Source organism: Arthrobacter sp. GAS37 (assembly GCF_044908325.1).
Lineage (GTDB): Bacteria > Actinomycetota > Actinomycetes > Actinomycetales > Micrococcaceae > Arthrobacter > Arthrobacter ramosus.
This window is the reverse complement of the sequence record NZ_JBIYDB010000011.1, coordinates 55,681-113,351: the sequence shown is the minus strand read 5'-3', so window position 1 is coordinate 113,351 and position 57,671 is coordinate 55,681. Positions and strand designations below refer to the sequence as shown.

Genomic DNA, 57,671 nt, shown 5'->3' with positions numbered 1-57,671 from the left:
CGCTCGAGCCGGATGTTTTGCCGGAGTTCCGGAGCAATGCGCTCCAGGTGCAGGGGATGGACAGGCAGCCGGCGCTCGTCCGGCTTCCGCGAGGACGACAGGATGCCGAGGGTCATGGCGCCTATATGGCCGCTCACTTTTTGTTGCCGGTTGCCGGCTTGGCCACCGTTGTTGCGGAGGACTCTGAGGCCCTCTTATCCGCGCGCTTTTCTTTGATGGATTTGCCGGATTTTTTCGATGCAGCTTGGCGAGGTGATTTGTCAGCCATGATCGCTCCCTAGAGCAGAGCCGAAATGGCTCCTAGCTCCTGACGATACACCCTTCAGGCTTGGGCGCCTTGTATCCGGTCGGCCGTCCGTTTCCGGGAAAACGGTGCCTGTCAGCAAGAAAATGGAGCGGGCGACGGGAATCGAACCCGCGTATCGAGCTTGGGAAGCTAGCGCTCTACCATTGAGCTACGCCCGCAATACTCCGCAAACCAGCCGGAGCAGATCCCAGCTTAGCGCAGATGGCGCGCTGATCCAGACACAGACTCACTGGTATCACGGTCACATCAAATTCCCTGCGGAGCTCGTAAAGATTCGGTTAAGGCTCGACGTGGGTGTGTCGCGCTGCGCCCCGCCTGACTATTCTGTAGGCAGTTAGCTGCTGTGTCATGGGGAACCCGGCTATGTCTAAGAGCCGTACGCCGAAAGAGGATTCCGTGGCATTTGCAGAGCATGAAGTACTCATTGGTCGCGACGCCATGACCGTTTACCAATTCCTGGTGGACGGTCTCAACAATCCCCTGTGGCGCAGCGGAATCCGCAGCATTTCCCTCCGTTCCGGACATGCCGGCGAAAAAGGTGCCGTATACCAGCAGACTTTGGCAGGCCCGGGCGGGCGGCCGATCGCGGCTGACTTCCAAATCACTGACGCCAGGCCGGGCGCTGAAGTGCGCTTCGCCGTCGTCGCCGGTCCCGCGCGGCCCACTGGCGGCTACTATCTCAGCACCGAAGGACCCAATACCCGCCTGCGGTTCGCCCTGGAGTACCACCCCAAGGGTCTGCAGAAACTCATGAACAGCGTGATCCAGAAGACCATGGAGGATGAAGTGGTCCAGCTGGAGCAGCTGAAGTCGGTCATCGAGGAGCAAACCCCGGAGGCGTAGTCCCCACCGCCTCCCTCGCCTCCCTCGCCTCCCTCGCCTCGCTCCGCTCGCCCAGGGAACCCTGGCGGCGTGGGCCCAGCTACTGTGCCAGCTTGAGTCCGGCTAAACCGGTGACCGGAGTGCTCGGCGTCGTGAGGCGTCCGCCAGTCAGGTCCCAATATTCGATCGCTCCGTTGCTCAGCAGGCCTGCGATTCCAGTGGTGTTGAGACCCGTGACACCGCTGAGCGAGCGCAATCCGGAGTAGTCCGTCCATCCGGTTCCCACTACCAGCCGGGCTTCTGACTTCGGCGTGGTGAGCCCGGAGCCGCGGTAGAGCCGCAGGTTCCCGTTTGCTTCCACCGCCAACAGGTCCTGGAAGCCGTCGGCGTCGTAGTCCACCATGCTGAGGCGGATGGCACTGACGCCCGAGCCCACTTGGGTCCGCCCCACCATGCCGGTGAGCCCCAGGTTCCGGTACAGGTAAAGCGCGCCGCTGGAATCAATGGCGAGAATTTGCGGGAGCCGGTTGTTGCCGCACCAAATGCCCACAGCCATGGTCATCGATTGCCAACCCGAGGAGCCCAACAACACCGGGGCTTTGAATCCTCCACTCACGACTCCGGGGTAGAGCAGGAGCCTGCCGTCCAGCATTTGGGCGATGACATCGATCACGCCGTCGCGGTCCCAATCCGTGGTCATCACTTCTTTCGCCCCGGCGAAACCGGACCCGACCGTCCGGGCGGGACCGAACGTGCCGTTGCCGAGCGCCGGGTAGTCCCTCAGGTTGCCCGAAGGGTCGACGGCGACGAGGTCACCGGCGCTGCGGATGGCTGCCGCACTGAGGTCCAGCGTGGGCGGCTGGTGCTTCACGATAGGGTCGCAGACGGTCGGGGCCGGAAGCTGGGGAGGGGCTGTGCCCGCGCCAGGGCTGTTGACCGTGCCGGCGGGGAGCGTTGTATAGCCGAAGAGGTTGACCACGCCCCACATCGTGTAGCTATTGGGGGTGGTCTGGTAGTTGCCGTCCGTGAAGGTGATTCCGACGCCTATCACGTTGAAGCGGGGATCACGCAGCAGCGCGTCGTGGGCGGGCGAGCTTTTCCACCATTCGACCAGTTGGGCGGCATCCCGATCCCAGCGGACCGCGATGATCTCGCCTGCGCCGTTGTTGGGGTTCAAGGCCCTGGGGTCGGTCCAGAAGTTGCTGCGGTGTTCAATCACCTGGCGGCTGGCGATGTTGTTGGACCAGTCCTGCGAAAGAGTGGACACCGTGGGGTTGTACTTCACCGGATTCAAGCCGAGCGAAGTCCTGTAGGCATTGATGGCATTGAACACGGCCAGCACTTGGGCGGAATTGTCGTCGTTGACCAATGCTTGCGCCGAGACCAGCGGCACGGCTGCGGGGGAGGACTTCGTCGGGGGCGTAGCCGGACCCGGTTGCGGGACACCCCCTGTCGCGGCTCCGGGGATCGGGTCCGGGCCGGATGCCGGCGGGATGGAGGGCAGCGGGGGCGGGCCGCCCACTGCCTGGGGTGGGGTGCTTTTGCCGGGCCCGACGGCGGGGCTTGCCTGCGCGGGCGAGGTCGCCGCTTGGACGGCTGGCGCGGTGCCCGCGCCGGCCGGGGATGCAGCGGGGGCGGCTGCCGCTGCTGGCGCTGCGGGGGTAGGCGCGGTGGCCGTTGGTGACCCCGGCGCAGGTGCGGCCTGCGGAAGGCCGGATTCCGACGGCGGTGCAGGCGCCGTCGTCGTACTTTCAGCGCCTGCGGTGGTGCTTGAGGTGGAAGGCGCGGCGGCGGCAGTTCCGGCGAGCGGAACCGGAACGGCCAGCGGGCCAGAGGCAGGGGCCATCACCGCGAGAAGGCAGGCCACCAACACGGCAACGGGCACCGCAATTCGTCTCAATGTTTCCCCAGATTCGCGTCGCGCCACCGTTCCCAAACACAACAGCGGTAACGGTAGTCTATGTGGTGCACTATAGTCCCATGCGCCACTCCGGCACCACGGGGTACGGGGCGCATACGGTACTTTTGATCCTGTGCTGATCTCTGACCGCGACATACGTGCCGAAATCGACTCCCGACGTATCGTCCTGGAGCCCTACGACCCCGCGATGGTTCAGCCGTCCTCGGTGGATGTGAGGATTGACCGTTTCTTCCGGCTGTTCGACAACCACAAATACGCACACATCGACCCCTCCGAGGAACAGCCTGAGCTGACCCGCCTGGTTGAGGTCGAGGGCGACGAGCCTTTCATCCTGCACCCGGGCGAGTTCGTGCTCGGTTCAACATACGAGACCGTGAGCCTGCCGGACGACGTCGCCGCACGACTTGAGGGAAAGTCTTCGCTGGGGCGCCTCGGCCTGTTGACGCATTCCACGGCCGGCTTCATTGATCCCGGGTTTTCGGGCCATGTGACGTTGGAACTCTCCAACGTTGCGACGCTGCCCATCAAGCTGTGGCCAGGCATGAAGATCGGCCAGTTGTGCTTCTTCCGGCTCTCGTCAGCCGCTGAGCATCCCTATGGTTCCGGCGGTTACGGCAGCCGTTACCAAGGCCAGCGCGGCCCCACCGCGAGCCGCAGCCACCTGAACTTCCACCGGACGGCGGTTTAGCTCCCGCCTGCTTGCGTTGAGAGGTGAGGTCTCGCCTCTTTGAAGGCACGAAAGAGACGAGATCTCACGCCTCGAGGGACGCAATAGGCTCGGATGCCTTCGGTTTGCGCGCGGACTTTCGGAAGGCCTTGACCGTCGGCTCCACGAAACGGGCCGCGAGCGGTCCGGTGATGGCCATGAGCAGCACATACGCGGTGGCGAGGGCGGCAAGCTCTCGCGGTACGACTCCCGAGGTCACGGCCAGACCCGCAATGACAATGGAGAATTCGCCGCGGGCAATCAATGCGGCTCCTGCGCGGAAACGGCCGGGAACGGCGATCCCTGCCCGCTTTGCCGCCCAGAATCCGGTCAGCACCTTGGTCACGGCCGTCGCGAGAGCAAGGAGCAGCGCCCAGCCCAGGACTGGCGGGATGCTGGACGGGTCCGTGTTGAGGCCGAAGGCTACGAAGAAGATTGCCGCGAAGAGATCCCGCAGCGGTTCGAGGATCCGCGTCGCGTTGTGGGCGGTTGCCCCCGAAATGGCAATGCCCAGCATGAACGCGCCCACGGCCGCGGAGACCTGGAGGGCGGACGCGATGCCGGCCACCAGAAGTGCGGCCCCGAGGAGATTGAGCAGGAAGACTTCGGAGTTTTCGCTGTGCACGGCCTGGGATACCCGATGGCCGTGTTTGAGGGCCACCACCAGTACGAGGGTGACGACGGCCAAGGCAATACCCACCGTCTGGAGCCCGCCCAGGAAGCCCACGCCTGCGAGGATCGCCGTCAAGATCGGAAGGTAGATGGCCATGGTGAGGTCTTCGAACACCAAGATGGCCAGCACCACTGGCGTTTCGCGGTTACCGATCCGGCCGAGGTCCGTGATCACCTTCGCGGCGATGCCCGAGGAAGAAATATAGGTGACGCCGCCCATGACGATCGCGCCCACCAGTCCCCAGCCGAGCCACACGGCGATGCCCGCACCCGGTAGGAAGTTCAACACAAGGTCCAGTACACCGGCTTGCCAGGAGCGCCGGAGTCCGGTGACGAGTTCCGCGGCCGTATATTCCAAGCCGAGCATCAACAGGAGCAGGATGACGCCGATTTCGCCGGAAAGATGGGCGAACTCGTGCATGCCATCGAGCTTGATCAGTCCACCCGCCCCGAACGCCAGTCCCCCTACCAGATAGAGCGGAATGGGGGACATGCCGATCCTGCCGGCCAAGCGCGCCAAGAGGCCGAGACAGAAAACGACTGCGCCCAGCTCTATAAGGGTCAGGGCCAGGGGGTCCATGGACGTCAGCCGTTGCGCAGAATGGCAGCCGCAGAGTCAAGACCTTCCTGCGTACCGACAGCCACCAGCAAATCACCCGTGTGAAGGACGACGTCGGGAGCCGGTGAGGGGACCACTTCGCCTTCGCGCATGATCGCCACGATCGAGACGCCACTGCGGGTGCGGATCTGGGCTTTGCCCATGGGCTGGTTGGTGAAAGGGGAGTCCGCGGTGATGGAGAACTGCCGCGTGACAATGCCGGGGATTTCTTTGTGGGCCTCGGCGAGGCGCATGGCGATGTGCTGCCCACCGAGGAGGTTGCCCAGGGCGGCGGCTTCGTCTGCGGTCAACGGGATGGATGCCTGGCAGGTATCGGGATCGTCCCACGTGGAGACGAAAAGCTCGGTTTCACCCTCCCGCATCTCGACAACACCGATCCGGCGTCCCGAGGCCGTAATGAAATCCTTGCGGACCCCGAGGCCTGGAAGTTCTGTCTCATCCACGTTCATAAGTCCACCCTAGCCCTCTTGAACGGGCGGCGGAATGATGCCACTCGCACCCGCCGCGCAAAGCGGTCCGCGCCTTTCTAGGGGGTCAAAGCCAGGCCGCGCGCGGCGTCGTCGTAGTATCCGCGGTTCGCCAATCCGGCGGCGGCTGCCTCGTCCAAAACCACCACAGCGTCGGCATGCCATTGCAGGATCGAACCCGGGCACGATGCCGTCAGCGGGCCCTCGACGGCGGCAGCGATAGCGGCGGCCTTCGCGGCACCGGTGGCGATGAGCACCAGCCGGCGCGCATCAAGAACGGTCCCCAATCCCTGGGTGATGCAGTGGGTCGGGACGTCGCCGTCGTGGTCGAAGAACCGGGCGTTGTCCTGCCTCGTGCGGGCCGTCAGCCGCTTCAGACGGGTGCGGGAGGAAAGGGAGGACCCGGGCTCATTGAATCCCACATGGCCGTTGGCGCCGATGCCCAGGATCTGCACGTCGACGCCGCCGGCGGCACCGATCGCTGCGTCGTAGGCAGCCGCTCCCGCTTCGAGCTCGGCTTGGGTGGCACCGGTACCGTCAGGGACATTCAGCCCGGCCAAGGGAAGCCCGATCACGGCGCAGACCTCGCGAATCAAGACCTGGCGGTAGGACTGTGGGTGCTCCGCCGGAAGGCCTACGTATTCGTCCAAGGCGAATCCCTTGGCGTCCGAGAAATCCACGCGGCCCGCGGCCACCGCAGCCGCGAGTTCCGCGTACAGTCCCAGCGGAGACGACCCGGTGGCCAGGCCCAGCACTCCTCCCCTGCCCGCAGGAAGTCCTGAGAGGACGGCGTGGGCGGCGGCCAAAGCGGCCGATTCCGGAGTGGGCGTGACGATGACTTCCATGGCAACTTTCTGTCGATAGGTGATGCGCACTAGCTAGCCAAGTTCAGGCTTTTTGCTGCCGTTCAGCAGCGCCGTCAGGGCCTGGGAGACCGTGAGGGACGCACCATAGGTGACGATGTCCGCTCCGCCGCGCGGCCAGCCGCACTCGACAGCGATCACCGCGTGCCCCTCCGCCCTCAAACGGGCGAAGACGGTCCATAGCGGGTGCTCGGCATCCAGTCCGCGCCCGACGACGGCGACCCGGGCGCCGTCGGGGACCTCGCCTTCGTGGACCACTGCCGAAGTCGTGGCAGCGGGGCCCCACGGCACGCGGCCGACGGCGAAATTGGATCCGGTTTCAACCTGCACGATCGCCACAGGTTCTTCTCGTGCAAGCCACCTTTGGGCGGCTTCGGAGACCTCGAAGGCCTCTGCGATGCGCTCCCCGTCGAGCGCCTTCGGGTCGGCAGGCACGCCGCCAGGCTGCGGCTGGCCCGGCAGGCCGAGCTGGCCCCTGATCGCGGCCTCCTGGATCTCCGCGGCGCTGGCCGCAGGGAAACGCGAGGACAGTGCTGCCGTGCGTGCAACGGCGTCCGCGAGGCGTTCCATGGGCAAGCGTCCCTCTTCAACGGCATCGGTAATCGCGGTGAGCGTCTGTTCGAAGAGGGCCGGTCCTGTTTCGGAACCAAGGCACAGCAGGTCCGCCCCGGCCATGAGCGCACGGACGGCTGCTTCCGGAACACCGGTCTGGGCGGACGCGCCGGCCATGTCCAGGGCATCGGTGATGATGACGCCGTCGAATCCCATGTCGCGGCGCAGCAAGTCCTGCAGGATGCGCGAGGAGAAGGTGGCGGGGTGATCCGGGTCCAGGGCTTCGACCAGGATGTGGCTGGTCATGACCGTGGCTCCGCGAGCCGCGACGAGCGCACGGAACGGGACGAGTTCGCGCGCATCCAGCGTGGCGGCGTCGGCCGTGACCCGGGGAAGCGCCAGGTGGGAGTCCGCGGTGGTGTCGCCGTGGCCCGGGAAGTGTTTGGCGCAGGACGCCACACCGGCGTCTTCGAGACCGCGGATCCAGGCAGCGGTATGCCGGGCCACCAAATCCGGTTCGGCCCCGAAACTCCGCACGCCGATCACGGGGTTATCGGGAGCGGAATTGACGTCTGCATCGGGGGCCAGGTTCAAGTTGATGCCCAGGCCTGCGAGTTCGTGGCCGATGGCGCTGGCGCTGGCGGCGGTCAGTTCGATGTCGTCCAAACGCCCGAGCACCGCGTTCCCGGGCTGGGTGGATCCCGTGAGGTAGTGCAGCCTTGTGACGTCGCCACCCTCTTCATCGACGGCGATGAGCGTGTTCGGGGAATGTGCCCTCAGCCCGGCGCAGAGCTCGCGCAACTGGACGGGGGACGCCACATTGGTGCCGTAGAGGCACACAGCCGCCAGCCCGGCGTCGTACGCTTCAAGGATCCAGACGGGGACGGCGATGCCGGTGAATCCGGGCATGAGGGTGCCTGCCGCGAGGCGGCGGAGGTGGGCGCGGGCGGGCCCGGTGGCAAAGGACTGAGTAACGGGGGACTGAATCGTGTCCATGTCCGGCTCCTTCGAAGGATGCTTAGCTGGGTAGTCAGGGTTGGAAACGGCGCAGGCGCGGCACTCAGGCCACACCAAGCTGGTTCCACAGGACCATCACGGCGGCTCCGCGCAGGACAATGTCCTGTGCGTCTGCCGCGAGACGGACGGACACCGGTGAAGGGTCCTGGTGCAAGAGCCGCTCAAGCAGGGTCTGCTGGACGGCGTTGAGAAGGGGGCCTTCCAAAAGCCCCCGGGGTCCGCTGAGGACCACTTCGCCCAAATCGAGGGCGCCAACCACGGGTGCGAGGGCGATGGCGAGCCGCTCGCCTGCCTCCCGGAGTACGACGTCGGCCGCGGCCTCCGGTTCGGAGCTCGTAGCCGCTTCGGTCAAGGCCCGTTCGAGGCTGGGGACGGACATCCAGGTTTCGAGGCAGCCCGTTTTACCGCATTTGCACAAGGTTCCGCCGTCGGTGCCGACCGTGACGTGGCCGATTTCACCCGCCGCTGAGTGGGCGCCCCGGGCACGCCTGCCGCCCACGATGAGTCCCGAACCGACACCGCGGCCGATTTTTACGAGGACCATGTCGTCACTGCCGCCGCCGAAGGTGTAGTCCGCGTGGACTGCGGCGTCGGCGTCGTTGGAAACGAGGGTCGGCAGGCCAGTGCGCTCCTGGAGGAGATCGCGCAGTGCGACGTCTTTCCACTCGAAGTTGGGGGCAGTGGTGACCACGCCCTCGGCGTTGACGATGCCGGGGGTTCCGACGCCGATCCCGAGCAGTGTGGCGGTGGCTCGGCCGACGGCCTCCGAAGCGAGTTCGAGGACCTGGTTGACGACGTCCTGCCCGGTTTCCGAAGCAATGGTGCGCTCGACTCGTTCGAGGATGTTGCCGTCAAGGTCCAGGACTGCAGCGCGCAGCACGGAATTTTCGGCCAAATCCATGCCGATCACTTGGAGGCCCTGGCGATTGATGTCCACCAGGATGGCCGGTTTGCCGGGACGGACTTCATCAGAGTGCCCCAGTTCCACGACGTGGCCGCGTTCCAGGAGGTCAGAGACGAGGTCAGATACCGTGACGCGCGTCAGGCCCAGGGTCCGGGACAAATCCGCGCGGCTCATCGCTCCTGCCGAGTGGAGGGTCTGGCGCACCAAGGAGAGGTTGTGGGCGCGCCCGTCGGAAGGCAGGGTTGCTGCGCCGGTTCGATCGGTGCGCTGACGGTCTCGAAGGGCTTCCATGAGAGTTAGTAAACTCTACTAACAATCAAAGATCAAGGGTTTTCCGCAGATTGTGTGGAATCAAGGCACCCATTGATGACGTAGGCACCCGCTAAGGACGTAGGCCCCCGGTAGACCGGGTGCGCCAGTCCTTTTCGGGTGCGAAGCATAGGCGCTGGTGCCGGCCCCCACCTCTCAGCGAACGGGAACGGTGGCGATTTCCGTCTTACTGGGTGATTTGACGGGCAGGATCACCAGGAGGCCGGCCAGGAGCACCACCATGATGCCCAGGATTCCCCAGCGTTGGGCTCCGCCGGGGGCCACCAGGGGGGTCGCCAGAGTGATGCACAGGGTAAAGAGCGCCGGTGCCAGGAAGCTTACCGCCCTGCCGGTAGTGGCGTAGAGCCCGAACAGTTCGCCGGATTCGCCGTCCGGCGCCAGCCTCGCGAGGTAGGCGCGGGATGAGGCCTGGGCTGGTCCGACGAAGAGGCAGAGGAACAGCCCGAACACCCAGAAAGTGGTGCTGCCTGCCCAATGGGCTCCGAAGAACACGTAGTCGCCATTGCCGAGAACCAGGATCGCCGTGCCGGCTACCAGGAGTCCCAGAAGAGAGATGACGATGACGGCCTTGGGCCCTATCCTGTCATCCAGGAATCCGCCGATCATGGCGCCCACGGCAGCCACTACGTTGCCGAAAATCGCGAAGAAGATGACCTCTTTGAGCTCGAAGCCAAAGGTCCCGGCGGCAATGACGCCGCCAAAGGTGAAGACCGCCGCCAGGCCGTCGCGGAAGATGGCGCTCGCGAGCAGGAAGTAGATGGTGTGCGGGCTGGTTCGATAGATGGCCGCGATCCGGCGCCCCAACAAACCGTAGGAGGCCAGGAACCCGAGGCGGGATTCCGGTTTCTTGACGGAGAGTTCCGGCACCGCGAAGAGGACCGGCAGCGCGAAGATGAAAAACCAGAGCGCGGAGAAAACAGCAACGAGCCTGATATTCAGGCTGTCCTGGGTGGAAGCCCCGAACCACTCAAAAGACGGCTGGACGAAAAGCTGCAGCACCATGAGAAGCGCGACAATCCCGCCCAGGTACCCCATACCCCAGCCGAAGCCACTCACTTTGCCGATGTTGGCAGGGGTGGAGATCTGGGCCAGCATGGCGTTGTAATTGACGCCCGCGAACTCGAAAAACACATTGCCGAGCGCAATCAGCGAGACGCCCAGAAGCAGGAACTCAGGCTTGGGGAAAACAAAGAAGCACGAGCCAGTCAGGACGGCCACGAGGGCGGTGTTGACCCCGAGCCACAGTTTCCTGCGGCCACCGGAGTCGGAGCGTTGACCTGTGACCGGTGCCAGGAGCGCGATCGCGACGCCGGCAATCGCCAACGCTGCACCCAACGCCGCCGACGCGGAGTCTCCCCCGCCGAACGCCTTGGATGTCAGGTAGACGGTGAACACGAAGGTGGTCATGACGGCATTGAATGCCGCGGAACCCCAGTCCCAGGATGCCCACGCAAGGATCTGGCCCTTGTTCGACAGGGCGGGCCCTGAAGCAAGCTCGGATGCCGGGTGCGGGGCCTCAGGCGCAGCTGCCATGTTCATGGTCTGAATGGTAACTGCCCGAAGTGACACTTTTGGGACATCCAGGCAGCCTGCATGGCCCCTCATCCCTGGACACCCTGGATGCCGACATTGTTTGTCACATGCGGTTGATAAACTACCTGCACCGAACCCAACGTTTGACCGCCTGCTCCAACTTTTGACAACTCATTCCTGACTTTGCGGAGATTCCAGTGATCACAGTTCTTGCCGTGACCTTTGCAGCGGCAACTGTGGCGCCCTGGATCTTCCGGAAGCTTCAGCGGAATGCCTTCTACGTCCTCGCAGCGGTTCCCGCCCTCGCCTTTATCTGGCTGCTCCTGCAGTATGACCGGATCTATCCCGGCCAGAGCCTTCCGGGCCCCGGGGCCCCCACGGGCGGTTTCATCGAAGAAACCCTTCCGTGGATTCCGAACCTCAAGCTTGAATTCGCCTTCCGCATGGACGTCCTGGCGTGGGTGATGTCCTTGCTGGTCCTGGGAGTCGGCGCGTTGGTCCTGGTCTATTGCGCCCGGTACTTCAAGAACAAGGATGCCGACCTCGGCGGGTTCGGGGCCCAGCTACTTGCTTTCGCCGGGGCGATGTTCGGCCTGGTGACGGCGGACGACCTCCTGATGATGTTCATCTTCTGGGAACTCACCACCGTCCTGTCCTATCTGCTGATCGGCTATGCGCGCACCCGCCTTTCCGCGCGGCGCTCGGCTTTGCAGGCCCTCGTGGTCACCACCGCTGGTGGCCTGGCCATGCTCGTCGGCCTCATCATTCTGGCCCAGGCCGCCGGAACATACCGGATTTCGGCGATCATGACTGAAGCGGCCACCCTCGTCACGGGACCTGCGCAAGGTGCGGTTGCTGCCGCCGTCGTACTCATCCTGGTAGGGGCGATTACCAAATCGGCGCTGGTCCCTTTCCACTTCTGGCTCCCGGGTGCCATGGCCGCACCCACCCCGGTGAGCGCCTACCTGCACGCCGCGGCCATGGTGAAGGCCGGTATCTACATCGTCGCGCGCATGGCGCCGGGGTTCAGCGAAAGCCCCTACTGGTTGCCGCTGGTGCTCGGACTGGGCCTGGCAACGATGCTGGTGGGCGGCTACCGAGCGCTCCGGCAGACCGATATCAAGCTCATCCTCGCCTATGGCACCGTCAGCCAGCTCGGCTTCCTCACCATGGTGGTGGGTCTCGGCCAGCCCGACGCCGCACTGGCCGGACTCGCGCTCCTCCTCGCTCACGGACTGTTCAAGGCTTCCCTGTTCCTGGTGGTGGGCATCATCGACCACCAATCCGGCACGCGCGATATCCGCAAACTCTCGGGGGTGTACAAGTCCTCGAGGGCGCTCGCCATCGTGGCGGGGATCTCCGCCGCATCCATGGCTGGAATACCCCCGCTGGCAGGTTTCGTGGCCAAGGAATCCGTGTTCGAAGCGTTCGTCCACTACGGCACAGATCACTCTGGTACTGCGCCTGCTTCCCAACCGTGGGGGCTGGTCCTCCTAGTCGGCTTGGTCCTGGGGTCCATCCTCACGTTCGCTTACAGCGCCCGCTTCATGTGGGGTGCGTTCGCCACCAAGCCGGGCGTGGATCGGACGCCGTTCAAAGCCATCCAGCCATCGTTCCTGGCGGCGCCCGCCATCTTGAGCTTCCTCACCATCGTGTACGGCCTGTGGCCGGATCCGGTGGACGGGTGGATCCAGCCGTATGCCGCGCTCTTTGTAGAACCCGCTGCCGGAACAAACCCAGTCGGACCAACCGGAGCCGGCGCCGGCCACCTTGCGCTGTGGCACGGTCTGACTCCCGCCTTGGGACTGACCGCCGTGACGTTCGCGGCCGGAGTCGTGATGTTCTATGCCCGTAACCTCGTGTCCCGGGCGCAAAGCCGTATCCCGGACTGGGTGGACGGTGATCGCGCCTACCAGCGCACCATCGGGACCTTGGACGACGTCGCCGTCTGGGTCACCGGGCGCACGCAGCGCGGTTCCCTCTACTTCTACCTGGCGGTCATTCTCACCGTGGCTTTCGCCGTTCCGCTTACGGCCCTTATCGTGGCCAACAAGCCGCTCCCGGGCGGTCTCTTTTTGATCGACCCGAATTCGCCGCTCCAGCTCATCGCCGCGGCAGGAATCGTCGTTGGCGCGCTCGCCGCCGTTCGTGCCAACAAGCGCTTCCTCGCCGTGCTGATGGTGTCCGTCACCGGCTACGCCATCGCGCTCATGTTCGCGTTGCAAGGAGCCCCGGACCTCGCCCTAACGCAAATGCTGGTGGAGACCATCATCCTGGTGGCCTTCGTGCTCGCGATGCGCAGCCTCCCTCCGGAGCTCCGGGACCGTACCGGCGGCAAATACCGGGTGGTTCGCGTCATCATCGGTGTGGCGTTCGCGGCCACCATGATCTTCGTCGCGATCTACGCGATGGGCGCCCGCGTTGCCGAGCCTGTGTCGCTCTCCTTCCCCCGGCTGGCCTATGAAGGCGGCGGCGGACTCAACGTGGTCAACGTGACGCTGGTGGACATCCGGGCGTGGGACACCTTCGGTGAGATCTCCGTGCTGGCAGTCGCCGCTACCGGCGTCGCGAGCTTGATCTTTGTCCGCAGCAGGGGTGAGCGCCTCAACAAGGCCGCCACAATTCCCGAGGGCACTGTGGGAAGGCGCGCCGCGGCCGGCGGCAGTTCGCGCGACGACGCCTCGCTGGCACTCGTCCGCAAGTTCGCGGGCTCCCTGACAGACCCCTGGCTAGTGGCCGGCCGAACCCTGGCACCGGAACGGCGTTCCATCATTTTCGAAGTGGTCACGCGGCTGATTTTCCACTCGATGATCGTCTTTTCCGTTTACCTCCTGCTGGCGGGACACAATCTTCCGGGGGGCGGCTTCGCCGGCGGACTCACGGCCGGGCTCGCCCTGACCATCCGCTACTTGGCCGGCGGCCGGTTCGAGTTGCGGGAAGCAGCACCGATCAGCGCCGGCATGCTGCTGGGAACCGGTCTTGCGACGGCGGCCGCGGCAGGCTTCGTCCCCCTGCTTCTGGGCGGCCAAGTGTTCCAAAGCGCCATCATCGAGTTCTGGCTACCGCTGTTCGGTGACATTAAATTCGTGACCTCCACGGTCTTCGACATCGGCGTGTACCTCGTGGTCGTGGGCCTTGCCCTGGATGTGCTGCGCAGCCTGGGAGCCGAGATCGACGAACACTTCGAAGAGACCGCCAGCGGAGACGCGCGGGATTCAGGGGACTCCCGATTCGAAGCGCCCGCCGCCACTGCGACGACGGTAACCACTGCGCCGTCGGCAACCACTTCGCTCGGGAATGGGACCCCATGAGCGTCAACTTGACCTTGTTGATCGTCATGGGAGTGCTCTATGCCTGTGGAATCTATTTGATCCTGGAACGCAGCCTGACCCGCGTTCTCCTGGGGCTCATGCTCCTGGCCAACGCAACCAACCTGCTGATCCTCGCCACGGGCGGATATGCCGGACTTGCCCCGCTGTTCAGCAAATCGACGGATCCGCGCGACTACAACGATCCTTTGCCGCAAGCCTTGATCCTGACGTCGATCGTGATTTCCTTCGCGGTGACGGCATTCATGCTCGGCATCATCTACCGGACCTGGGCCTTGGCGCGCCAGGACGACATCCAGGACGACGCCGAAGACCGGCGGGTCGCGAAGACACCCAGCTTTGACGTCGAAGACGACTCCGTGGTTCCTGAGGAAACGTCCGAATTCCCGGTTACGGCCGTCACCGAAGCAGCCAAGGAAGGGGGCCCCCAGTGAACATCGCCAGCCTGGCGCCGCTCGCCGTCGTACTTCCCATCCTCGGTGCCGCACTGACGTTCGCCCTGAACAGGAACCCACTGGCTCAACGCGCGGTCAGCATCGGTTTGTTGTCCCTGACCTTGCTCCTGGAATGCTGGCTCCTTGCCTCGGTATGGACCACGGGCACCGCATCCGTCACCCTGGGTGGCTGGCAGCCGCCGTTTGGCGTGGTGATGGTGGTGGACCAGTTCTCCTCGCTCATGTTGGTGGTCTCCTCCGTCATCAGCCTCGCGGTGCTGATCTACGCCACCGGCCAAGGCATGGCCGACGGCGACCGCGAGGCACCGGTGTCGATCTTCCACCCGACCTACCTGATCCTGGTAGCCGGTGTCTCGAACGCCTTCCTCACAGGTGATCTCTTCAACCTGTACGTGGGCTTCGAGATCCTTCTGACGGCGAGCTACGTCCTCATGACGCTGGGCGGCACCGGTCCGCGCATCCGCGCAGGGGTCACGTACGTGGTGGTTTCCGTTGTGTCTTCGGTGTTGTTCCTGATCGCCATTGCGATGATCTACGGAGCCACAGGTACCATCACGATGGCGGATCTCGCCATGAAGCTGGCCGAATTGGACCCGGGCACCAGGAACCTGCTCCACGTCATGCTGCTCGTGGCCTTCGGCATCAAGGCTGCCGTGTTCCCGCTGTCCTTCTGGCTGCCCGACTCGTACCCGACCGCACCCGCACCGGTTACTGCCGTGTTCGCCGGCTTGCTCACGAAGGTGGGCGTCTACGCCATGGTCCGCACGGAGACCCTTCTATTCCCCGGCGACACCTTGAATACCCCGTTGATGGTGGTAGCGCTCCTCACCATGCTGGTGGGCATTCTCGGCGCCATAGCCCAGAGCGACATCAAACGATTACTCTCCTTCACCCTGGTCAGCCATATCGGCTACATGGTGTTTGGGCTGGCCATGTCTTCCGTTGCCGGGCTTGCTGCCGCCGTCTTCTACGTGGCCCACCACATCACGGTCCAAACGAGCCTGTTCCTGGTGACCGGCTTGATCGAGCGCCGTGGCGGCAGCTCGTCCGTGGACAGGCTGGGTGGGCTCGCGAAGCTGTCTCCGCTCCTCGCGCTCTTGTTCTTCATTCCGGCCATGAACCTCGCGGGAATTCCTCCTTTCTCCGGGTTCCTGGGGAAGCTCGGACTCCTGCAGGCAGGCATCGCCCTCGGGACACCGCTGGCCATTACCTTGGTGGTGGGCGGCGTTGTCACCAGCCTCTTGACCTTGCTGGCGATTGCCCGCGTCTGGAACCGCGCATTCTGGCGGAAACCCGAGGACGCGGAATACCCGGCCGCCGTCCTCAAGGACACAGCAGCAGTCGGCCTGCTTCCGCGGACCATGGTGGGGCCAACGGCCGCGCTGGTGATCTTCGGCGTAGCGCTGACCGTCTTCGCGGGTCCGTTGTTCCAATTGGCCGGAAACTCCGCGGAACAGATGCTGGACCGCACGGCGTACATCCATTCGGTGCTCGGCGGGAATGCCAAGGTTCCGGAGATCGCCGCACCCGTGCAGGGAGGTGGGAAGTGAGCCGCAAGCGGATTTCGTTTCGCACCGAGTTGCCCCTGCTGGTCTGGCTGGTGGTCGTCTGGGGTGCGCTCTGGCGGGACTTCAGCCCGGGCAACTTGTTGTTCGGTGCGCTGATCGCGGTGGTCGTGGCCAGGGTCTTCTACTTGCCTCCCGTAGAGCTCAGCGGGCGTTTCAACGTGTTGCGCGCCATTCCTTTCGCCGCCGTGTTCCTTGGCAAAGTGGTGGCCGCGAGCTTCCAGGTCATGTACCTGGCGGTCTTCCGAGGGCCTTCGGTAACCAACGCCGTGGTCGCAGTTCCTCTGCGCAGCCATTCCGACCTCATGGTGACCGCCACAGGGCACGTTATTTCGCTGATTCCGGGTTCTTTGGTGGTGGAGGTGGACCGTTCCACGTCCACGCTCTACATCCACGGGCTCAATGTCCGCAACGATGTGGACACCGCCAAGCTGCGCAAGGAAGTCCAGGATACGGAGGCCTCGCTGATCCGGATCATGGGTACCCGCGCCGAAATGGACGCACTCCAGGCCGAAGGCTGGCCTGCAACGAGGGGAGCTGGTTCGTGAAAGACATCGTGCTCATCGTCACGGCGGTGATTCTTAGCCTGGCGGCGGCAGGCGCGATCTACAGGATCGCCGTCGGGCCTTCCCTGCTGGACCGCGTGCTCGCCTCAGATGTGCTGCTCGCCATACTGGGCGCCGCGCTGGCCATCGACATGGCCGTCAACAGACACCTCAACAACCTCGTGCTGCTCGTCGCACTGACGCTGATCGGGTTCGTTGGCTCGGTGACGGTGGCCCGCTTCGTGGCCGATCGGAGAGGACAAGTCAATGACTCCTAATGCCACGGGAGTTGATGCCGTCATCGATGCCGTCACCTCGGTACTGCTGATTGTTGGTGCGCTGATGTCATTGGGCGCCGCAATCGGCCTGTTGCGTTTCCCGGACCTCATGAGCCGCATGCACGCAGCTACCAAGCCGCAAGTGCTGGGGCTGTTCCTTGTCTTGGCGGCCATCGGGCTGCAGATGCGCGAATGGTGGGTATGGCCGATCCTGGCTGTCGCATGGATCTTCCAACTGCTGACCGTGCCCGTGTCCGCACACATGGTGGGCCGCGCAGGCTACCGGACCAAGCACCTCCACCCTGAGTTGCTCAGCACCGACGAACTCGAGGCCGTGGTGCTGCGGGCTGCCGGTCAGCGGGCGGCGGAGAAAGCTCAAGAAGCGGACTCGGCAATGCCCCACACCGGGAACGGCCGCAACGGCGGGGGCGCGAACGGCGGGGGCGCGGGCGCCAACGGCGGGCCGTCAGCCTAGACGATGTCCTGCGTCTTCGAGAAGCGCGAGATGGCGCGCTGGGTACTGCGGCTTGCGAAAACCTGGATGACAGCGCTGACAGTCGCCGAAATCAGGGCGAAGGTCAGTGCCGAGCGCAGGCTTGCCTCCATGTCATCGTGACCCTTGGGAGGCTTCTTGCCGGTGGACTTTTCCCACAACGCATTGACGAGCTTGGTGCCGACAAAGCCTGCGCCGATGCTCACGCCAGTGCCGAGCAGTTTGATGAGGAGGTTCATTCCGGGACTCCTTGCGGGAGGAAACAGGACCGTCCCCAGCCTAACCCCACTTCAGGGCTGTTCCGGAGCAACGGATGGCGGTTGGCGCCTCAGCCGGAAGAACTCCTCCAAGGCTCCGGGCTTTGGACGGACGGGCACGATGTCACGGTCCTCGGCCAGGATCGCTTCCACCGTGCCGAGGGCGAGTAGCTCATCCAGCAGCGCCAGCGTGGGCGGCATGAGCTTGAGGGTTCCGGCGGCTTCGGCATCCAGGATTCCGCGGACCGGCATCCACAAGGACGATGACGCTTCCGTGGTTTGGTGCTTTGGTTCGGCACCGGAAAGCGGGCAGGCAAGGTAGAAGTATGTGTCGAAGCGCTTGGGCTGGTCTGCCGGTGTGACCCAGTTGGCCCACGGGCGGAGGGTGGCGGCGTCGAGCTTCAGCCCGGCCTCTTCGAACACCTCGCGCTGCGCGGCCGCCAGTACCCGGCCGGCGTTGAACCCGGCGGAAGTGGGCTCGACGGCGATGCTGCTCCGGTGCCATGCGGCGGCGTGCCGCTCGACGACGTCGTCCGCGAAGTCCCAGCCGGAGCTGTCCACGTGATCCACCCGTCCGCCCGGAAAGACAACCATGCCCGCGGCGAAATCCATCGTGCTTACCCGGTGCTGAACGAAAACTTCCAGGCCGCGCCCGGCATCCGCGGGAACCTCCGGGCCTGACTGAATCGTGTGAACGGGGGCCTCGCGGACGAGGATCACGCTTGCGGCGAGCCTAGGTTCGGCCACCGTGGTGCTGTTCGCTTCGACAATGCCTGCCAAGACTGCTCCTTTGCCCGCTTGCTGCGTCACATTCTGCTGGATCATTCTCCCAGTTTCTGTACGCGCCCGCGCCATTCCGGGCCTGCCTGTGCTCACCCGGCGAATGATCCAGCAGAATCCGTCGTTACGCGTTTTGGCACAGCGCCCGCAACCCCGCCAAGGTGTAAACTGAACCACGCCCAAAAGGGTGGATTGATAACGACAGGGGAGCGCCGCCGTCGGGCTCGCAGCAATGCGGCACGGAGGACGGGCGCTGAGAGTGCGGACAGCCGCAGACCCTCGAACCTGATCCGGCTAGTACCGGCGCAAGGGAGTCGAGTTCTCATAGTGCCCGGACCGGCGCGGCGGAAGCCGCTCGCAGGCAACCGGAACACTTTCCCCTCCTGTTCTTCAGGAGGACAAAATGACTGGTATTTCTGCAAGGCCGGGCCTCACCAAGCCTGGTTACAACTGGCGCGTCGTGGACATCGTCGTGGCCGCACTGATCTCCATCGCCGGTGGCGTGATCTTCTGGGCATGGGACCAGATGGCTCTGGTTGTCACGCCCGTCACCGCCGGCTACCCTCCGCTGGGCGGCCTGATCGCTGGCGGTTGGATGATTCCGGCAGTGCTGGGCATGCTCGTTGTCCGCAAGCCCGGTGCGGCAATTTTCTGCGAAATGGTGGCCGCCACCAGCGAGCTCATCATGGGTAACCAGTACGGCACCACGGTCCTGATCTCGGGCCTGCTCCAGGGCCTCGGCGCGGAACTCATTTTCCTGGCCTTCATGTACAAGAAGTTCAACCTGCCGGTGTCCCTGCTGGCCGGTGCCGGCGCGGGCCTGTTCTGCGGGTTGAACGATTCCTTCCTGCCGTGGGGCTGGAACATCGCCTACGAGGTCGGCGACAAGCTCGCGTACATCGTGTTCTGCACGATCTCTGGTGCCGTCATCGCCGGTGCCCTGGCCTGGATCGCGACCCGCGGCCTGGCCAAGACCGGTGTCCTGAGCGCGTTCGCGTCCCGCAAGGCCGCCTCGGAGCCCGTCTTTTCCTGATGCCAAGTCCTGATTCCGGCACCCCTGCTGTGGTGCGACCCGCCGCCATTTCCGCGCAAGGGTGGGGCTGGCGGCACGCTGGCCGCACCACGCAGGCCATCCACGCCCTGGACCTGGACATCCGTCCAGGCGGGCGTGTGCTCCTGCTTGGCCCCTCGGGCGCGGGCAAGTCGACGCTCCTGCATGCCCTGGCGGGCGTTCTGGGCGAGGACGGTGACGACGCCGACGAGACCGGCTCGTTGCTGGTGGACGGTGTTTCGCCGAAGGCCCAGCGGGGCCGTGCCGGACTCATGCAGCAGGACCCCGAAACCCAGGTGGTGCTTTCCCGGCTGGGCGACGACGTCGCTTTCGGCGCCGAGAACCTTTGCGTGCCGCGGGAAGAGATTTGGAAACGCGTCCATGAAGCGCTCGACGACGTCGGGCTGCGGAACAGTGCCAGCGGCGACTTTGCGCTCGACCACCCGACGTCGGCGCTCTCGGGCGGGCAGAAACAGCGCCTTGCGCTCGCCGGCATCCTGGCCATGCGGCCTGGCTTGATCCTCCTGGACGAGCCGACCGCCAACCTGGACCCGGCTGGCGTGCTCGAGGTCCGCGATGCCGTGGGCCGCTGCCTGGACAAGACCGGCGCCACCTTGGTGGTGGTGGAGCATCGGGTCTCGGTCTGGAAAGACCTTGTGGACCGGATCGTGGTCCTCCAGCCGGGCAGATCCTCCTCCACGGGAGGGTCGACGCCAGGGGTGCTTCTGGACGGCGATCCGGACACCGTTCTGGCTCAAGCAAGGGACATGCTCACTGCTGCGGGCGTCTGGGTGCCCGGGTACGTGCCGGCCACCCGGCCACGTTCGGGCACGGCCGCCGGCTCCGGAACAGCAGCCGGCTCCGGGGCGAGGAGTGGGGGAGAGCTGCTGCTCGCTACCCAGGAGCTCGCGGTGTCCCGCGAAAGGCCGCGGCGCCGGGGGTTCAAAACCATCCTGCCCCTTCCTGTGCAGGCCGGACTCGACGCCGAGGTGCTCGCCGGGCAGGCGCTGACCATCACCGGCCCCAACGGTGCCGGAAAATCGACCTTCGCTTTGACCCTCGCGGGCTTGTTGGCGCCGGTGTCCGGCACAGTGACTGCCGCCGTCGGGCTCAGTGAAGGCGCCGGCACCGACCCTTTCAAGTGGAAGGCCCAGCAGCTGATCTCCCGGATCGGGACCGTGTTCCAAGAGCCCGAGCACCAGTTCGTCACCGGCCGCGTGCTCGACGAGCTCATGTTCGGCCCCAAGCACCTTGGCCATGGCGAGGAGCGAGTGGACGAATTGCTGGAGCGGCTGCGTCTGGGGCATCTCGTGGACGCCAATCCGTACACGCTCTCCGGGGGCGAAAAGCGGCGGCTATCCGTGGCCACGGTGCTCGCCGCGCACCCCCGCGTCCTGGTGCTGGACGAACCCACCTTCGGCCAGGACGCGAACACTTGGGCCGAGCTTGCGTCGTTCCTGTCCGAACTGCTCGACGCCGGCACATCCGTGGTTTCCGTAACCCACGACCAGGAATTCAGCTCCGTCCTGGGCGGCACCGAGATGCGGCTCGAGCCTGCGCTCCGAGGCGCGGCCCGGCAGGAAGCGGGTGCGGCATGAGGGAAACCCTGACCCTGCGCGGTAACAACGCCCTTCTCACTCGCGCGAATCCGCTGGCCAAGTTCGTGTCGGTCTTCCTGATCACCTTGGTGTTGGCGCTGTCCATTGACCTGGTGTCCGCCTCGACGGCGCTCCTCGGCGAACTGGCGCTATTCCCCCTCGCGGGGCTCACCGTGCGCTTGCTGTGGCAGCGCGGCTGGCCCCTGATCATCGCGGCGGCGCTGGGCGGCTGGAGCACCGCGATCCTGTCGGCTGACAGCGGCAGGATACTGCTCGACGTCGGGATCTGGTCTATCAGCGAAGGCTCGCTGCAGCTGGGACTCGGCTTCATGCTGCGCGGCTTGGCGATCGCGTTGCCGGCCATCCTCCTGATGAGTTGCACCGACCCCACCGACCTCGCCGATGCCCTGGCGCAGAAGGCGAAACTGCCGCACCGTTTTGTCTTGGGTACCTTGGCCGCGCTGCGGCTCGTGGGGCTCATGGCGGAGGAGTGGCAGACTATCGGTATGGCACGGCGCGCGCGGGGTGTCGGCTCGCACGGGAGCCCGCCGCAACGCTTCAAGGCCATGCTCGGCCAAAGCTTCGGGCTGCTGGTCCAAGCGATCCGTCGGGCGTCCCGCTTGGCTGTGACCATGGAGGCGCGAGGCTTCGGCGGTGGACGGCGGACCTGGGCGCGCGAATCCACCTACAGCCGCCTGGACGTCTGGGTTCTGGCTGGCGGGTTGGTCATCGCAGCCACGGCCGTGCTCGCGGCCCAATGGGCAGGGACGTGGCACTTCGTCTGGCTGAAGCAGGGTTAGAGATTCGGTGAGTCTTTCGAAAGCAAGATTTAATACTCAAATGAGAAAAGATTCTTGAATTGCCTTCCTGGCCGCCATACGCTTGATGCGAGAGTTTGAAACGCCCGCATCGGAGGAGTGGCAGCATGGGATCGACATTGCAGAAAGCGCCAAGGCAGCAAGGATTGCGCCCCAGGCGACCGCTCGCGGTCGCGTCCACTGGCGACCACTGCCCGGTGAGCGGGACGTGGGTGGCGGAGGGCGAAGAGATGCGACCGCAGCGTTTCTTCGAGGGAAACATCATGCCTCCCGTGCAGGACGCGTCCGTGGTGTGGAGGCTCGCCGAAGCCGCCTCCCCTTGGCATGTACTCGTATAGAGCCGGACTGGAGCACGGGCTACAACTGGGCGCGAGCCTGGGAGGACGAGGCCGCGGCGTGGAACAGGAGGGACCGCGAACGCCGTCCGAGCGTCGTCCACTAAGCGCCGCTGAGGATGATGAGCTAGTCCGGATTCGGCAGTCTTTGGTGGCGGCCCGTTTGGTTCGGGCCCGCATCGACAGCAGCATCAGGACACTGCTGCGCGTTCGTGGAGAACGGGTGGCACTGGCGTTGGCGGACCGGCTTCCAGTGACCGGCATTGCGGCAGCTTCTGGAATAAAGCGCATTGAGGTCAAGCGGGTGGGCATCGGCTACCTGGAGCTGCCTTTTAGCGGACTTGGACACGATGTCCACATGCTCGGTCTCAATGGCGTCGCGCGGGCCCTGGCGGCCGCGATGGATGAGAAGTCCAGGTGCGAGGAGCGGATGCAGGCTGCAGTCCTTATGGCCCTGCGCAGCGGGATGTTGGATGTTTTTGCTGTGGCATCCCTGACGGGAACCACGGCGGAGAGGATTCGCGAGACGGTGCGTGGTGCTAAATTGCCAACGTGTATCGCACGAAACGACTAGCATGCGGCAAATACGGCGTGTTGCGCCACAAAATGGGCTCCAGTAGACCATTTGTGATATTTATTGGTCATGACGCAACCGACTGCCGAACACGTAGGTCTCCTTCTTCGCGACGCCCGCGGCGAAAAGGGTTGGACACAGGGACAGCTAGCTTCGGAACTCGGCACCAGCCAAAGCGCCATTGCCCGGATGGAACAGGGCAAGCAGAACCTCAGCCTCCGCATGATCGAGCGCCTTGAGTCGATCTTCGGGCGAACCATCGTCAAAGTCGGCAAACGGCAGATGACCCACTTGCGCGTGGAGGGCGGACGCACGCTCTCCGGCTCGGTGGACGTCAACAGCAGCAAGAACGCCGGCGTCGCACTGCTTTGCGCGAGCCTCATCAATCGCGGCACCACCACCTTGCGTCGACTTGCCCGGATCGAAGAGGTCAACCGGATCGTCGAGGTCTTGACCTCGATCGGTGTCGAGTGCACCTGGCTGAACGGCAACGATCTGCGCATCCGCCGCCCCGAGACCCTGGACCTCGCCTCCATGGACGTGGAGGCCGCTCGCCGCACGCGCAGCGTGATCATGCTGCTGGGCCCCCTCCTCGATGAGGCGGCCTCGTATCAACTGCCCTACGCCGGCGGATGCGATCTCGGGACTCGAACCGTGGAACCGCACATGCAGGCGTTGCGGCAGTTCGGACTCTCGGTGGAGGCCAAGTCCGGCTTCTATTCCGTGCAGGCCCCACCGGCCGACGGCGACCACCGCACCTTCGTGCTCACGGAGCGCGGTGATACCGTGACGGAGAATGCCATCATGGCCGCCGCACACCGCAGCGGTACCACCGTGATCCGCAATGCCAGCCCCAATTACATGGTGCAGGACCTCTGTTTCTACCTTCAGGGACTCGGCGTGGTGATCGACGGCATCGGAACAACCACCCTGAAGATCACGGGCCGCCCGGCGATCGACGTCGACATTGAGTACTTCCCGTCCGAAGACCCGATTGAGGCCATGAGCCTCATCACCGCGGGCATCGTGACCAACTCGGAGGTCACCATCTGCCGGGTCCCCATCGAGTTCATGGAGATCGAACTGGCCACGCTTGAGCAGATGGGCCAGCAGCTCGACATCTCCGGCGAGTACTTTGCGCGCAACGGACGGACGCGCCTCGTGGATGTCACCACCAAGCCATCACGATTGCGTGCCCCGGAGGACAAGATCCATCCGATGCCGTTCCCCGGGCTGAACATCGACAACTTGCCGTTCTTCGCGGTCATTGCCGGCAACGCCGAGGGCCAGACCATGATCCACGACTGGGTCTACGAGAACCGGGCAATCTATTTGACGGAGCTCAACAAGCTCGGCGCCCAGGTTCAACTGCTCGATCCGCACCGCATCTACGTCAATGGCCCCACCAAATGGCGCGGCGCGGAAGTCGGATGCCCCCCGGCGCTCCGACCCGCAGCTTGCCTGCTGTTGGCCATGCTGGCGGCCCGGGGCACGTCCGAATTGCGCAACATCTACGTGATTGAGCGCGGATACGAGGACCTGGCCGAGCGGCTCAACACCATCGGTGCCAAGATCGAGTACTTCCAAGACTGACGACGTCGGATTTTGCACGATCATTCGCCGCAGCTGGCTAGCAAACCGCGGAATCGTCGAGCCAGACTATTTGTCCAGCGGAATGATTGTGCAGAATCCTTCACCCGCGAGGGCAGCCGCGTTCCAGCATTGCTCGGATTTCCCGGAGAACGGCGTCCGGATTGTTCCATATTTGTTCGGGTGGGTAGCTCAACACCGCGTAACCCTGGGTTTGCGCGACGTTGGACCGGCTCATGTCCCTGCGCCAGGCTTCGCGTGAACCGTGGAATTGGAAGCCGTTGATCTCAACAACGAGCCAGCCTTCGATCAGGAAGTCCACCCGCCCGACGCAGGCGATCTGGACTTGGCGGCGGAACTTGAACCCCGCTGATTCGAATAGGAGTCGCGCGCTGATCTCTGGTACCGACTCCGACAAACCGTCAGCCTTTGCCAGGCGCATCCGGGCGGCTCCGTAGTATTTTGCAGTCAATTCGGACTCAAGAACGGCCCTTGGTACACCGTGATGCTGGATGGCAGACTGCGCCATGGCTATGGCGTCTACTTCGCTGAGGCATGTCAGTCCGTGAATAACGGTGTCCTCAAGGCTAGCGATGGGCAGATTTTGGTCCGGTTCGAATCGAAGGCGGCCATGCCTGGCGAAGTGTCGGCCGCGGTGATGTTTGCTGACCAGATGTGGGCTCCCCGGCCGGTCCTTGAGCCAAAGCTGGTAACGGGAGGCGCTGGATGCGCAGGTCAGGAGTGAATTGTCGATGATGGCCTGCAGAAATTCGGGGTCCGCGTCCGGTAAGGCCCAGACACCTTTGCGCGGTTGGACAGCTCCGGCAGAAGCCAATCCGCGCACAGCGCGCTCGGAGTAGCCCTCCCGGCGTAGCAAGCCAACCCGGGCTACTCCGCCGAGCGATTTCAAGAATTCCAACGGGTCCATGGATCGAGCTAGCCACGATTCCGGCCCTCTTTGGCCCGGGAAATGACTCTATGTGGACAGACCGGGCTGTGGAGGAGCGGTCCGGCGTCGGATTTCGCACGATGATTCGCCGCAGCTGAGGGACCGGTCACGGAATCGCGCGCCTCGGAAGTTCATCCAGCAGAATGATCCAGCAGAATCCTTCGGGGGGGGCCGCAAAATCCCGAGCTGTCTTGGCGAGGCTGCCATGGCGCACAATTGATCCGTGCGCACTTTTGGTGTGGAAGAGGAATTGCTGATCGTCGATCCCGTGACCGGCGAGCCGCTCGCCCTTGCCGACGCGCTCCTCTCGGGGCCCGCCAACGACGGCCCGGCCCAGGACGGCCCCGAAGCCGGTCCGCCCCTTGAAGAGATCGACGGCCCTGATACCGGCCTAAGCCACGAGCTCAAGCTTGAACAGATCGAAACCCAGACCCGGCCATGCCGCAGCTACGCCGAGCTCCTGCACCAGATCCGCAGGGCCCGGGGCCTCGCGAGCCACGCCGCACGGCGCCACGGCGCAAGGATCGCCGCGTTGGCCACATCACCGGTGGACGCCGCATTGCACACCACTCCGGATCCCCGGTACGCCATCATGCTCGAACGCTTCGGCATCACCGCGCACGAACAGCTCACGTGCGGATTCCACGTCCACACTTCGATCGAGTCCCCCGAGGAAGGCGTGATGGTCCTGGACCGCATCCGGGACAAGCTCGCTGTCTTCACCGCGATCAGCGCCAATTCGCCGTACTGGCGGGGCCTGGCTACGGGTTTTGAGAGCTACCGGACGCAGGCGTGGAACCGCTGGCCGTCGTCGGGGCCGTCAGCCATCTTCGGTTCCTTGGCTTCCTACCGGCGAGTTGTCTCGAGGCTCATCGAAACGGGAGTGTTGCTGGACGAGGGGATGGTTTACTTCGACGCCAGGCTGTCGCGGCACGTTCCCACCGTGGAGGTCCGGGTGGCCGATGTCTGCCTCCGGGCCGAGGATGCGGCGCTCATCGCGGTGCTCGTCAGGGCCTTGGTTGAGACTTCTGTTCGTGAGTACCATGCCGGAATAGAGCCGGCGGCCGTGCCTACGGCGCTTTTGCGGATGGCGTCCTGGCAGGCAAGCAACTTTGGACTCCGCACCGAACTGCTGGACTTCGGAACCTTCCGCCCGGAGCCCGCCGCGGACGTCGTCTGGTCGTTGGTGGAGTATCTGGAACCTGTGCTCGCCGAACAGGGTGAATTCGACTTGGTCCAGACCGGCGTGGCAGCCATCCTGGGCCGCGGCAACGGCGCTATCGAACAGCGTGGTGTTGCCGGGCGCTGGAGCGAGACCAACGGGGGCGCGCCCGACGCCGCCGGGTTGGCCGCCGTCGTCGAGCACGCCGTTCAGATCACGATGCGCTCGGAGAGGGACGAGAGCGACACCAAGCCGCAGCCCGTCCTCACCTGGGTGCGCCAGGACTGGCGCGAAGCGCCGGGTTAACCCGCCGGGCTAGACCTGCTTGAGGGCCCGCTCCAGGTCCCCGATGAGGTCGCCCACATCCTCCAGCCCCACCGAAAGCCGCACGACGCCGTCGCTCAGGCCAATGGCCGCGCGGCCTTCCGGACCCATGGCGCGGTGCGTGGTGGTGGCGGGGTGGGTGATGAGGGACTTTGAGTCGCCGAGGTTGTTCGAGATGTCGATGACGGCGAGACCGTCCAGCAGCGCGAAGGCGGCCTCTTTCGCCGATCGCCCCGCAGAGGGGAGCAGCTCAAAGGTGAGCACCGTTCCGCCGGCCTTCATTTGCTTCGCGGCCAGCTCGTACTGCGGGTGCGACTTCAGCAACGGGTACTTGACCCAACTGATGGCCGGCTGATCCTCAAGCCATTCGGCGATCCGCAACGCAGACGCCGAGGAGTGGTTGACGCGCAGCGCCATGGTCTCCAGGCCTTTGGTCAGGACCCAGGCGTTGAACGCGGAAAGCGACGGACCGGTGTGCCGCATGAGCTGCTTGACGGGACCGTCGATGAACTCCTTGGTGCCCAGGATCGCTCCGCCCAGGACCCGGCCTTGGCCATCGATGTGCTTGGTGCCCGAGTAGACAATCACGTCTGCGCCGAGATCGCCGCAGCGCTGCAGCAGGGGAGTGGCAAAGACGTTGTCGACGACGACGGTGGCGCCCGCCGCGTGAGCGAGCTCGCTCACCGCCGCGATGTCCACGATTTCCTGCATGGGGTTCGACGGCGACTCGAAGAAGACTGCCGTTGTCGGCTCGGACAACGCGGCACGCCACTGGTCCAGGTCCGGTCCGTCGACGAAGACGGTCTCGACGCCCCAGCGCGGCAGGATCTCGTTGAGGATCACGAAACAGGAACCGAAGAGCGAGCGGGCGGCGACCACGCGGTCACCAGCAGCCAGCAACGCACCGAGGGCGGTGAAGACAGCAGACATGCCCGACGCCGTCGCGAAGCACGCTTCGGTGCCTTCCAACAGGCGGAGGCGCTCCTGGAAGGTGGCTACGGAGGGGTTGCCGTAACGGGAGTAGACGAAGCGCTCGTCCTCGCCCGTGAATGCGCGCTCTGCGGCTGCGGCGGACTCATAGACGAATCCGGAGTTCAGGAAGACGGCCTCGGACGTTTCTTGGAAGTTGGTGCGGTCAAGACCGCCGCGGACTGCCTGGGTATCAGGGCTCCAGCCGGCGGCGTCAGGATTGAAAGTCACTTAGATGTTCCCCAGGTTCGTCGGAAGTCCACGGTTTTTCCAGCCGTTCACGGTTCGCTCGCCGTAGCGGTCCGGTTCGCCCTCAAAGCCCTCGAGGACGTTGTAGGCGGTGTAGCCGGCCTGGGTTGCGGCGATCGCGGCGGCGATGGAACGCTGGCCGGAGCGGCAGAGGAAGACCAGCTCGGTGCCGTCCGTCTCCGGAGCCTGTTGCGTCAGTTCTTCGATGAAACGCGTGTTGGGGATGCCGCCGGCCAGGTTCCACTGGATGAACAGGGGATCGTTTTCCGTGGCTTTGGTATCAGGGATCCCGATGTGTGCCCACTCGCCTTCGGTGCGGACGTCCACGAGGATGGCGCCTTGCTCGAGCTTGGCCCAAGCGTCGTGCGGGCTGAGGTCGCCTGCGTAGCTCATGCGTGGCCCTCGCCGTCGAACTCTTCGTCAAGCTGGTCCACCGCATTGGCAACGGCGGCATCCGCGCTCGCGATCGCCGCGGGCAGGACGATGGCCTGTGCCACGATCACGTCGGTGCCGTTGAAGGTCGCGGACGGGCTCCCGTGCAACACGTATCCCTCCGCGAGGGCGGTGGAGATCCGCTCGCAGAATTCCTTGGTGTCAGGGCCCGTGATGAGACGGTAGGAGAGTTTTTCTTCGGTGGGTTCAGGCATTGGTGCTCCTCAGTCACGCTTGCAGTTCGAAAGTGTCGATACGCCGAGTAGTCACCTGAGGCACCCCGCCGGAGAGAGGGTTGCCGACCAGCAAGTCAGGGCTTCGCGCTGGTGCTCATTACTCAAGAAGAAAATAACATCCACGACGGCGGCCTGCATCACCGGCCGTCGTCATGTTCCGTAACCGGACGGCAGTCGGCGGGGCCCACGCCCGTGGGTGGGCCCACGCTGGCGAGGGCCCCGGGTTGAGCTTGCGAAGGCTGGGAGCCAGTGGGTGGGCCCACGCTGGCGAGGGCCCCGGGCTGAGCTTGGGAAGGCTGGGAGCCAGTGGGGAAGGGCGTGATTAGCTAACGCCGCATGAAGAGTGCTGTCTTCGCGTTCATGGCGCTCGCCGCGAGTTCATAAAACACGACGATCAGTCCGAGCACTTGGCCAGCATCCGCTACCGTGCATTCGACCGAGCGGTCGCTCGTGCGTCGCGCACCCGGAATCGACATTGCAAGCTCGGCGGCGTTTGCCGTCGGCATATCCACAGCAACCGTGAACTGTGTCGGCAGTTCCGGAACGGTGAGAGTTGCCGCGTTACGGACGACGCGCGCCGCGGCTTCGCGAATGGCGTCGCGAGCCACGGAAGGCGCAACCGATGCGGTGGAAGTGTAGCCGTGCGCGACTTTGACCTCGACTACCTCGACTCCCGCGAACTGCTCCCGTGCGATACGGCAGATCACGTCATCGCCGCTGACGAGCCCGACGGGTACACCGAGCGAGGTCGCATACATGGCGTTGACCTCGGCCTCCGAGACCACCGCGCCGTTCACCCGTACCTCCGTGAAGTGGCTCGAAAAGGTGTGCGCAAGCACGCCGTATTCTCCTGCGGGGGCGTGATAGCCGATGAACAAGGCGACGTCGCAATCCGCGGTGAGTCCCTCGGCCATGCACTGTGCCTTCGGACTGCCGAACACGACGATGGCCCGGGGGTCGAGAAGCTCGTGAATCAGGTTGTCCATTGTGCCGTGCGAATCGTTGATGACAACCTCATCCGCACCCCCGTCGAAGGCACCCGCGATTGCGGCGTTCGCCTCGAGCGTCATCAATTCTTGCGCACGTGGATAGCCATAGCCGCCGCGGGCGACCTGGTCAAACGTCGCGACGCCGGCGACGCCCTCCATGTCGATCGAGATGAATGTCTTGACGCTCACGAGCTCTCCTTCGAATGTGGGGCGCGCAGGCGGGACTGCGCTCATGGAACCTCAGTATTGCGGCTACACACCTAACCGCGCCTGGGTCAGAGCAACCAAACAAGGCTTCAGCATTGTGCGATCGGACGAAGTGCGGGGGCGGTGGAGCGTCGATTGTAGAGGGACAAGACACCAGTGGACTCACCGCCACGAGAAGGGGAATCACCGTGACGAGCAACACCTCTACGAACCGCCCGCTTGAGCTCGAAGATATCGCGCGCTTCGTTGTGCCAGCCGAGACCGCCATCTCCCCAGATGGCACGCTCGTGGTCTTCACACGCACGGAAACCTTGAACGGCAGGGCGCACAGCTCACTCTGGGCGGTCAGCGACGGCTCCGAGGCTCGCCCCCTGACGAGCGGCCCGGCCGATTCCGCGCCGCAATTCGTTCCCGATGGCTCCGCAGTTCTCTTCCTGCGAGCATCCGCTGGACCAGCCCAGGTGTACCTACTGCCAATCGGAGGCGGCGAAGCGCGGGCACTTAGCGGCGCCGCGGACTTCCCCCGGGGTGTTGCGGCTGCGCGCGTCAGCCCCGACGGCCTCCGCCTCGCCATCACCGCAGCAGTTTCGCGCAACGTAACGGTACCCGCGGTGGAAGAGCCGATCGTGATCGACAGGCTCGGCTTCAAGACCGATGGGGTCGGCTGGAACGCAGCCGTTCGGATGCACCTCTTTGTGAGTGAGATCGCATCCGGCCGAGTGCGCCGCCTTAGCGACGGCGATTGGAATGCGAGCGAGGCAAACTGGTCGCCCGACGGCCTGCTGATCGCCTTTACGGCCGCCATCGAACCTGGCAGTGACGTCGATTGGACGAGCGGCGCCTACGTGCTCGACGTCGACGCCAAAATGCCGCTGCCGCGCCGCATAGGCCAGGCCAACAGCGTCAGCGGGGCGCTAGCATGGTCACCGGATGGTGGCTCCGTGATCGCGGTCGGGAATCCCGCCCCGCGCATCGGGAATGCCGAGCTCCTCCGTCTTTACGTCGGCACGGATGTGGCCGACACCTCGTTAACTGCCCCGCTCGACCGCAATGTCATGGCTGGCTTCCCGGGCTACCCAGGCGGGCGCCCAACGTTTCGTGCCGACGGCTCCGAGATCCTCTACTGCCCACGAGACCGTGGCTGGACGCAGCTGCACGCGGTCGCCCCCGACGGCACGAACTCACGGGCACTGGTCGCAGGGCCCCACCGGGTGGTGTCTGCTCTGTCCGTTGCGTCTGCTTCCGCACATGTCGCCTTCGTGCTCACGACCCAGCAGAGCCTGGGTGAGGTTGCGACGCTCGACCTGGCGACGGGAGTCCTCACGGTGCTCACGAGATTGCGCGAGAGCACCCTCGCCGGCATCGGGCTGTTCGAGGCCGAAGAACGCGAGTTCACAATCACGGATGGCACGCGCGTTCATGGTTGGTTGCTCTCGGCCCCGGAGACGGATGGCGCGGCGCCCCTGCTGCTCGACATTCACGGCGGTCCGCACAACGCCTGGAGCGGCGTCGCTGACGGCGTTCATCTTTACCACCAGGTCTTGGCGGCGAAGGGCTGGCGCATCCTTATGGTGAACCCACGCGGCTCGGATGGCTACGGGGACGCCTTCTACCGGGCCGTAAACGGGGGCTGGGGCACCGCCGATGAACGCGACTTCCTCGAGCCGATCGACACGCTCGTTGCCGAGGGCCTCGCCGACCCCGATCGCCTCGCCGTGACCGGTTACAGCTATGGAGGCTTCGGTACCTGTGCCCTCACGGCAGCGACCACGCGATTTGCCGCGGCCGTCGCCGGTGGCCTGATCTGCAACTTCTCCAGCATGGCGGCCGATGGTGAGCACGCCGCGTACTTCTCCGAGATGAGCACCGGGGTTGCGCCGCTCGGCCACTACCGCGAGCTTCTCGACGCCTCGCCGATCGCTCGGGTCACCAATGTCACAACGCCGACCCTCATTTTGCACGGAGCCGAGGACGCATCCTGTCCCGTCGGGCAGGCAGAGGAATGGTTCAAGGCCCTGCGCCTCGCCGAGGTACCAGCTCGCCTTGTTGTCTACCCGGGCGGGAGCCACCTGTTCATTCTGGACGGCCCGATCGAGTATCGCATCGACTACAGCCGCCGTCTCATCGAGTGGCTCGAAAGCTACGCGCGACCCGTCTCGCGCGCGCGGCCGCGTGGTCTCACCTCCGCCGGCCGCGGCGCCAGCTTCTGGCGCCGTCGCCTAGGCGTTCTCCGCACGCGCTACGGGGTCACGGCTGCGCAGTTCGGTATCGTCCGGCTCAACGAGAACGGCACCCCGATCGAGTGCACCACGGCGAGCTCGGGAGTACTCGACACCGGCTCTGGTGTATCCACGACGGACGACGCGCTTTTCCAGATCGGCTCGATCACCAAGGTCTGGACAACGGTCCTCATCATGCAACTCGTCGACGAGGGGCGCCTGGAGCTGGATGCGCCGGTGCAGAGCATTCTGTCCGATTTCGCCCTCGCGGATCACGCCACCGCTGCCGCCGTCACCGTGCGGCACCTGCTGATTCACACGAGCGGCATCGACGGGGACCTCTTCACCGACACCGGCCCTGGCGACGACTGCGTCGAGCGCTACGTCGAGTCACTGAAGAGCGCCAAGCAGGTGCACCCGATCGACGAGCGTTTCTCGTACTGCAACGCAGGCTTCGTCGTCGCGGGACGGATCATCGAGGTGCTGCGAGGCTCCACCTGGGACGCGGCGCTACGCAAGCACATCATCGCCCCGATGGGACTCGAACACACAATCACCCTGACCTCGGACGCCCCACGCTTCGCCACCGCAACGGGCCACTCCGGTTTCGGCGATGCAGCCCAGCCGGTTTCGACTTGGCCGATCACGCGCTCCATGGGGCCAGCCGGCCTGATCACGGCGAGCATCGGCGACCTGCTCAGCTTCGCCCAGACCTCGCTCCGTGGCGGTGTCGCTCCCAACGGCACACGCATTCTCTCCGCCGAATCGGCCAGAGCCATGCTCGAGGAGCAGGTGAGCCTGCGCGCAGTGTCGCCCGCGACCGTTGGCTGGGGGCTCGGTTGGTTCCTCGAAGACTGGAAGGGAACATTCGTCTACGGACACGATGGTGGCACCATCGGCCAACGCGCCTATCTGCGGGTCTTCCCGGAGGACGGTTTCGTGCTCGCGCTGCTGACCACGGGAGGCCAAGCGGATGGTCTCTACCGAGAATTGTTCGGCGATGCCGCTAGTGCCGTCTCGGCGGCGCGGATTCCGGATGCCCTGCAGGCGGACTCGAACGGCGCGTCCGTCGCACTTGCCGGAGAGATTGCTCGGAAACCGGTTAGCTATGCCTCCGGCGGAGCGGCGCTCACTTTCGAGAACGGCGAGAATGGTCCGCAGCTCACAATGCGCGAACTCACCGACATCCTGCAGGACGGCAAGGAGCCCAAAGCAACCACTCTCAAGCTTGTGCCCGCCACCCAGCCCGGCGTCTTGCTCTTCACCGCGCCCGACTCCGCGGGCTGGGCACAATTCCGTCCGCTTGAGAAGGGCGCCTATCTCGGTTACCGCTACATGCCGCACGGTGACGCCTCGTGATCAGTGGTTTGCTCACGAGCGAGGCCAGACGCGACAAGATCGCCTCATTTGCCGAGGCCGAGGCCGACGCACTAGCTGAGGCCAGCGGGGTCAGCGTTCGCACCCTGCACGACCCGGCCGAAATGGAGCTGGCCTCTGCTCTGCTCGCGACGATCTGGAAGGTCGAGGGAAACGAGCCGCACATCGACCCGGGCCTTCTTGTCGCGCTCGCCCACGCGCACAACTACGTGGCGGGGGCATACCGCGGCGCGGAACTGATTGCCGCGTGCGTCGGGTTCTTCCACCCGCCGCCCGACCGGGCGCTGCACTCGCACATCGCGGGCGTCGTCGGCGGGAGCGCCGGGGCCGGGGTCGGCAAGGCGCTCAAACACCATGAGCGGGCTTGGTGCCTTCGCCGAGGGACCGACACCATGACGTGGACGTTTGATCCGCTCATTGCGCGCAACGCCTATTTCAACATTCACCGGCTCGGGACAGCTGCAACGGAATACCTGCCCAATTTCTATGGAGAGATGACCGACAGCATAAACCGCGGCCAGGACAGCGACCGGGTGCTAGTGGTCTGGGATCTGCTCCGGGAGCCCGGTGCCCGCATTGCGACGGGCACCTCGGAACCGGAGGCCTGTGTCCTGTACAACGAGGACGGTGTACCGCGTCTCTCCCTCGACTCCGTAGGTTCGGCGCGGCGCGTCCGGGTCGAGATCCCCACCGACATCGAAACGATGCGGATCGAGCATCCCGATCGAGCCGCTCGCTGGCGCCCCGCGCTCCGTGACGCCCTCGCAACACTCATGAACGACGGTTGGCAGGTCACCGACTTCGCCCGCCACGGCCACTACAGTCTCGAAAGGACCCCCACACGTGCGCATTTTCAGCATTGACCTCATCGATATCGTCCTGCCCCTCGTGTCGCCATTCACCACCTCGTTCAGCACCCAAACCTCGCGCGCACCGCTGCTCGTCAAGGTGACGGCCGAACACAATGGCCGGGAGGTGACCGGCTGGGGCGAGTGTGTGGTTCTCGACGAGCCCGTGTACTCGCCTGAGTACCTCGATGGCGCGCGAGAGGTGTTGCAGCGCTTCCTGATTCCGGCGCTCTACGCCTGGCAGGATGCGGGCAGGGCGCTCACCGCCGAGCTTGTCGGCCACGTGCTTGAGCACATCGTTGGCCACCGCATGGCGAAGGCCGCGCTCGAGATGGCGGTCCTCGATGCCCAGCTGCGGGCGACGGATATCTCCTTCGCCTCCTATTTCGGCGCGACTGTCGACGCGGTTCCGTCCGGCGTTTCGGTCGGAATCCAGAAGTCAATCCCGGATCTGCTTTTTGCGGTAGGCGGCTATGTCGACCAGGGTTACGTGCGCATCAAGCTCAAGATTCAGCCGGGCTGGGACATCGAGCCCGTGCGTGCAGTGCGCGAGCGCTTTGGCGATATCCCGTTGCAGGTAGACGCGAATACCGCCTACCGGCTTGTCGACGCCCCGCACTTGCGGAAGCTCGACCCCTTCAACTTGCTGCTGATCGAGCAGCCGCTTGCTGAGGACGATCTGCGTCAGCACGCCCTTCTCGCCCGTGAAATCTCGACACCGATGTGCCTCGACGAGTCGATTGTCTCTGCCGCCTCTGCCGCCGACGCCATCGCCATGGGAGCCGCAGCAATTATCAACATTAAGCCCGGACGCGTTGGTGGATACCTCGAAGCCAAACGAATTCACGATATCGCCGTTGCCAATGGGGTCGCTGTGTGGTGCGGCGGGATGCTCGAGACCGGCCTTGGCCGTGCGGCAAATGCGGCACTCGCTGGCCTGCCCGGGTTCACCTTGCCCGGAGACATCTCAGCATCCGACCGTTTCTACAAGCAGGACATCACCGAACCCTTCCGCATCGAAGACGGCCAGATCCGGATCCCTAGCGGCGCGGGCATTGGCGTCGAACCGATCCCTGCGGTGCTCGCCGAGGCGACGACAGCGACCGTGACGGTCGCCCCACGGCGAGCTCAGACCGCTACGGCGAGCGCTCGCCGTAGGTGAGTAGGCGCAACTGGATCATGGCTGCGAAGCGCGCTTCCGGGTCGTTCAAGTCGATCTCTCCAATGGCGGAGAGCCGGCGCAGGCGATAGCGGAAGGTGTTCGGGTGGGTGTACACGAGCGCCGACGCCGCAGCAACGTCGCCGAAGGCATCTAGCCAGGCGCGGAGAGTTTCAACAAGTTGTGCGTTGCGTGCCCGGTCGTACTCAAGCAGCCGCGCGACCGGGCCGCTCGGGCGGTCGCCGCGAGCGGCGGCAAGATCTCCGAGTTCGACGAGAAGCGCTTCAACCTGCACATCGTCGAAGATCACGACCTGCGCATGCGACTGACCGAGTCGAAGCACGCGCAGGGCGCGATCCGCGCTGACGCGGGAAGCGGGGAGCGCCGCATGGTCGTCAGCGATTGTGCCGATACCGAGCAGCAGGCGCCGGTCGCCGCCGATGCGCGCGAGGAATTCTTTGGCAACTCGCGCGGTGCGTCGGTCGGCATCCGGTTGATCCGGGCGAACGCTGACGACTCCGTAGACGATGTTGCCGATGAGAGCGGCGGCGGAGCGGGGGTATACCGCGCCCAAGTGCATCGAGAGGGCGTCGGCGATGCGTTGCCGTGCGGCGAGAAGACGCGCATGTGCGGCCCCGCCCTCCTCGTCCTCTTCGGAATCTGCGGCAGCGAGCGCAAGCACAACACAGCGGTGATCGGTGAGGCGCAACTGTGACGCGGCATCGGCCGCGCCCGACCCGCCCTCAAGCACCGTGGCAAGTAGATCGGCCCGCAGCCTGCGCTCAACGTCGGCGCCGGCGCGTATCCGCAGCATATGCAGCGCGACGAGCTTCGCGGCATCCTTGAGCGCCCCGATCCGATCTTTCGGCATTGGTTCGCGCACCGCGACCCAGATGGAGCCGAGAATCTCGTCGCCCGCACGCACAGCGAGCGCCACACGAGGGTAGGAGGCCACTTGGGCGTCGACGTCGACGGGAGCGACCTCGATGGGGTCGGTGCTGCGATACAGCTCGCGGAACACGCCGCGCTGTTCCAACTGACGCATGTAGCGCTCGGGAACCTGACGGCCGAGGATTGTCTCGACGCGCGCGGGATCGGCTTCGTCTTGCTTGCCGGAGAAGGCGACGACTCGGGAGTTGCGGTCCTCGATCGTGACGGGCGCATTGAGGAGTGTCGAAATTGCATTGGCGAGCGAGAAGAGGTCACCGGCGGGCATTCCACCGAGGCCACTCTCGCCGACATCGCCCTCCGCAATGAGCGAGCGCAGCATCGAAGTGAGTTGGGCCCAGGATGCACCGCGGGTCAGCGCGAGCACGGGAACGCCGGATTCTTCGGACGCGCGTATGATCGCCGGGTCTGCACTCACTGGCGCCCGGAGCACGAGGCCGGCGGCGTCTTGCGTGGCGAGTGTTGTGAGCAGCTCGACGATCTCTTCGGTCTCGCGCATCCCGACGCCGAGCACGAGCGCACCGTGTGAGGGGATCGCCTCGTCGAGGGAGTCGTGGATGATGACCGTCTCGATCTGCTTTTGGCTCTCCGCGTTTCCGCAGACGAGCTCAAGAAGGGTCGTTCCGAGGTCTTCGAGCACCCGGCCAAGGCTTGAGCGCGGCCGCGTCGTCACTGACATGAGCACGCCTCCGACACTACAGGCGGACGGTACGACTCGACGTTGTTGCGCACGACGAAATCGTACCCCCGATTAGTCGGATGTTACGGAATGTAGTCCGACTGTGTTCCGCGGACGATCAGGGCTCTCGAGTCAGGACCGCGCCTTGGTGTCGATGACATAGCGGCGCGAGGAATCGAATCCCAGTACACGCCCACCATCATCCATGAGCGCACCCAGGCTGTCGCGCAGGGCGGCCCGCCAGCGCGAAGCGGTCTCCGGCCGACTGCGGCGGAGCGCCTCGATGTCATTCGGGAGGCGAACAAGCACGAGCGCCGCATCGGCTTCCCGCACGGTCGGCTCGTCGTGAGCCGAGGGCTCGAGCAGCGTCTGGGCTTCATCGGCCCGGTGTGCGCTCGACTCGAGAGTCGCCGGCTTTCCGTGGCAGGCCGCGGCCACGCTCGCCGAGAGCAGGTCCCACGTCACGAGTAACCTATCGGTGTCATCCCCACCGTTTATAACATCGCTCATCTGCCCGTAGTAGTTGCGGTGGTATTTGCTCGCGCGGGCGCCGAGCTTCACGAGGTTGAAGTGGGCATTGCGACTGATGAGCGGGTCGAAGGTCCACGAGATCTCATGGATGCCCTCGCCCAACGCCCAGGCCCGCTGGTGCGCCTTGATCGCGAAGCCGACATTGCGGCCACGCATCCGACCGTCGACGCCCGCGATATGGCTGTGCAGTGCCTGCTGCGAGGGTGCGGCAAAGAACCCCATGCCCGCACCGACGAGTTTGTCGCCGTCGAAGGCGCCAGCGAGATAGCTTCCCGCCTTGGAAATTGCCCGCAGGGTTTCCGTATTGACCGGCCCCTGAGTGACATTCGAGGTCCAAATGCGCTCGAAGAGCGCCACTACCTCGGAGAATTCCTCGACCTGGTGCAGCAGACGGATCGTGATGCCCGCAGAGTCCGCTGCGGCCCGCGCCGCCTGGCGGGCGTCCTCGACGAGGTCTTCGCTTGTGCCGTTGGCGCTCATGATGGTCATCGTGCCGATACCGACGCGGCGGGATCCGTCTGTGCAAACTCGTGTATGAGCTCGGCGATGAGCGCGTGGACGAGGCCAGTACGTTCGATCCATGCGCTAACGAGTGCGTGTTCATTGCTCGCGTGCGCACCACCGCCCACTGCGCCGAGCCCGTCGAGCGTTGGAACGCCGATTCCGGCCGTGAAGTTGCCATCGGAGGCTCCGCCGACCGAGGCGCTCTCGAGGCGGCCGAGCCCGAGCTCCTCAGCCAACCGGCTGGCGCGAGCGAACAATTCCAGCGCGGCCGATTCCTCGAGTGGCGGACGGTTCGCCCCACCGGTGATGTTCAGTACGGCATCGGGTAACATCGCCGCGAGGGCGCGCATTGCGGTGTCCACTCTGTCTTGCTCGGCGAGCGTGCGCACGCGCACGTCCACGGCGAAGCTGGATGCGGCCGGGACGGTGTTTGTGGTCGTGCCGGAGCGTAGCAACGTCGGTGTGACCGTCGTGCCGAGTTCCGCGTCGCCGAGGCTTGCGACGGCAAGGATCTGGTGCGCGGCCTCGATCGAAGCGTTGACACCCCGCTCGGGCTCGAGACCGGCGTGCGCCGCCCGCCCCTGCACTGCGACCTCGTAGAGAGAGACACCCTTGCGGGCAACCTTGAGGGCGCCACCGTCGGCCGATGCCTCGAGAACGAGGGCAGCGGCGCATCCGAGGGCCTCGTCTTCGATGAGCTGCCGGGAGCTGGGCGAACCGAGCTCCTCGTCGCCGGTTACCAGGAGGCTCACGCCATCGCGGTTCGGAAGGGCCGCAATGGCATGGAGCGCCATCACGAGTCCCACCTTCATATCGAAGGAGCCCGGCCCGCGCAGCACGTCGCCGTTGATCTCGAACGGATGCTCGATGAGCGATCCGATCGGCCAGACCGTGTCGTGGTGGCAGAGCACGAGAACCCGGGGAGTACCGAAGCGCCAGCGCAGGTGGGTGCGCCCCTCGATCACGATCCGCTCGGGGGAGCAGCCGAGCAGCCGTTCCCCGAGTTCGGTGATCGTGTCCGCGCTGCGGGCGATGGCAGCTAGGTCTGTGGAGGGCGACTCGCGTTCGACGACCGTACGCAGGTCTTCGAGCATCCGCTTGGTGTCGAAGTTCACTACGCCACCTTGGGCATTGCCCGTGCACCGAAATGCACGTACTGCTCGCCCGTCGGCAGTGCGTAGAAAACCAGCGATAGCCACCCCTGAGTGCCGGGCGCTCGCAGCGCGAATTGGCCATCACTCACCGGGGTGAGGGCGTACTCTTCGACGGGATTCGGCCTGGATTCGGCGACGACGCCGCTCACGGTCGTGCGCATACGCACGGACTCCTCCTCCATAAAGACCTCCATGACGACGCTGGAGCGCTCGTAGGTACCGAGGTACGGCGACATGTCGCCCGTGTACGGCTCGGCTGGCGGGCCGAACGATCCGGTAATCGAAATCTCGGCCAGCTCGCCGAAAATCTCGTTGTAGAGCTCGATGTACAGATCGTGTGTGTTGCCGCCGTTGGTGAGCAGCGTCACGGCTATGCCATCTTCTGGCAGGATGCGCAGGAAGGCGGCCTGGCCGATCGTGTTGCCGTCGTGACCGTAGAGGCGTTTTCCGCCCCAGTCGAAGCGGATCCAGCCCAGGCCCCAGGAATCGCCGAGTACGTACGGGTCGGGAACGTCGGTCTGGTGCGTGGTCATGAGTTCGGCGCTCTCCGCCGAGAGAATGCGGGTACCGTCGGCTGCGAGCCCGGCCTTGAGATGCATGCGGGCGAACTCGAGCACGTCTGCCGCTGTGGCATCGATGAGTCCGGCGGGGCCAAGCGAACGGGGGAGTGACCACATCGGAGCGAGAATGGGGCCGTCCTCGTCGGCGCCCACATGGCCGGCGGCGGCACGGTGAAGCAGAGCCTCCTCTGGCAGCGTCACGGTGTGCTTGAGGCCGAGCGGTGTAAACAGGCGATCGCGAAGGGCGTCATCCCAGCTGAGACCGGTGAGCTTCTCGATCACGCGGCCCATGAGTGCGAAGCCGGAGTTGCAGTACGAGAAGGTCACCCCGATGGGGTGGTTCTGCTTGACCTCGGAGAGGGCATCGACGTACTTTTCGAGGCAGTCGTCGCCGCGGCCGGTGTCGGTGAAAACGTCACCGTCTATGCCGCTAGTGTGGGTGAGCAGGTGGCGCATTGTCACCGACTTGCTCACCTCGGCGTCGGCAACCCGGAACTCGGGGACCACGTCGAGGATCGGAGCATCGAGGTCGAGCTTGCCCTCGTCGACGAGCTGCATGATGACGGTCGCCGTCCACACCTTCGAGATCGAGCCAATCTGGAAAATGGAGTCGTCGGTGGTCTCGACACCGGTGTTGATGTTGAGAACGCCGTGGCTCGCGAGGACAGGCTCCTCGCCGAGGCGCAGGATGCCGAGCGTGGCCCCAGGAACTTTGTGGGCGGCGGCGAGTTCGCTCAGGCGCTGCTGCCAGTGCGCGGCGTTGAGGGCCTTCTTGCGAACGGGGGTGCCGGCGGCCGGGGCATAGCGCTCCACCCAGTCGACGATGCGCTCGTTCCAGTCGGCGCGGTGCGAGGGCGCCCCGCTGAGAATAAACAGGTGCGAGCCGCCCGGGTAGAGCACGAGCTCGCTCGGCACATCATGTTCGCGGAGGGCGGTGAACCACTGCTCGGCCTGGCCGACTGGGCAACGGTGGTCCTCGCCGCCCTGCACGATGAGGGTCGGGGTGCGAACCTGGCCCACCTGGCTGTAGGGCGATTGCGGGGCGAGGAGTTCCGGGTTCTTCCACGGCAGGGCACCGTTCTCAAGGCGCGACAGGAAGTGGCCGGCATCCGATGTGCCCGCGACGCTCGTGAGATCGGCGACAACACCGCCGGCGACGGCAGCCGCGAAGCGGTTGTCGCGCGAGGTGAGATAGCAGGTCATGAAGCCGCCGTAGCTGTAGCCGGTGACGGCGAGGCGTGCGGGGTCGGCAACACCCTCGGCGACGAGATCGCCGATCGGCTCGAGGAAGTCCTTGGCGTCACTCGTGCCCCAGCCGCCGAGAGCTCCGCGGAAGAAGTCGTTGCCGTAGCCGTCGCTGCCGCGCGGGTTGACCGTGAGCACAGCCCATCCGCGGGCAACGAGTTCGTGGTGGTAGGCGTGGATGGGGTCGGCGGCCCCGTTCCACGCATTGTGCGGCCCGCCGTGCACATCGAGCAGGAGCGGGAGGGGGCCGGTGCGTTGCGGGTCGCGGCGCAGCCAGCCGTGCACGACGACGCCATCCGAGATCGTGAAACTCCGCGGCTCGGCGACGATGACGCCGGTCTCCTCTGGCGAGTAACTCGTGAGCACCGTAACGGTGCCAGTGCACAGATCGACCGTGGAGACTTCACCGAAGGACGTTTCCGTCGCTAGCACGATCGCGGCGGTGTTGCCGACGACGGAGACGCCGGACACGTTGGCCGCTCCGCCGACGATGACACGCTCCACCGCACCGTCGATGCTCGTAGCGTAGAGGTGGGTGTAACCACCGTCGCGCAGGCAGAAGATGACTGTCTGGCCATCGGCACTCAGCTGCGGGAGAGCGCCGGGGTAGCCCGCGCCGCCCGGCATGACATTGCGGTCGAGAGTCGAAGTGATGTCTCGTGGCGCTTCGCCGTCGAGGGGAAGGAGCAGGACGCTCGCGTTTCCTACCTCGGCATCGGTGCGACCGACGGCGATGAGCTTGGCGGCATCGGGCGTCCAGCCAGTGACGGAGAGCTGCACGTCGGCGGCACCCACGAGGCGTGGCCTGGCATTGCCATCGCTCGAGGACATCACATAGGCGGCCGTCTCGAAGGTGAGGTCTGAATCGGCCTCTTTGCCGGTGGAGAAAGCGATCCTTTCGCCGTCCGGGGACCAGACCGGATCGCCGGCATGCCAGTCGCCACGGGTCAGCTGGGTGATCTCGCCGCTGCCGAGGCTCACGACATGGATGTGTTGGCGCAGCGTGCCAAGGAGACCGGCGCCGTCGGCTTTGTAGCCGAGCCTGTTTGTGACGATTGGTGCCGTGCGGCGCTTCGCGAAGTCATCGCTGCCTTCGCCGGGCAGCGCAGCAGAGTCGATGGGGCCGGAGAACGCGATGCGTGTGCCGTCGCTGCTCCACACGGGGGCGCCAGCGCCGAGGGTCTGCGTCGTGACCTGCTCGGCTTCGCCGCCACCGATCGGCAGAACCCAGATCTGCGGCGGCCCATCCTGGGCGCGTAGGAAGGCGAGACGTGTCCCTTCCGGACTCCACCTCGGTGTCGAGTCGCCGGTTCCTCGGGTCAACCGCCGCGGTTCGCCGCCCTCAGCGGCCACGAGCCACAGCGAGCGTTCGTCGCGGTCTTCGGCGCGGTTGGTGGTCTTCAGAACGTAAGCGATGCTGCCGCCGTCTGGCGACAGAGCGGGCTGCTCTGGAAGCTGCGTGGCAATGAGGTTGTCAATACTTACACGTTGCTGTGCCATCGTGTGGGTCTCCTGTTCAAGGGGGTACGCTGTGCGGGGTTTAGCTGGAGCGGATGCTGCTACCAAGCGGGTTCGAAAGGTTGGGGTACGCGGTCGTTTGCGAGCTCGGCGAAGTGGCAGGCCGCGGCGTGCCGCGGCGTCGTGGGAAGCGGTGGCGAACTCTGCACGCAGATCTGACGCTCGGGGTGCACGAGCGGCCCGATCGGGCAACGGGGGTTGAAGCGGCAACCGCTCGGCGGGCGATGTGGGTCTGCGGGTTCGACGTCCAACGGAACGGCCGGATCAACGGCAAGAAGGTTGCCGTGGCGGGTCGGCACGGATGCGAGCAGCTCGCGGGTATACGGGTGCTTGGCGTTGTTCAGCACCTCATCGACCGGTCCGAGCTCGACGATGTGGCCGAGGTACATCACTGCGATGTAGTCGCTCAGATAGCGAACGACCGAAAGGTTGTGCGAGATGAATAACATCGTGAGCTCCAGCTCGGCGCAGACATTGCGCACGAGGTTCAGAACCGAGCCCTGCACCGAGACGTCAAGCGCCGAGGTGATCTCATCGGCGATGATGACCTCGGGTCGTGCGGCGAGCGCCCGAGCGAGGCCAATGCGCTGACGTTGGCCGCCCGAGAGAGCGCCCGGGAGCGAACCCGCACGGTCGGGGTCAAGGTTGACAAGCTCAAGCAAGCGCCCGACGTCGGCGCGCTTGGCCGCGGCTGAGGAGAACGTGCCGCGCGGAATCATCTCGGCGATGGACTCGCCGATCGTCATCCGTGGATCGAGCGAGGAGAACGGATCCTGAAAGACCATCTGAATTGGATGCCGGCGCCGCAGTTTCGTGACATCGACACCGTCGAGCGTGATCGTGCCGCCCGTGACAGGGGCGAGCCTGATGGCGGCGCGGGCGAGCGTCGACTTGCCCGAGCCTGATTCGCCGACGAGGCCGACGACCGAACCGGAGGGGATGGTCAGCGAGACGTCATCGACGGCGGTCAGGCCCGTGCTGCGGGATCCATACCTCACGCTGACATGATCAAAACGTAGCTCGCTCACTGCGTGCCTCCCACAGTTGCGACCCGCGCAGCTTCGCTGTGCGCGGCGGCGGCGCTTGGTTCCGGCAGTGTCACGCGAGTATCGCCCTCTACGGGGTTCCAGCAGGCGACACGGTGCAAATCTCTGTGGATCTCCAGCTCGGGGTCGGATTCGCGACACTGTGCCGTCGCCAGCGGGCAACGAGCGGCGAAGGCGCATCCGAGCGGTACCTCGCCGGGTGCCGGCGGGCGGCCGAGAATCACACCGAGGGGCTGTTCGCGGTCGGTGTCGAGATCGGGTACGACCTCAAGCAGGGCGCGGGTATAGGGGTGGCGTGCCCCCGTGTAGAGTTCCGCCGTCGGAAGATCTTCGACGATGCGGCCGGCGTACATGACAAGCACGCGTTCGCAGCTTTGCGAGACGACGGCGATGTCGTGGCTGATCAGCAGGATCGCCGCGTTCGTGTCGGTGCGCACCCGCTCGAGGAGCCGAAGAACCTGGCGCTGCACCGTGACATCGAGGGCGGTGGTCGGTTCGTCGGCGATGATCAGTTTGGGGCTGTTCATGAGGCCCATCGCGATCATCGCGCGCTGTCGCATCCCGCCGGAGAACTCGTGCGGGTACTGTTCGGCGCGCCGGGCGGCCGCGGGCACGCGCACTGCCTGAAGCCGCTTGACGGCGCGCTGCATGGCATCCTTCTTGCTCATACCCTGGTGTTCCTGTGCGGCCTCGGCGAGTTGGCTGCCGATGCGTCGGGTGGGGTTGAACGAGGTCATTGGATCCTGAAACACCATTGCGAGTGACGTGCCGAGCAGCCCGCGAATGGTCTTCTCCGGCGCGCTGAGTATCTGGATGCCGTTGAACTCGAGTCGATCGGCGTCCACGACGCCCGGTGGCTCGATGAGTCGGGAGATGGCCAGCGCGGTCAGGCTCTTGCCCGAGCCGGATTCGCCGACCACTCCCAGCGCCTCACCCTCCCTGACCTCGAAGCTCACTCCGCGAACGGGGTGCACCGGACCGCTGGGTGTTGGGTACGAGACGCGGAGGTTCTCGATGCTGAGGATCGTGCCGTCGGAAACGGTAGAAAAGGTGGGAACCGCGCGGGTGGTGGGCGGCGGCAGCGGCGGGAGCGTCCAACGACCGGAGGCGACGCGGCCACCGGCAACGGATGCGGCGGTCTCGCCGAGCAGGTTGAACGCGAGGCCGGCAACGATGACGGCGACGGCCGGGCCGAAGGCTGCGGCAGGGTTGATGTAGATGCGGTTGAGCCCCTCGCTGAGCAGCTTGCCCCAGTCGTAAGCGGGAACCTGTACGCCGATACCGAGAAAAGACAGGCCGGCGAAGGCCAGTAGCGCACCGCCGGCTGCGACGGTCGCGTTGACGATGAGAGGCTCGGCAATGTTTGGCAGTACGTGCCGGATGAGCACCCGCAGGCGCGAGACGCCGGCGGCGCGCGCGGCAGAGATGAAGTCACGGCCGGCGATCGCGGCAGACATGGTCTGGGTGAGGCGGCCAAAGCTCGGGGCCATGGCAAATCCGATGGCGAGCACGGCCCCGGTCGTGCCGACGCCGAGGACCGCGGCGAAGAACAGCGCGAGCAGGAGGCCGGGGAAGGCGACAGCAATGTTGACGATGCCGACGACGAGGCGTCCGGCCCAACGCGGGAGTACGGATGGGGCCGTACCGAGCAGGGTTCCGACCGTGACGCCTATGACGACTGCCATGACCGCGAGTGCGACCGAGAGCTGGGTAGCAATCAACACGCGGGCGAGAACGTCGCGACCCAGCGCATCCGTTCCAAGGAGGTGCTCAGCGCTTGGACCCTGCTGTGTGCCAGAGGTGTCGATGGCCTCGGCCTGTGCGCCCCAGATCAGTGGGGCAAAGATCGCAAGCAGGGCAACGAGAAGGACGAGAACCGTGGCGGTGGCTCCGACCGGGCTACGGACGATGGAAAGCCATTTCAGACGAGTGGGCATCAGGACTCCCGAATTGTAGAGCGCGGATCGAGAAGTGCAAGCACGATATCGATTACGAGGTTGACGAGAAGTACACCGATTCCATAGATGAGCACGATGGACTGGACCACCGGGTAGTCCTTGGACAGGATGGACTGCACGATCATGGTGCCGAGGCCGGGCCAAGCGAAGATGTTTTCGACAAGCACAGTGCCCGCGACCATGCCGCTGAGGAGGAGACCGGTGAGCGTGAGCGTCGCCGTCATGGCATTGGGGAGGGCGTGGCGGACATAGATCTTGCGGGGCGCCAGGCGCTTGGCTCGGGCGGTGCGAACGAAGTCTTGGCTGAGGACGCTGAGGACCTCGACTCGGATGATGCGCGAGAAGACAGCGATTGGCCCGACGGCCAAAGCGATAACGGGTAAGACCAGCGCTAACGGACTGTCATTGCCCGCGATCGGGAACCAACCGAGGTTGACCGCGAAGATGTAGACGAGCCCGACTCCGAGGAGGAACTCGGGGATTGCGCCGAACACCACACAGATGATGGCGAAGGTGAGTTCGAGCCCGCGTCTGCGGCCGCTGCGGGTCGCCACGGCCATTGTGACGCCGAGCGGAAGGGCGACGAGTAGAACGAGCAGGCAGGCGAGCAGGGCGAGCTGCAGAGTGGCAGGGAACCGTGTCGCGATAATGTGGGCGACCGGCTCGTTGGTGATGGTGGAAACCCCGAGGTTGCCGGTGAAGAGCTTGGCGAAGTAGTTCACGTATTGCACGATCAGCGGCTGGTCGAGACCGAGCGCGGCGCGCCGGGCCTCGACCAACTCGACTGGTGCGTTCATGCCGAGTGCCGCGCGCACGGGGTCGCCGGGAACGAGGTGGATCATAAGGAAGGCCGCCGTGATCAGCACCCACAGCGAGAGGATGAACTGTCCGCCGCGTCGCACCGCGAAGGTCAGCCAGGGGCTGATTCCTGCGCGTGATGCGGCAGTGCGTGCCGCTACCGTTTCGGCCATGGTGCTGGTCATGGGGCTACCAAACTTCTCGGGTTACTTGAACAGACGAATTGACGCGGGCTCAAGGCTGTCGCTCTGAACGAACTCTGCCTTGCTCCCGAACACTGACACAACCGAGTTCGCAAACGGGATGACGTCTGCGGCGGCGATGAGTACTGCTTCAGCGTGCGACCAGTCGTCACAGCCTTCTTTGCCCGGCTTCGTTGCGGCAGAGGTCGTCGCGGCGATGTAGTCGGCGTTATCGGTGTAGCCGAAGTTTGAGCCTTTCGGCGGGGTTGAGCCGGAGAAGAATGGCACTATCTCGCTGGGCAGGCCAACGCCGAGTGAGATGAGTGAAACGTCCCAGTCGCCGGTACCGAAGAGCGTCTTGCTCACGCCGTTGGCATCGACACCCTTGAGGGTCGCCTCGACGCCGATCTCTTTCCACATCGACTGCAGCAGCTCTGAGGTCGAGCCGAAGGAGTCGGAAATATACGAGGGGTAGATGACGGTGAGTGAGAGCTTCACTCCGTCCTTCTTCCGTATGCCGTCCGATCCGAGCTTCCAGCCGGCGGAATCGAGTGCGTCGGCCGCGGCCTTCACATCGAATGCCGGGATGTTGGCCGTCGCCACGTCGGCGTGGCAGGGGTTCGGCGCCAGGTTCACGAGGTTGGTCGGCGCGGTGCCCTTTCCGCTCGAGAGAACCGCGCGCAGCTTTGCGAGGTCCAGGCCCCGGGTGAGGGCAACGCGAAGTGCCTCATCAGAAAGCAGCTTCTTTGGGTTCTTGTTGAAGTGAATCTGTCCCAAACCGGCCTGGACATCATTGGAGAAGAGCTTCTTGGCGCGCAGCCGCTCGGAATCGGGCCCCACAACCTGTGCGGCGTTCAGCTCGCCGGAAAGCAGCAGATTTGCCGCAGTGGTCTCGTTGGGCAGGACCTTGAAGATCACCGTGGCGGGGATGCCAGCCTGCTTCGGGTCCCAGTCGCCGGGCCCCCAAACGAACTCTTTGCGCCGGGTCAGTGTGTACTGCGAGTTCGGGGCGATTTCGGTCATCGTGTACATGCCGGTCGCGCCTTCACCCTTGGCGAGCGCATCCGCGTGGGCTAGAGCCGGCCCGCACACCATGTGCACGCTGCCAACGTTTTCGAGGAGGAACGCGTCGGGCGTGCCGCTCTTCACGCTCAGCACGCCGGTGGCGTCGTCGCCTGTCGCGACGGTGCCGGCTTGTACGTTTAGCCCGACGAGGGGTGAGCCGTTCTTCGGGTCCGCAATGAAGTTGATGTTGTCGGCGAGCATTGACGCGGTGATCGCGGTGCCGTCAGCGCAGGTGGCGTCCTTGCGCAGGGTGAAGGTGGCGTTGGTGGTGTCGGCCTTCCATTTGCTCGCGAGCCCGGAAAGGATGGTGCCGTCACTCCCTACCTCGACGAGGCGCGAATAGAGGAAGCGGTCGATGGTGCGGGCGACACTCATCGCGGTGATCATGGGGTTGAGGTTTCCCGGGTCGGCGCCGATTGCCATCGTGAATGTGCCGTCGGTGACAAGCTCGTTGCCGGAGCGGTTGCCGGAAGCGCCGGGCGCGGCGCAGGCCGCGAGAGTGAGTGCTGCCGCCCCAACGAGGGCGACGAATGGGGTAATGGAACGCATGGGATGCCTCCAGCTGGTCGTGTTCGAGATGGGATGTGTGGGGGTGGAGTTACGATGAAAGCGCCCGGAGGTGCTCAACCGCGAGGTGACCGGCCACGCCGATGGAGGCGTCGACGGGGGGCAACCGGTCTGCCAGCGAGTCGGCTCTGGTGAAGACGGCGACCGCATACTGCCGTCCGTCTGGGTAGGTGACGACGCCCGCCTCATTGCGCACCGCGGGCACGGTTCCCGTCTTCGCGGCAATCAGTACATCACTCGGGAATCCCGACGACAGCCGGTGCGGCCAGATCTGCTGCGCCATGATGTCTCTGGCGATCTTGCAGGCCGCCGGAGACGCTGCGGTGTCAGTCCAGATTGCATTCAGGAGTGTCGTGATGTCCCGCGGAGTCGACGCGGAAGTTCGCAGCGGATCAAGGATCGAGAGGCCCCAGATCTGCTCGGCCGTCGCCGCTCCCAGCAGCTCCTCGAGGTCGCTCTCCGACCCGCCGCCGAGGTCTTCGACGACCGAAGCGAACAAGTCTTCGCAGCAGCCGATCAGACGCGTTTGGCTGAGCCCGAGGTCGCTTACGACCTGGTCAACTGCCTCCCGACCGAGTTGGTGGTAGAGGACGTCGGTTGCGGCGTTATCGCTCATCACCATCATGTTGTGGGCAAGGTCACGCCAGCTGGCCTCGACATCGTCGGCGAATCCCGCAGTGCCAACTCCGCCGGTGCGGTAGCGCGCTGTGACAGTTGTTCGCCCGCTTGGATCCAGCCGGCCGGCATCAACCGCGCGAACAAAGGCGACCAGGACGACGATCTTGAAGACGGACGCGAGAATTACGCGCTCGTCGGAGCGGACGGAGACCTCGTGGTCGCCATCCGTTCCGATTTCACGCGCGTGTAGGAAGCCTGTGGCTCCAACCCGTGTGAAGACATCCGAGATGGCAGCGTTCATGCCGACACCCGCCGGTCGGCGCGACCGGTGTGCAGGTACAGCGCGTTGCCGTTGCCGTCGTTGCCCACGAAGGCGTGCGGTGTGTGTATTCCGTTACGGGCTTTACGCGGGATGAGGGTGTCGCCCTTCCAATGCACCAGCTCGACCGGGGGCCGCTCCGGGCCAAGCTCGGCGAAAATTCCCTTCATCTTCTGTTCGATCCAGATCCGCCCCTCTGTGTCCTGGGTGACGTGGGAGTCCGCGACCTGTGAGCCGTAGGTGCCGACGTAGCGCGAGGCATCGATGGCGTGGACGTCATTGGCGGGGGTGGGAAGCTCCGGCACGACGATGCCGGTGAGACGGTTGATGACGGTGGAGATGAGCTCCTTGTAAAGGCCAATAACGTCGCCGCCGTTTGTCAGCACCGCAATCGCGGCCTTGTGCCCAGGGATCACGCGGAGGAAAGCGCTCTGGCCGATTGTTCCTCCGTCGTGGCCGATGACGGGGCCGCCCTCCCAATTGAAGAGCTCCCAGCCAAGACCCCAGCCGTCGCCCATGAGACCGAGCTCCGGAAGCTTGACCTGCTGTTCCTGCATTGCTGCAACGCTTTCGGCGCTCAGGATCTGTTTGCCATCCGGGCCAACTCCGCCGTCGATGTGCATCTTTGCGAAGGCGATGAGGTTGCTCGCGCTCATAGCGAAGACGGATCCGGCCGGAGCGTTCGAACGCACAAGTGACCAGACCTGTGCCGGCTCCGGGGCGGCGTCCTCGGCCGGGCTGATGTGACCAAGCGCTGCACGGAACATGATTGCCTCGCCCGCCCCCGTGGCCGCGTGCTTGAGCTGCAGCGGGTCGATGAGGTGTTCGCGCAGGCAGGCCTCATAGTGCTTGCCACGAACAACCTCGACGATGCGGCCCAGCACCGAGAAGGCTGCGTTGTTGTAAGAGAACATTTCGCCGGGTTCGAAGAGCTGTGGCACATCGGCGAGGATCGGCAGGAACTTCTCGACGGCGTCTTCGCCCTCGGTCGTGGCCGTGAAGATGTCGCCCTCGAAACCGGAGAGGTGGCTGAGGAGCTGACGAACGGTGATCTTTGCCGCGGCGGCCTCGTCGGCGATGACGAAGTCCTTGACGTAGCGGCGGACGGGTGCGTCGAGGTCGACGAGTCCCTCATCGACAAGCTGCATGACGAGCGAGGCTGTCCAGACCTTGGTGATGGAACCGATCTGGAAGACCGAGTCTGTGGTGGCCTCAACACCGCTCGCTTTATTCAAGATGCCCGCCGCGGTCCGGACCACGTCGCCATCACTGAGAATCGCCACGGATGCGGCGGGTACCTGGTATTTGGCGATGAGGTCGGGCAGCTTTTCCTCGACCCAAGCACCGATCTGTGACAATGATTCCACCATGAAAGTTCCTCCTCGTTGAGAATGCGATTTCGCTGAGCCTATTCGCTGCGGCCGCACTAAGAACTGGTAGCAAACGACGAGACTTGTGTGCAGTTTGGTTCGATCGGACTAGGCGGCGCGCTCGCCGTTAGATACCTCGGGTCGCGCGCATCCCGAGCAAAGAAGTCTCGATCATCGGGGGTCTCCCTTGAGTGCGCGACCGGGGAACGCGTCCGTCAGCATGAGACCGCCCCGCACGACGGCTGTACCGCCGACGAAGAGATGGCGCACACCGACGGAAGGACGGGTGGAATCGAGGTAACTTGCGGTGTCGGAGAACCGCTCCGGCTCGATCACGACGATGTCGGCGTCCGCACCGATACCGATGTGGCCCTTGGCCCGTGCGCCGGATGCTGCATCATCGAGAACGCGCGCCGGCAAGTAGGAACAGCGCCGGAACGCCTCGAGCCAGCTCCAGGCGCCGGTTTCACGCACCATCATGCGAATCGAACGGGCAAACGTTCCTGCCGTGCGAGGGTGGGTGGCGCCGCCGGCCGGTAGCGGCCATTGAAGCGATTCGCGAACCTCGCCGGCCCACTTGACGGGCATGGCATCGCTCGCGACGATGGCATCGGGAAAGGCGAGGGCGCTCTGAAGCAGGGCACGGTCGCTCGGATCCTCTTCGTTGAGGAACGCGACTATGCACTCGGCGGCCGGGTCGGTGCGGCGAATCTCGCTCAAGCGTGCGGCATCCGCGACCCGTTCACCGGTGGTGACCATCGTGATGTCGCTCGGCTTGATGCCCCAGGCGCCGAGGCGTTCCGGAGCGAGGAAGAATGCGCCGACCCCGGTGCTGCCCGCGCCATAGGGGTAGGTCTCCACGGTGACGCGGTTTCCCTCGGCCTGAGAGCGTTCGAGCATGCCGAGCACACGGTCAATGTGGCGGCGGGAGGTGCTGTTGACGTGACAGTGGTGCATGGCCGCGCCGGTCTCGGCGGCGGCAATCATGATTTCCGCAGAGCCGTCGATCGGTGTCGTCGGGTCGGCCTCGATCAGTTCACGCACGTGGGTGAATGTGGGAGCGTTCGCTGCGGCGGCGAGACGCGCGACCGCAAGGAACTCCGCCGGATCGGTGCGCGGCGCATAGCCGAGCAGGATGCCGATTCCGAGAGCGCCGTCCGCGATCTCTGTCTCGAGCTGCGCGAGCCAGGTGTTCAACTCGCGCGGGCTCGAACTGCGCTGCCACTCTGGTTTGGCGAGTAAGCCCAGGGCGTTGTGCACATCGGCGACCGGTGCCTCGCCTAGGTGAGCAAAGGCGCGTGCCTGCGCCCAGGAGGCTGAAAAGCCGTAGTTGAGGGGGCGGCCCTCGCGGGCGGCATTGGCCATCGCCGCAGTGACGGGGGCCAGCCCGGCTTCGAGGTCAAGTGCCGTCGTGACTCCGTCCATCGCCTGCAGGCGCTGCCCGGCGATGGAGTGAACGTGGCTGTGGAGGTCGACGAAGCCCGGGCCGACTATGCATCCGCTGACGTCGATGACCGCGGCCCTCTCGGTCTCGGCTGGCGAGAGCTGGGCCCCTGCCGCGACTACGCGGCCGTTCTCGATGAGGAGATCGCTGATGTCGTCGTGTCCGGTGCCGGGGTCGATGACCCGCCCGCCCTTCAGAAGTGTTCGCATTGAGCCAGCTTGGCAGATTTCGAATGCGTGCCAATTGGTCATTTTGACGATCTTCACCCGGTGACATCGTCGGGTTGACCCACAACGAGCCGTGCTGCGCCGGTGGCACACGGAGTTGCTACACATACCCTCACGAAGGAGAAGTTATGTCTGAATTGCTCAACCACGACCACTCGCAGGGATTCATCGACGAAGCTCTGTCCAAACGTCTGCTATTCGCGGCAGGCCCGGTCTCTAGGTCTCGGTTTCATTCGGCAGCGGTTCCAGGCTCGCCTGGATGCGGGGCGGAAGGGCATCAAGCCGTGACGCTACTCCCGAGGGGGAGTGATGAAAAGTGGAACCTTGATGCTTCCGGATTTCCAGCAGCTCGTGTACGGATATCCCCGTGGCCGTGGCGAGTGCATGCAGCGAGAGGCTGTTGTGATGAGCCAAGGCAAAAACCACGCCCGACAGGGCTTCGAAACCCTCTGTCTCGTAGATTTCCTTTACCAAGTTGGACATGCCGTTCGCATCATCGATTGATCCCGCTGACGCACCAGTCGCCATGGCCGTCAGGGACCATGCAGCAGAGTCGGGGCTGATGTAGATGCTCATGTCGATACCCTACGGACTCAGGCCCGCTTGGGGAATGGGCGATACGTTTATCTTTATGGCAGCACTCACCGACCTTGACCGTCAGCTCCTCTCCGCCCTCCGGGAAGACGGAAGGGCGTCCGTGGCGAGCCTCGCGCGTAAGCTGGGCGTCGCCAGGGCCACTGTGAATAGCAGGCTCGAGCGTCTTGTCTCCTCCGGAACCATCGTTGGTTTCACTGCGAGGGTCCGCGACGAGGTCGATCCACTTGCGATTAGAGCTATTGCGCTTATTGCCGTGGAGGGAAGATCGGCCGACAAAGTCATTCGCCAGCTCAGGGGACTTCCAGAGATTTGGGCGCTGCACACCACGAATGGCGGTTGGGACCTCGTGGCCGAGCTACGCACGGAAAGCCTCAGCGACTTTGACCAGGTACTCGGAAGGATCCGCGGCATCGACGGGATCGTCAATAGCGAGACGAGCCTGTTGCTCAGTTCCGTCCTGCGGTAGTCGCCCGCATGACGGACGCTTGCCGAATGATCATTGTGTACATACGGATGGGTGATTTTGTATGGATTTTCAATGAAAAGTACATACTTTGGCAATTGTGGATGCATATCGCCGCTCCGTAGCCTCGTAACAACAGTGCTTATGAGGGAAAGGAGCGCACATGACGCGCTTTGTCGATGTCCGCAACATGGTTCGCTGGACGGCCGGGCGGGGCCCGGAGACCATCATCTCGGAGATGATTCAGTACTTGGAAGACGACTTCCTGCGGTGGGAGTCTTTTGACAAGACTCCGCGGGTGGCAAGTCACACCCCATTTGGGGTCATCGAGCTGATGCCCACCAGCGACCAGGAAACATACGGCTTCAAGTATGTAAATGGACACCCTTCGAATCCAGCGCGTGGCTTCCAGACCGTGACAGCTTTCGGTGTCCTGTCCGACGTCCATAACGGCTACCCGACGTTCCTCGCAGAGATGACAGTGCTGACAGCGCTGCGAACGGCGGCCACGTCCGGGATGGTCGCAAAGAAACTCGCGCGCCCCGATGCCCGGATCATGGCGATGATCGGAACCGGAACCCAATCGGAGTTTCAGGCCCTGGCCTTCCGGGCGGCGTTGGGTATAAACAGTGTCAGGATCTGGGACACGGATCCGGTTGCGATGGAGAAGTTCGTCCGGAACATGGCTCCCCTGGGCTTCGACATCACCATCGCAGGCTCGGCGGCCCACGCAGTGGAGGGCGCCGACGTCATCACCACGTGCACGGCGGACAAAGCCAATGCCACTATCCTGACGGCAGACCAGGTTTCGCCGGGTGTCCACATCAACGCGATCGGTGGCGACTGCCCGGGGAAGACCGAACTCGACGCTGCCATCCTGGGCCTCGGCGACGTCTTTGTGGAATTCGATCCCCAGACGCGGATTGAGGGCGAGATCCAGCAAATGTCCGCCGATTTTCCCGTCACCGAATTCTGGCAGGTCCTGGGCGGTCACGCGCCAGGCCGGACCTCCAGGGACCAGATCACGATATTCGATTCCGTGGGCTTCGCGATCGAGGACTTTTCCGCCTTGCGGTATCTCCGCGACGCCGTTGAGGGTTCAGAATTCTTCGAGGAGATCGACCTCGTCGCGAACCCCGATGACCCCAAGGACCTCTTCGGTTTGGTGCGGGCGCTTTCTCCGATCGGATCCTGAGAAGTCTGGTGCGCCGGCCCCAGAACCGGCGCACCAGACGTTTTTATCCGGCCATCCCGCCGACCCCGGCTATCCCGCCGCCAGGCGCAGGATCAGCTCGGCATGCCCGGGAAACCTCAAAACGAGCGACTCGATGTCCCGTGCCGTTGGTTTCGCGGAGTCCGATCTCTCGTATCCCGGTGAGAGGCTGCAGCTGACCAAGACGAACCCCGGACCGGCCAACTCGGCACCGAACCAGGTGGAGTTCGGGGCAACTGCCTGCAACGTTTCGCCAGCCTCCGGATCCGGCCCCAACACGGCCTCGGAATAACCAAAGTCCTGATGTCCAAGCTCCCGGGAGAAGGCATGCAGCCTGATTGGCGTCCCCAGGTGGAAGAACCACAGTTCATCCTGCTTGAGGGCGTGCAGCTGGAGAAACTCCCCGGCCTGAAGCAGGTACCAATTGGAGCTGTAGAGCGGATGGTCGACGCCGAAACGCGGAGGCAGCGCCGAACCGGCGATGTCCTCGTTGCTTACCAGCGCGGGCGCGAACCAGCCGCCGACGATAGCGGGGGACATGTCCAGCCGCTTGATCCAGTCCTCTGCGGCGGCAGTCACGTGACCGGATCCTTCAGTGAGAAGCAGACTGTGATCCCAATGATTTCCTTGCTGCCCAGGGAACGCAACAACCCTTTTTGGGTCACGATGTCCACATTCACCATGCCGCCCTCCTTGCTGGGGACGGCTATGGTTTCGTGGAAGTTGAGCAGCGGCTTTCCGCTCGCCATCACTTCCTTGTCGTGGGCAACGTGTTCCGCGCGCGAATCCTGGTGCCCGATCAGCTCCGACTTGCTCATGCCCACCAAGTCCGCGAAGTTCTGGTTGACCCACAGAAAGACCGAATTCGCGTCCTTCACCACCCAGTACACGCCGTCCTGCCGGTCCAACACCTCGGCGACGCTCATAGGTGGAACCGTGGGAAGGACCGCCGGGTCCAGCGCCGGGACGACGGTCACGGCGCTGCCTCCGCTCCGCCGTCGGCCTCCAGTCTTTCGGCGAGGTCCTGCGCCAGGGCCACCATTGTCATGGTCGGGTTCCAGGAACCGCCGGTGGGCCAGAGGCTGCCGCCGGTGACGAAGACGTTCTGCACGCCGTTGAGGCGATAGTCGATTCCGACGACGGCGTCCTCCTCTTCGCCGATCGGCAGGCTCGAGCTTTCGTGGACCAAGCCCGGTACGCGGCGCTCCGGGATGGCGGGACGCCCGGCGCCCCAGGTTCCGGCGCCGGGATCTCCGTGCCAGTACTCGACGCGGTCCGCGCCGGCTGGGGACAGGACCCGCTCCAGCATTTGGAAGGTTCCCTCGTCCATGGTGTCCCACGTGTCGTCGTCGGTGGCGTTGGCCAATACTTGCAAGGTGACGTTGCACGTGGGATCCGCCCCGCCGGAAAGCCGTAAGTGGTTCTCCGGGTTGCTTTCGTCCAGCTCGCCGAGAACGGCACAGACGAACACCAAGTAGTCCTCCGAGGACCGAAGCTGGGCGAGCGAAGCCGTGGCGACGACGTCGGGGGCGTAGCGTTCGGACTTCTGGGCGTTCTTGTCCGGGCAACGGTCCGAGAGGACCGAAAGCTGCACGTGGTACTGCATGCCGGCCGGGCTCTTGCCCGCCAAATAGATGGCCGCCAGTTCCAACTCGCCGAGTTGTTCGCTGAAATCAAAATCCCCGCGGGGAACCCTGGCCACCACCGAGGTGATGAAGTGGGCGCTGAAGTGTCCACCGGCGCCCTGGACCTGCGGGAAGGAATTCAGGACCAGGGTTGCCGGCGGAAGAGTGCCCATGGCCAGGACCAGGTTGGCGTTGCCGACGTTCACCACTCCGCGGTTGGTGTTCAACGCCGTGGCCCGCCCGTCCTGTTGGAGCACGCTCAGCACGGTGCAGTCCGTGACCATGCGAAGAGCGGCGCCCTTGCCCTGGGCCTCAAGTGCCGCTTGCTTGTCCGTCAGTTCCAGCAGGACTGCCGGCGTCGAGAACTTCGCGAAGTCCACGCCCGACGTCGCGCCGGTTGCCGCGGCGAGCGGGGCCGGCATGCTGCGGGTGGCGGAATCGATCTCGTGCAGGCCCGCCTCAAGCCGTTCCTGGAGAGCCTTCTGCATGATTCCGTAGACGGGGCGGGTGTCGTTGATGAGATCGACGACGTCGGCCGACCGCCCGGCGTCGATCCGGTCCGCCGAAACTACGTTGAGCAGGTCTTCCGCCGACGTGAAGTGCGACTTGGCGGCGTCCATCACTGCCCGTGGCCAGCCTCGCATCTCATCTTCCTCGGGGCGGGGGCACCACGCGCTCCACATGATGCTGCGTCCGCCGTAGAAAGGGACCATGCCGTGCTGCCAGGAAATCCTGCCCGGCGGCTGGGTGGCCGTGGCAGCCGCCAAGGTCCAGGGGAAGGTCTCAGAGAGGCCTCCAAGGGTCTCCTTGTAGGGCAGCGGCAGGTTCTGGAAGTGCTGCGGCAAGAAAAACGGACCCCGTTCAATGATCAGGATCCGTGCGTGCGGGTTGACTGTCAGTGTCCGTTCAGCAAAGGCGTAGGCGCAGAACCCGCTGCCGATGACGATGTGGTCGAATTGTTCTTCTTCGCGGACTTTTTTCCATTCCCCCTCGGAGAGAAAGAAAACATGATCCATGACCTTCTGGGGCGAGGGATCCTGGGGTCCGGGCGTAGGAAAACCGTGATTGAAATTTTGGGACGAAGAAACTGCACTCACAATGATGCCCTCCATCAACTTTGCTGATTCCACGGCACCGTGAAATCAGGTGCCCGCTGGGCCGAGAGGCAGATCACCCTTCCCCAGCAGAGTTCACGGGACTAGTTAACTACCGCTGCCATGGCGGCACAATAGGCTTTGGCAAGCTAAATTTCCTCGCCGATTTTTCGCAGGATGGATGAGACTGAACTACCGTCTGTGCGGATGAATTGGAAGGAGCCCGGGCCCCACCGAATATGCCTCGACGCGACTATAATTTTGTTCACACCCCGCAGCGGGAGATGGGCGATGATACGCGGATTAGGCAGGCGTAAAATGGGCAGACGTCGAATTGGTCTGTTCGGGATCATATATCTGGCTGTCGGGGTACTGGTCGCCAGCACCCACGGCTATCTCGTGGCATGGAACATTCCCGCCAACCTCCTGAAGGGTCTGGTGGCGA

The 57,671-nt window shown here is 64.8% G+C and carries 51 protein-coding genes, 1 tRNA gene, 1 pseudogene and 2 riboswitches (2 of these 55 only partly in view); of the genes and pseudogenes, 21 read left to right on the top strand and 32 right to left on the bottom strand.

The genetic code is table 11. The annotated features are described in order from the left end of the window. The 3 genes from ABH924_RS11655 to ABH924_RS11645 form a co-directional block, all read right to left on the bottom strand. Positions 1 to 116, bottom strand: the 5' end (the start) of a protein-coding gene (locus tag ABH924_RS11655; RefSeq protein WP_234750950.1) for a N(5)-(carboxyethyl)ornithine synthase. It extends 1,018 nt beyond the left edge of the window; 116 of the gene's 1,134 nt are visible here — the first part of the coding sequence; its start codon is at positions 114 to 116; its stop codon lies off the left edge, out of view. 17 nt (positions 117 to 133) lie between these two features. Continuing rightward, the gene (locus tag ABH924_RS11650; protein WP_264637052.1) at positions 134 to 268 is read right to left on the bottom strand and encodes a hypothetical protein; all 135 of its coding nucleotides are present in this window, start codon (positions 266 to 268) and stop codon (positions 134 to 136) included. Positions 269 to 391: 123 nt separating this feature from the next. Further along, positions 392 to 465 (bottom strand) — tRNA-Gly (locus tag ABH924_RS11645). A 238-nt stretch (positions 466 to 703) separates the two neighbouring features. Here ABH924_RS11645 and ABH924_RS11640 point away from each other — a divergent pair. Then, positions 704 to 1,150 (top strand): SRPBCC family protein, encoded by a 447-nt coding sequence (locus tag ABH924_RS11640; protein ID WP_234750951.1) that lies wholly within the window; start codon positions 704 to 706, stop codon positions 1,148 to 1,150. Between the two features lie 79 nt (positions 1,151 to 1,229). On the opposite strand, the gene ABH924_RS11635 is transcribed toward ABH924_RS11640, so the two are convergent. Then, the gene (locus ABH924_RS11635) at positions 1,230 to 3,029 is read right to left on the bottom strand and encodes a CAP domain-containing protein (RefSeq protein WP_404498949.1); all 1,800 of its coding nucleotides are present in this window, start codon (positions 3,027 to 3,029) and stop codon (positions 1,230 to 1,232) included. Positions 3,030 to 3,162: 133 nt separating this feature from the next. Between ABH924_RS11635 and dcd the strand changes: the two genes are divergently transcribed. After that, positions 3,163 to 3,738 carry a dCTP deaminase gene (dcd, locus tag ABH924_RS11630; protein ID WP_234750955.1) on the top strand — a complete coding sequence of 192 codons (576 nt, stop codon included), beginning with the start codon at positions 3,163 to 3,165 and terminating at the stop codon, positions 3,736 to 3,738. A gap of 64 nt (positions 3,739 to 3,802) precedes the next feature. On the opposite strand, the gene ABH924_RS11625 is transcribed toward dcd, so the two are convergent. From ABH924_RS11625 to ABH924_RS11600, 6 genes are all read right to left on the bottom strand, one after another. Beyond that, a complete protein-coding gene (locus ABH924_RS11625; RefSeq protein ID WP_404498947.1) occupies positions 3,803 to 5,008 on the bottom strand; it encodes a cation:proton antiporter in 1,206 nt (401 codons plus the stop codon). 5 nt (positions 5,009 to 5,013) lie between these two features. Beyond that, positions 5,014 to 5,496 carry a cation:proton antiporter regulatory subunit gene (locus tag ABH924_RS11620; RefSeq protein WP_234750959.1) on the bottom strand — a complete coding sequence of 161 codons (483 nt, stop codon included), beginning with the start codon at positions 5,494 to 5,496 and terminating at the stop codon, positions 5,014 to 5,016. 77 nt (positions 5,497 to 5,573) lie between these two features. After that, positions 5,574 to 6,359 (bottom strand): glucosamine-6-phosphate deaminase, encoded by a 786-nt coding sequence (locus tag ABH924_RS11615; RefSeq protein WP_404498945.1) that lies wholly within the window; start codon positions 6,357 to 6,359, stop codon positions 5,574 to 5,576. Between the two features lie 33 nt (positions 6,360 to 6,392). After that, positions 6,393 to 7,925, bottom strand: coding sequence for a glycoside hydrolase family 3 protein (locus ABH924_RS11610; RefSeq protein WP_404498943.1), 1,533 nt, complete (start codon positions 7,923 to 7,925; stop codon positions 6,393 to 6,395). A gap of 64 nt (positions 7,926 to 7,989) precedes the next feature. Then, the gene (locus ABH924_RS11605; RefSeq protein ID WP_404498942.1) at positions 7,990 to 9,141 is read right to left on the bottom strand and encodes an ROK family protein; all 1,152 of its coding nucleotides are present in this window, start codon (positions 9,139 to 9,141) and stop codon (positions 7,990 to 7,992) included. Positions 9,142 to 9,315: 174 nt separating this feature from the next. Next, complete coding sequence (locus tag ABH924_RS11600; RefSeq protein WP_404498940.1) at positions 9,316 to 10,719, bottom strand: MFS transporter; 1,404 nt, start codon at positions 10,717 to 10,719, stop codon at positions 9,316 to 9,318. 191 nt (positions 10,720 to 10,910) lie between these two features. Between ABH924_RS11600 and ABH924_RS11595 the strand changes: the two genes are divergently transcribed. The 6 genes and pseudogenes from ABH924_RS11595 to mnhG all read left to right on the top strand — a co-directional run. Beyond that, entirely contained in the window at positions 10,911 to 14,024 is a 3,114-nt protein-coding gene (locus ABH924_RS11595; protein ID WP_404498938.1) for a Na+/H+ antiporter subunit A, read from the top strand. Continuing rightward, on the top strand, positions 14,021 to 14,476 hold the full coding sequence (locus ABH924_RS11590; protein WP_234750970.1) for a Na(+)/H(+) antiporter subunit C: 456 nt from the start codon (positions 14,021 to 14,023) through the stop codon (positions 14,474 to 14,476). Before ABH924_RS11595 ends, ABH924_RS11590 begins: the two co-directional genes overlap by 4 nt. Further along, complete coding sequence (locus ABH924_RS11585; protein ID WP_404498936.1) at positions 14,473 to 16,047, top strand: Na+/H+ antiporter subunit D; 1,575 nt, start codon at positions 14,473 to 14,475, stop codon at positions 16,045 to 16,047. Before ABH924_RS11590 ends, ABH924_RS11585 begins: the two co-directional genes overlap by 4 nt. Then, entirely contained in the window at positions 16,044 to 16,610 is a 567-nt protein-coding gene (locus tag ABH924_RS11580; protein ID WP_404498934.1) for a Na+/H+ antiporter subunit E, read from the top strand. Before ABH924_RS11585 ends, ABH924_RS11580 begins: the two co-directional genes overlap by 4 nt. After that, positions 16,607 to 16,885 carry a monovalent cation/H+ antiporter complex subunit F gene (locus tag ABH924_RS11575; protein WP_078107371.1) on the top strand — a complete coding sequence of 93 codons (279 nt, stop codon included), beginning with the start codon at positions 16,607 to 16,609 and terminating at the stop codon, positions 16,883 to 16,885. Before ABH924_RS11580 ends, ABH924_RS11575 begins: the two co-directional genes overlap by 4 nt. Next, a pseudogene (gene mnhG / locus ABH924_RS11570) lies at positions 16,875 to 17,258 on the top strand (monovalent cation/H(+) antiporter subunit G); the annotation flags it as partial. The gene ABH924_RS11575 and the pseudogene mnhG, both read left to right, overlap by 11 nt. Before the next feature lie 98 nt (positions 17,259 to 17,356). Here the strand turns inward: mnhG and ABH924_RS11565 are convergent. Both ABH924_RS11565 and ABH924_RS11560 read right to left on the bottom strand, forming a co-directional pair. Continuing rightward, positions 17,357 to 17,617 (bottom strand): DUF4235 domain-containing protein, encoded by a 261-nt coding sequence (locus ABH924_RS11565; protein WP_059389844.1) that lies wholly within the window; start codon positions 17,615 to 17,617, stop codon positions 17,357 to 17,359. Between the two features lie 51 nt (positions 17,618 to 17,668). Beyond that, positions 17,669 to 18,460 (bottom strand): NUDIX hydrolase, encoded by a 792-nt coding sequence (locus ABH924_RS11560; RefSeq protein WP_404498931.1) that lies wholly within the window; start codon positions 18,458 to 18,460, stop codon positions 17,669 to 17,671. Between the two features lie 148 nt (positions 18,461 to 18,608). Continuing rightward, a riboswitch (TPP riboswitch) is annotated at positions 18,609 to 18,745 on the top strand. 73 nt (positions 18,746 to 18,818) lie between these two features. Here ABH924_RS11560 and ABH924_RS11555 point away from each other — a divergent pair. The 6 genes from ABH924_RS11555 (at position 18,819) to ABH924_RS11530 (ending at position 24,384) form a co-directional block, all read left to right on the top strand. Then, on the top strand, positions 18,819 to 19,448 hold the full coding sequence (locus ABH924_RS11555) for an ECF transporter S component (protein ID WP_234750976.1): 630 nt from the start codon (positions 18,819 to 18,821) through the stop codon (positions 19,446 to 19,448). After that, positions 19,448 to 21,064 carry an ABC transporter ATP-binding protein gene (locus ABH924_RS11550; RefSeq protein ID WP_404498929.1) on the top strand — a complete coding sequence of 539 codons (1,617 nt, stop codon included), beginning with the start codon at positions 19,448 to 19,450 and terminating at the stop codon, positions 21,062 to 21,064. The genes ABH924_RS11555 and ABH924_RS11550 overlap by 1 nt, the downstream gene beginning before the upstream one ends. Then, entirely contained in the window at positions 21,061 to 21,864 is an 804-nt protein-coding gene (locus ABH924_RS11545) for an energy-coupling factor transporter transmembrane component T family protein (RefSeq protein WP_404498927.1), read from the top strand. Before ABH924_RS11550 ends, ABH924_RS11545 begins: the two co-directional genes overlap by 4 nt. Positions 21,865 to 21,989: 125 nt before the next feature. Next, complete coding sequence (locus tag ABH924_RS11540; protein ID WP_404498925.1) at positions 21,990 to 22,220, top strand: hypothetical protein; 231 nt, start codon at positions 21,990 to 21,992, stop codon at positions 22,218 to 22,220. A gap of 220 nt (positions 22,221 to 22,440) precedes the next feature. Then, positions 22,441 to 22,791 (top strand): hypothetical protein, encoded by a 351-nt coding sequence (locus ABH924_RS11535; protein ID WP_404498923.1) that lies wholly within the window; start codon positions 22,441 to 22,443, stop codon positions 22,789 to 22,791. 69 nt (positions 22,792 to 22,860) lie between these two features. After that, positions 22,861 to 24,384: a UDP-N-acetylglucosamine 1-carboxyvinyltransferase gene (locus tag ABH924_RS11530; RefSeq protein WP_234750984.1), complete on the top strand. Its 1,524-nt coding sequence runs from the start codon at positions 22,861 to 22,863 to the stop codon at positions 24,382 to 24,384. A 100-nt stretch (positions 24,385 to 24,484) separates the two neighbouring features. Here the strand turns inward: ABH924_RS11530 and ABH924_RS11525 are convergent, their stop codons facing one another. Next, entirely contained in the window at positions 24,485 to 25,309 is an 825-nt protein-coding gene (locus ABH924_RS11525; protein WP_234750986.1) for an endonuclease domain-containing protein, read from the bottom strand. A gap of 244 nt (positions 25,310 to 25,553) precedes the next feature. Here ABH924_RS11525 and ABH924_RS11520 point away from each other — a divergent pair, with 244 nt between their 5' ends. Then, positions 25,554 to 26,798, top strand: coding sequence for a glutamate--cysteine ligase (locus tag ABH924_RS11520; RefSeq protein ID WP_234750988.1), 1,245 nt, complete (start codon positions 25,554 to 25,556; stop codon positions 26,796 to 26,798). 9 nt (positions 26,799 to 26,807) lie between these two features. Here ABH924_RS11520 and ABH924_RS11515 read toward each other — a convergent pair whose 3' ends face one another. The 4 genes from ABH924_RS11515 to ABH924_RS11500 all read right to left on the bottom strand — a co-directional run bounded on the left by ABH924_RS11515 (position 26,808) and on the right by ABH924_RS11500 (position 29,880). Then, entirely contained in the window at positions 26,808 to 28,016 is a 1,209-nt protein-coding gene (locus ABH924_RS11515) for an O-succinylhomoserine sulfhydrylase (RefSeq protein ID WP_404498920.1), read from the bottom strand. After that, positions 28,017 to 28,427, bottom strand: a complete 411-nt coding sequence (locus ABH924_RS11510; protein ID WP_404498918.1) for a rhodanese-like domain-containing protein — start codon at positions 28,425 to 28,427, stop codon at positions 28,017 to 28,019. Next, positions 28,424 to 28,681, bottom strand: a complete 258-nt coding sequence (locus tag ABH924_RS11505; protein WP_404498916.1) for a DUF1737 domain-containing protein — start codon at positions 28,679 to 28,681, stop codon at positions 28,424 to 28,426. Before ABH924_RS11505 ends, ABH924_RS11510 begins: the two co-directional genes overlap by 4 nt. A 10-nt stretch (positions 28,682 to 28,691) precedes the next feature. Beyond that, a riboswitch (SAM riboswitch) is annotated at positions 28,692 to 28,804 on the bottom strand. A gap of 224 nt (positions 28,805 to 29,028) precedes the next feature. After that, the gene (locus tag ABH924_RS11500; RefSeq protein ID WP_404498915.1) at positions 29,029 to 29,880 is read right to left on the bottom strand and encodes a M55 family metallopeptidase; all 852 of its coding nucleotides are present in this window, start codon (positions 29,878 to 29,880) and stop codon (positions 29,029 to 29,031) included. Between the two features lie 206 nt (positions 29,881 to 30,086). Between ABH924_RS11500 and ABH924_RS11495 the strand changes: the two genes are divergently transcribed. Genes ABH924_RS11495 through menC form a run of 3 tightly spaced genes read left to right on the top strand, consistent with a single transcriptional unit; the run spans position 30,087 to position 35,504 of the window. Then, entirely contained in the window at positions 30,087 to 33,476 is a 3,390-nt protein-coding gene (locus tag ABH924_RS11495; RefSeq protein ID WP_404498913.1) for a serine hydrolase, read from the top strand. Continuing rightward, positions 33,473 to 34,357 carry a hypothetical protein gene (locus ABH924_RS11490; RefSeq protein ID WP_404498911.1) on the top strand — a complete coding sequence of 295 codons (885 nt, stop codon included), beginning with the start codon at positions 33,473 to 33,475 and terminating at the stop codon, positions 34,355 to 34,357. Before ABH924_RS11495 ends, ABH924_RS11490 begins: the two co-directional genes overlap by 4 nt. Further along, positions 34,338 to 35,504: an o-succinylbenzoate synthase gene (menC, locus tag ABH924_RS11485; protein ID WP_404498909.1), complete on the top strand. Its 1,167-nt coding sequence runs from the start codon at positions 34,338 to 34,340 to the stop codon at positions 35,502 to 35,504. The genes ABH924_RS11490 and menC overlap by 20 nt, the downstream gene beginning before the upstream one ends. On the opposite strand, the gene ABH924_RS11480 is transcribed toward menC, so the two are convergent. From ABH924_RS11480 to ABH924_RS11425, 12 genes are all read right to left on the bottom strand, one after another. Continuing rightward, on the bottom strand, positions 35,479 to 37,128 hold the full coding sequence (locus tag ABH924_RS11480; RefSeq protein WP_404498907.1) for a PucR family transcriptional regulator: 1,650 nt from the start codon (positions 37,126 to 37,128) through the stop codon (positions 35,479 to 35,481). The two genes, menC and ABH924_RS11480, sit on opposite strands and share 26 nt — an antisense overlap. A gap of 132 nt (positions 37,129 to 37,260) precedes the next feature. Further along, the gene (locus ABH924_RS11475) at positions 37,261 to 38,148 is read right to left on the bottom strand and encodes a hypothetical protein (protein ID WP_404498905.1); all 888 of its coding nucleotides are present in this window, start codon (positions 38,146 to 38,148) and stop codon (positions 37,261 to 37,263) included. Beyond that, positions 38,145 to 39,278, bottom strand: a complete 1,134-nt coding sequence (locus tag ABH924_RS11470; RefSeq protein ID WP_404498903.1) for a M20 family metallopeptidase — start codon at positions 39,276 to 39,278, stop codon at positions 38,145 to 38,147. Before ABH924_RS11470 ends, ABH924_RS11475 begins: the two co-directional genes overlap by 4 nt. Next, positions 39,278 to 42,622 carry a serine hydrolase gene (locus tag ABH924_RS11465; RefSeq protein WP_404498901.1) on the bottom strand — a complete coding sequence of 1,115 codons (3,345 nt, stop codon included), beginning with the start codon at positions 42,620 to 42,622 and terminating at the stop codon, positions 39,278 to 39,280. Before ABH924_RS11465 ends, ABH924_RS11470 begins: the two co-directional genes overlap by 1 nt. A gap of 59 nt (positions 42,623 to 42,681) precedes the next feature. Then, positions 42,682 to 43,638 carry an ABC transporter ATP-binding protein gene (locus ABH924_RS11460; protein WP_404498899.1) on the bottom strand — a complete coding sequence of 319 codons (957 nt, stop codon included), beginning with the start codon at positions 43,636 to 43,638 and terminating at the stop codon, positions 42,682 to 42,684. Between the two features lie 26 nt (positions 43,639 to 43,664). After that, entirely contained in the window at positions 43,665 to 45,623 is a 1,959-nt protein-coding gene (locus tag ABH924_RS11455; RefSeq protein WP_404498897.1) for a dipeptide/oligopeptide/nickel ABC transporter permease/ATP-binding protein, read from the bottom strand. Beyond that, entirely contained in the window at positions 45,623 to 46,627 is a 1,005-nt protein-coding gene (locus ABH924_RS11450) for an ABC transporter permease (protein WP_404498895.1), read from the bottom strand. Before ABH924_RS11450 ends, ABH924_RS11455 begins: the two co-directional genes overlap by 1 nt. Before the next feature lie 21 nt (positions 46,628 to 46,648). After that, a complete protein-coding gene (locus ABH924_RS11445; protein ID WP_404498893.1) occupies positions 46,649 to 48,238 on the bottom strand; it encodes an ABC transporter substrate-binding protein in 1,590 nt (529 codons plus the stop codon). Between the two features lie 49 nt (positions 48,239 to 48,287). Continuing rightward, a complete protein-coding gene (locus tag ABH924_RS11440) occupies positions 48,288 to 49,175 on the bottom strand; it encodes a serine hydrolase (RefSeq protein WP_404498891.1) in 888 nt (295 codons plus the stop codon). Next, a complete protein-coding gene (locus ABH924_RS11435; RefSeq protein WP_404498889.1) occupies positions 49,172 to 50,563 on the bottom strand; it encodes a serine hydrolase domain-containing protein in 1,392 nt (463 codons plus the stop codon). The genes ABH924_RS11440 and ABH924_RS11435 overlap by 4 nt, the downstream gene beginning before the upstream one ends. A 171-nt stretch (positions 50,564 to 50,734) precedes the next feature. After that, positions 50,735 to 52,258 (bottom strand): amidohydrolase family protein, encoded by a 1,524-nt coding sequence (locus ABH924_RS11430; RefSeq protein ID WP_404498886.1) that lies wholly within the window; start codon positions 52,256 to 52,258, stop codon positions 50,735 to 50,737. Between the two features lie 192 nt (positions 52,259 to 52,450). Then, positions 52,451 to 52,810: a hypothetical protein gene (locus ABH924_RS11425; protein WP_404498884.1), complete on the bottom strand. Its 360-nt coding sequence runs from the start codon at positions 52,808 to 52,810 to the stop codon at positions 52,451 to 52,453. A 55-nt stretch (positions 52,811 to 52,865) separates the two neighbouring features. Here ABH924_RS11425 and ABH924_RS11420 point away from each other — a divergent pair, with 55 nt between their 5' ends. Then, a complete protein-coding gene (locus ABH924_RS11420) occupies positions 52,866 to 53,297 on the top strand; it encodes an Lrp/AsnC family transcriptional regulator (protein ID WP_234750994.1) in 432 nt (143 codons plus the stop codon). 160 nt (positions 53,298 to 53,457) lie between these two features. Further along, entirely contained in the window at positions 53,458 to 54,489 is a 1,032-nt protein-coding gene (locus ABH924_RS11415) for an ornithine cyclodeaminase (RefSeq protein WP_404498882.1), read from the top strand. A 69-nt stretch (positions 54,490 to 54,558) separates the two neighbouring features. Here the strand turns inward: ABH924_RS11415 and ABH924_RS11410 are convergent, their stop codons facing one another. The 3 genes from ABH924_RS11410 to ABH924_RS11400 are packed head-to-tail and all read right to left on the bottom strand — an operon-like array spanning position 54,559 to position 57,148. Then, positions 54,559 to 55,086: a cupin domain-containing protein gene (locus ABH924_RS11410; protein ID WP_404498880.1), complete on the bottom strand. Its 528-nt coding sequence runs from the start codon at positions 55,084 to 55,086 to the stop codon at positions 54,559 to 54,561. Next, positions 55,083 to 55,484 (bottom strand): PAS domain-containing protein, encoded by a 402-nt coding sequence (locus tag ABH924_RS11405; protein ID WP_404498878.1) that lies wholly within the window; start codon positions 55,482 to 55,484, stop codon positions 55,083 to 55,085. Before ABH924_RS11405 ends, ABH924_RS11410 begins: the two co-directional genes overlap by 4 nt. After that, entirely contained in the window at positions 55,481 to 57,148 is a 1,668-nt protein-coding gene (locus ABH924_RS11400) for a GMC oxidoreductase (protein WP_404498876.1), read from the bottom strand. Before ABH924_RS11400 ends, ABH924_RS11405 begins: the two co-directional genes overlap by 4 nt. A 396-nt stretch (positions 57,149 to 57,544) precedes the next feature. Here ABH924_RS11400 and ABH924_RS11395 point away from each other — a divergent pair, with 396 nt between their 5' ends. After that, positions 57,545 to 57,671, top strand: partial view of a hypothetical protein gene (locus ABH924_RS11395; RefSeq protein WP_234750999.1) — the 5' portion only. The gene runs 59 nt beyond the window's last position; only the first 127 of its 186 coding nucleotides appear in the window; its start codon is at positions 57,545 to 57,547; its stop codon lies beyond the right edge, outside the window.

Coding starts and splice junctions, on each gene's coding strand:
- ABH924_RS11525 (WP_234750986.1), bottom strand. CDS start 25,309: ATGGACCCGTTGGAATTCTTGAAATCGCTCGGCGGAGTAGCCCGGGTT.
- ABH924_RS11400 (WP_404498876.1), bottom strand. CDS start 57,148: ATGGATCATGTTTTCTTTCTCTCCGAGGGGGAATGGAAAAAAGTCCGC.
- ABH924_RS11430 (WP_404498886.1), bottom strand. CDS start 52,258: ATGACCAATTGGCACGCATTCGAAATCTGCCAAGCTGGCTCAATGCGA.
- ABH924_RS11530 (WP_234750984.1), top strand. CDS start 22,861: ATGACGCAACCGACTGCCGAACACGTAGGTCTCCTTCTTCGCGACGCC.
- ABH924_RS11445 (WP_404498893.1), bottom strand. CDS start 48,238: ATGCGTTCCATTACCCCATTCGTCGCCCTCGTTGGGGCGGCAGCACTC.
- ABH924_RS11650 (WP_264637052.1), bottom strand. CDS start 268: ATGGCTGACAAATCACCTCGCCAAGCTGCATCGAAAAAATCCGGCAAA.
- ABH924_RS11425 (WP_404498884.1), bottom strand. CDS start 52,810: ATGAGCATCTACATCAGCCCCGACTCTGCTGCATGGTCCCTGACGGCC.
- ABH924_RS11560 (WP_404498931.1), bottom strand. CDS start 18,460: ATGATCCAGCAGAATGTGACGCAGCAAGCGGGCAAAGGAGCAGTCTTG.
- ABH924_RS11510 (WP_404498918.1), bottom strand. CDS start 28,427: ATGAGCTACGCAGGCGACCTCAGCCCGCACGACGCTTGGGCCAAGCTC.
- ABH924_RS11605 (WP_404498942.1), bottom strand. CDS start 9,141: ATGGAAGCCCTTCGAGACCGTCAGCGCACCGATCGAACCGGCGCAGCA.
- ABH924_RS11555 (WP_234750976.1), top strand. CDS start 18,819: ATGACTGGTATTTCTGCAAGGCCGGGCCTCACCAAGCCTGGTTACAAC.
- ABH924_RS11440 (WP_404498891.1), bottom strand. CDS start 49,175: ATGAACGCTGCCATCTCGGATGTCTTCACACGGGTTGGAGCCACAGGC.
- ABH924_RS11450 (WP_404498895.1), bottom strand. CDS start 46,627: ATGACCAGCACCATGGCCGAAACGGTAGCGGCACGCACTGCCGCATCA.
- ABH924_RS11590 (WP_234750970.1), top strand. CDS start 14,021: ATGAGCGTCAACTTGACCTTGTTGATCGTCATGGGAGTGCTCTATGCC.
- ABH924_RS11435 (WP_404498889.1), bottom strand. CDS start 50,563: ATGGTGGAATCATTGTCACAGATCGGTGCTTGGGTCGAGGAAAAGCTG.
- ABH924_RS11415 (WP_404498882.1), top strand. CDS start 53,458: ATGACGCGCTTTGTCGATGTCCGCAACATGGTTCGCTGGACGGCCGGG.
- ABH924_RS11615 (WP_404498945.1), bottom strand. CDS start 6,359: ATGGAAGTCATCGTCACGCCCACTCCGGAATCGGCCGCTTTGGCCGCC.
- ABH924_RS11465 (WP_404498901.1), bottom strand. CDS start 42,622: ATGGCACAGCAACGTGTAAGTATTGACAACCTCATTGCCACGCAGCTT.
- ABH924_RS11625 (WP_404498947.1), bottom strand. CDS start 5,008: ATGGACCCCCTGGCCCTGACCCTTATAGAGCTGGGCGCAGTCGTTTTC.
- ABH924_RS11505 (WP_404498916.1), bottom strand. CDS start 28,681: ATGCCTGAACCCACCGAAGAAAAACTCTCCTACCGTCTCATCACGGGC.
- ABH924_RS11480 (WP_404498907.1), bottom strand. CDS start 37,128: ATGTCAGTGACGACGCGGCCGCGCTCAAGCCTTGGCCGGGTGCTCGAA.
- ABH924_RS11565 (WP_059389844.1), bottom strand. CDS start 17,617: ATGAACCTCCTCATCAAACTGCTCGGCACTGGCGTGAGCATCGGCGCA.
- ABH924_RS11420 (WP_234750994.1), top strand. CDS start 52,866: ATGGCAGCACTCACCGACCTTGACCGTCAGCTCCTCTCCGCCCTCCGG.
- ABH924_RS11455 (WP_404498897.1), bottom strand. CDS start 45,623: ATGCCCACTCGTCTGAAATGGCTTTCCATCGTCCGTAGCCCGGTCGGA.
- ABH924_RS11550 (WP_404498929.1), top strand. CDS start 19,448: ATGCCAAGTCCTGATTCCGGCACCCCTGCTGTGGTGCGACCCGCCGCC.
- ABH924_RS11540 (WP_404498925.1), top strand. CDS start 21,990: ATGGGATCGACATTGCAGAAAGCGCCAAGGCAGCAAGGATTGCGCCCC.
- ABH924_RS11620 (WP_234750959.1), bottom strand. CDS start 5,496: ATGAACGTGGATGAGACAGAACTTCCAGGCCTCGGGGTCCGCAAGGAT.
- ABH924_RS11475 (WP_404498905.1), bottom strand. CDS start 38,148: ATGACCATCATGAGCGCCAACGGCACAAGCGAAGACCTCGTCGAGGAC.
- ABH924_RS11600 (WP_404498940.1), bottom strand. CDS start 10,719: ATGAACATGGCAGCTGCGCCTGAGGCCCCGCACCCGGCATCCGAGCTT.
- ABH924_RS11610 (WP_404498943.1), bottom strand. CDS start 7,925: ATGGACACGATTCAGTCCCCCGTTACTCAGTCCTTTGCCACCGGGCCC.
- ABH924_RS11545 (WP_404498927.1), top strand. CDS start 21,061: ATGAGGGAAACCCTGACCCTGCGCGGTAACAACGCCCTTCTCACTCGC.